Source organism: Oceanobacillus jordanicus (assembly GCF_022095695.1).
GTDB lineage: Bacteria > Bacillota > Bacilli > Bacillales > Amphibacillaceae > Oceanobacillus_B > Oceanobacillus_B jordanicus.
In genome coordinates this window covers 173,014-230,684 of the sequence record NZ_JAIFZM010000005.1, presented here as the reverse complement: position 1 = coordinate 230,684, position 57,671 = coordinate 173,014, and the positions used below count along the sequence as shown (strand labels likewise).

Annotated in this window: 67 protein-coding genes (2 of these 67 only partly in view); 64 read left to right on the top strand and 3 right to left on the bottom strand. The window is 39.0% G+C overall.

The window, feature by feature from the left end; genetic code table 11:
• The 6 genes in view from K3T81_RS08300 to spoVM are tightly spaced (at most 30 nt apart) and all read left to right on the top strand, a layout consistent with a single transcriptional unit that may run on beyond the window.
• Positions 1-53, top strand: the final stretch of a protein-coding gene (locus tag K3T81_RS08300; RefSeq protein WP_238019315.1) for a Stp1/IreP family PP2C-type Ser/Thr phosphatase. Its footprint begins 703 nt before the window's first position; the window shows 53 of its 756 coding nt (coding positions 704-756); its start codon lies beyond the left edge, outside the window; it ends in the stop codon at positions 51-53.
• Positions 53-2,083, top strand: coding sequence for a Stk1 family PASTA domain-containing Ser/Thr kinase (pknB, locus tag K3T81_RS08295; protein ID WP_238019313.1), 2,031 nt, complete (start codon positions 53-55; stop codon positions 2,081-2,083). Before K3T81_RS08300 ends, pknB begins: the two co-directional genes overlap by 1 nt.
• Positions 2,084-2,968, top strand: a complete 885-nt coding sequence (gene rsgA / locus K3T81_RS08290; RefSeq protein WP_238019311.1) for a ribosome small subunit-dependent GTPase A — start codon at positions 2,084-2,086, stop codon at positions 2,966-2,968.
• 1 nt (position 2,969) lies between these two features.
• Positions 2,970-3,626: a ribulose-phosphate 3-epimerase gene (gene rpe, locus K3T81_RS08285; protein ID WP_238019309.1), complete on the top strand. Its 657-nt coding sequence runs from the start codon at positions 2,970-2,972 to the stop codon at positions 3,624-3,626.
• Between the two features lie 4 nt (positions 3,627-3,630).
• The gene (locus K3T81_RS08280) at positions 3,631-4,284 is read left to right on the top strand and encodes a thiamine diphosphokinase (protein ID WP_238019307.1); all 654 of its coding nucleotides are present in this window, start codon (positions 3,631-3,633) and stop codon (positions 4,282-4,284) included.
• A 30-nt stretch (positions 4,285-4,314) separates the two neighbouring features.
• Positions 4,315-4,398, top strand: a complete 84-nt coding sequence (spoVM, locus tag K3T81_RS08275) for a stage V sporulation protein SpoVM (protein WP_036573131.1) — start codon at positions 4,315-4,317, stop codon at positions 4,396-4,398.
• Positions 4,399-4,672: 274 nt separating this feature from the next.
• On the opposite strand, the gene rpmB is transcribed toward spoVM, so the two are convergent.
• Positions 4,673-4,861 carry a 50S ribosomal protein L28 gene (gene rpmB / locus K3T81_RS08270; RefSeq protein ID WP_010649390.1) on the bottom strand — a complete coding sequence of 63 codons (189 nt, stop codon included), beginning with the start codon at positions 4,859-4,861 and terminating at the stop codon, positions 4,673-4,675.
• Between the two features lie 239 nt (positions 4,862-5,100).
• Here rpmB and K3T81_RS08265 point away from each other — a divergent pair, with 239 nt between their 5' ends.
• Complete coding sequence (locus K3T81_RS08265; RefSeq protein ID WP_036573128.1) at positions 5,101-5,463, top strand: Asp23/Gls24 family envelope stress response protein; 363 nt, start codon at positions 5,101-5,103, stop codon at positions 5,461-5,463.
• A 167-nt stretch (positions 5,464-5,630) separates the two neighbouring features.
• Positions 5,631-7,292 (top strand): DAK2 domain-containing protein, encoded by a 1,662-nt coding sequence (locus K3T81_RS08260; protein WP_238019305.1) that lies wholly within the window; start codon positions 5,631-5,633, stop codon positions 7,290-7,292.
• Positions 7,293-7,432: 140 nt separating this feature from the next.
• Here K3T81_RS08260 and K3T81_RS08255 read toward each other — a convergent pair whose 3' ends face one another.
• Positions 7,433-8,716 carry an NCS2 family permease gene (locus K3T81_RS08255; RefSeq protein ID WP_238019303.1) on the bottom strand — a complete coding sequence of 428 codons (1,284 nt, stop codon included), beginning with the start codon at positions 8,714-8,716 and terminating at the stop codon, positions 7,433-7,435.
• A 188-nt stretch (positions 8,717-8,904) separates the two neighbouring features.
• Between K3T81_RS08255 and sdaAB the strand changes: the two genes are divergently transcribed.
• The 9 genes from sdaAB (at position 8,905) to rnc (ending at position 16,917) form a co-directional block, all read left to right on the top strand.
• Positions 8,905-9,567 (top strand): L-serine ammonia-lyase, iron-sulfur-dependent subunit beta, encoded by a 663-nt coding sequence (gene sdaAB / locus K3T81_RS08250; protein WP_238019301.1) that lies wholly within the window; start codon positions 8,905-8,907, stop codon positions 9,565-9,567.
• Positions 9,568-9,591: 24 nt separating this feature from the next.
• Positions 9,592-10,467 carry an L-serine ammonia-lyase, iron-sulfur-dependent, subunit alpha gene (sdaAA, locus tag K3T81_RS08245; RefSeq protein WP_106896621.1) on the top strand — a complete coding sequence of 292 codons (876 nt, stop codon included), beginning with the start codon at positions 9,592-9,594 and terminating at the stop codon, positions 10,465-10,467.
• Between the two features lie 14 nt (positions 10,468-10,481).
• Positions 10,482-12,515 carry an ATP-dependent DNA helicase RecG gene (recG, locus tag K3T81_RS08240; RefSeq protein WP_238019299.1) on the top strand — a complete coding sequence of 678 codons (2,034 nt, stop codon included), beginning with the start codon at positions 10,482-10,484 and terminating at the stop codon, positions 12,513-12,515.
• Positions 12,516-12,612: 97 nt separating this feature from the next.
• Complete coding sequence (fapR, locus tag K3T81_RS08235) at positions 12,613-13,206, top strand: transcription factor FapR (protein WP_106896623.1); 594 nt, start codon at positions 12,613-12,615, stop codon at positions 13,204-13,206.
• The gene (gene plsX, locus K3T81_RS08230) at positions 13,190-14,197 is read left to right on the top strand and encodes a phosphate acyltransferase PlsX (protein ID WP_238019345.1); all 1,008 of its coding nucleotides are present in this window, start codon (positions 13,190-13,192) and stop codon (positions 14,195-14,197) included. The genes fapR and plsX overlap by 17 nt, the downstream gene beginning before the upstream one ends.
• A complete protein-coding gene (gene fabD / locus K3T81_RS08225; RefSeq protein ID WP_106896625.1) occupies positions 14,194-15,132 on the top strand; it encodes an ACP S-malonyltransferase in 939 nt (312 codons plus the stop codon). The genes plsX and fabD overlap by 4 nt, the downstream gene beginning before the upstream one ends.
• Positions 15,132-15,872 (top strand): 3-oxoacyl-[acyl-carrier-protein] reductase, encoded by a 741-nt coding sequence (gene fabG / locus K3T81_RS08220; RefSeq protein WP_238019297.1) that lies wholly within the window; start codon positions 15,132-15,134, stop codon positions 15,870-15,872. Before fabD ends, fabG begins: the two co-directional genes overlap by 1 nt.
• Positions 15,873-15,911: 39 nt before the next feature.
• Positions 15,912-16,142: an acyl carrier protein gene (acpP, locus tag K3T81_RS08215; protein WP_036573112.1), complete on the top strand. Its 231-nt coding sequence runs from the start codon at positions 15,912-15,914 to the stop codon at positions 16,140-16,142.
• A gap of 91 nt (positions 16,143-16,233) precedes the next feature.
• On the top strand, positions 16,234-16,917 hold the full coding sequence (gene rnc, locus K3T81_RS08210) for a ribonuclease III (RefSeq protein WP_106896627.1): 684 nt from the start codon (positions 16,234-16,236) through the stop codon (positions 16,915-16,917).
• 102 nt (positions 16,918-17,019) lie between these two features.
• On the opposite strand, the gene K3T81_RS08205 is transcribed toward rnc, so the two are convergent.
• The gene (locus K3T81_RS08205; RefSeq protein ID WP_106896628.1) at positions 17,020-17,244 is read right to left on the bottom strand and encodes a DUF1128 domain-containing protein; all 225 of its coding nucleotides are present in this window, start codon (positions 17,242-17,244) and stop codon (positions 17,020-17,022) included.
• Between the two features lie 502 nt (positions 17,245-17,746).
• Here K3T81_RS08205 and smc point away from each other — a divergent pair.
• From smc to flhB, 47 genes are all read left to right on the top strand, one after another.
• Complete coding sequence (smc, locus tag K3T81_RS08200; RefSeq protein WP_238019295.1) at positions 17,747-21,313, top strand: chromosome segregation protein SMC; 3,567 nt, start codon at positions 17,747-17,749, stop codon at positions 21,311-21,313.
• 13 nt (positions 21,314-21,326) lie between these two features.
• Positions 21,327-22,322: a signal recognition particle-docking protein FtsY gene (gene ftsY / locus K3T81_RS08195; RefSeq protein ID WP_106896630.1), complete on the top strand. Its 996-nt coding sequence runs from the start codon at positions 21,327-21,329 to the stop codon at positions 22,320-22,322.
• 77 nt (positions 22,323-22,399) lie between these two features.
• Entirely contained in the window at positions 22,400-22,726 is a 327-nt protein-coding gene (locus K3T81_RS08190; RefSeq protein WP_161465454.1) for a putative DNA-binding protein, read from the top strand.
• Between the two features lie 13 nt (positions 22,727-22,739).
• The gene (ffh, locus tag K3T81_RS08185; RefSeq protein ID WP_238019293.1) at positions 22,740-24,083 is read left to right on the top strand and encodes a signal recognition particle protein; all 1,344 of its coding nucleotides are present in this window, start codon (positions 22,740-22,742) and stop codon (positions 24,081-24,083) included.
• Positions 24,084-24,200: 117 nt separating this feature from the next.
• Positions 24,201-24,470 carry a 30S ribosomal protein S16 gene (gene rpsP, locus K3T81_RS08180; protein ID WP_036573102.1) on the top strand — a complete coding sequence of 90 codons (270 nt, stop codon included), beginning with the start codon at positions 24,201-24,203 and terminating at the stop codon, positions 24,468-24,470.
• 14 nt (positions 24,471-24,484) lie between these two features.
• The gene (locus K3T81_RS08175) at positions 24,485-24,712 is read left to right on the top strand and encodes a KH domain-containing protein (RefSeq protein ID WP_106896633.1); all 228 of its coding nucleotides are present in this window, start codon (positions 24,485-24,487) and stop codon (positions 24,710-24,712) included.
• Between the two features lie 193 nt (positions 24,713-24,905).
• Positions 24,906-25,295 carry a YlqD family protein gene (locus K3T81_RS08170; RefSeq protein ID WP_036573100.1) on the top strand — a complete coding sequence of 130 codons (390 nt, stop codon included), beginning with the start codon at positions 24,906-24,908 and terminating at the stop codon, positions 25,293-25,295.
• Positions 25,296-25,307: 12 nt separating this feature from the next.
• Entirely contained in the window at positions 25,308-25,823 is a 516-nt protein-coding gene (gene rimM / locus K3T81_RS08165; protein ID WP_238019291.1) for a ribosome maturation factor RimM, read from the top strand.
• Positions 25,823-26,569: a tRNA (guanosine(37)-N1)-methyltransferase TrmD gene (gene trmD, locus K3T81_RS08160; RefSeq protein ID WP_238019289.1), complete on the top strand. Its 747-nt coding sequence runs from the start codon at positions 25,823-25,825 to the stop codon at positions 26,567-26,569. Before rimM ends, trmD begins: the two co-directional genes overlap by 1 nt.
• Before the next feature lie 150 nt (positions 26,570-26,719).
• Complete coding sequence (rplS, locus tag K3T81_RS08155; protein ID WP_036573097.1) at positions 26,720-27,064, top strand: 50S ribosomal protein L19; 345 nt, start codon at positions 26,720-26,722, stop codon at positions 27,062-27,064.
• A gap of 192 nt (positions 27,065-27,256) precedes the next feature.
• Complete coding sequence (gene lepB / locus K3T81_RS08150) at positions 27,257-27,817, top strand: signal peptidase I (protein ID WP_106896636.1); 561 nt, start codon at positions 27,257-27,259, stop codon at positions 27,815-27,817.
• A gap of 7 nt (positions 27,818-27,824) precedes the next feature.
• Positions 27,825-28,673, top strand: coding sequence for a ribosome biogenesis GTPase YlqF (ylqF, locus tag K3T81_RS08145; protein WP_238019287.1), 849 nt, complete (start codon positions 27,825-27,827; stop codon positions 28,671-28,673).
• A gap of 184 nt (positions 28,674-28,857) precedes the next feature.
• Positions 28,858-29,631 (top strand): ribonuclease HII, encoded by a 774-nt coding sequence (locus tag K3T81_RS08140; protein ID WP_238019285.1) that lies wholly within the window; start codon positions 28,858-28,860, stop codon positions 29,629-29,631.
• A 12-nt stretch (positions 29,632-29,643) separates the two neighbouring features.
• Positions 29,644-31,386: a hypothetical protein gene (locus K3T81_RS08135; protein WP_238019283.1), complete on the top strand. Its 1,743-nt coding sequence runs from the start codon at positions 29,644-29,646 to the stop codon at positions 31,384-31,386.
• Positions 31,383-31,655 (top strand): EscU/YscU/HrcU family type III secretion system export apparatus switch protein, encoded by a 273-nt coding sequence (locus K3T81_RS08130; protein WP_238019280.1) that lies wholly within the window; start codon positions 31,383-31,385, stop codon positions 31,653-31,655. The genes K3T81_RS08135 and K3T81_RS08130 overlap by 4 nt, the downstream gene beginning before the upstream one ends.
• 103 nt (positions 31,656-31,758) lie before the next feature.
• On the top strand, positions 31,759-32,919 hold the full coding sequence (gene sucC / locus K3T81_RS08125; protein WP_036573087.1) for an ADP-forming succinate--CoA ligase subunit beta: 1,161 nt from the start codon (positions 31,759-31,761) through the stop codon (positions 32,917-32,919).
• A 35-nt stretch (positions 32,920-32,954) separates the two neighbouring features.
• Entirely contained in the window at positions 32,955-33,857 is a 903-nt protein-coding gene (gene sucD, locus K3T81_RS08120) for a succinate--CoA ligase subunit alpha (protein WP_161464705.1), read from the top strand.
• A 70-nt stretch (positions 33,858-33,927) separates the two neighbouring features.
• The gene (dprA, locus tag K3T81_RS08115; RefSeq protein ID WP_238019278.1) at positions 33,928-34,833 is read left to right on the top strand and encodes a DNA-processing protein DprA; all 906 of its coding nucleotides are present in this window, start codon (positions 33,928-33,930) and stop codon (positions 34,831-34,833) included.
• A gap of 130 nt (positions 34,834-34,963) precedes the next feature.
• Complete coding sequence (gene topA / locus K3T81_RS08110) at positions 34,964-37,042, top strand: type I DNA topoisomerase (RefSeq protein WP_238019276.1); 2,079 nt, start codon at positions 34,964-34,966, stop codon at positions 37,040-37,042.
• A 143-nt stretch (positions 37,043-37,185) separates the two neighbouring features.
• A complete protein-coding gene (locus K3T81_RS08105) occupies positions 37,186-37,500 on the top strand; it encodes a hypothetical protein (protein ID WP_106896642.1) in 315 nt (104 codons plus the stop codon).
• A 387-nt stretch (positions 37,501-37,887) separates the two neighbouring features.
• Positions 37,888-38,808, top strand: coding sequence for a tyrosine recombinase XerC (gene xerC / locus K3T81_RS08100; RefSeq protein ID WP_106896643.1), 921 nt, complete (start codon positions 37,888-37,890; stop codon positions 38,806-38,808).
• A 14-nt stretch (positions 38,809-38,822) separates the two neighbouring features.
• A complete protein-coding gene (hslV, locus tag K3T81_RS08095) occupies positions 38,823-39,368 on the top strand; it encodes an ATP-dependent protease subunit HslV (protein ID WP_106896644.1) in 546 nt (181 codons plus the stop codon).
• 17 nt (positions 39,369-39,385) lie between these two features.
• Entirely contained in the window at positions 39,386-40,780 is a 1,395-nt protein-coding gene (hslU, locus tag K3T81_RS08090; RefSeq protein ID WP_238019274.1) for an HslU--HslV peptidase ATPase subunit, read from the top strand.
• Between the two features lie 28 nt (positions 40,781-40,808).
• Complete coding sequence (gene codY / locus K3T81_RS08085) at positions 40,809-41,588, top strand: GTP-sensing pleiotropic transcriptional regulator CodY (protein WP_106896646.1); 780 nt, start codon at positions 40,809-40,811, stop codon at positions 41,586-41,588.
• Positions 41,589-41,911: 323 nt separating this feature from the next.
• The gene (gene flgB / locus K3T81_RS08080; protein WP_238019272.1) at positions 41,912-42,307 is read left to right on the top strand and encodes a flagellar basal body rod protein FlgB; all 396 of its coding nucleotides are present in this window, start codon (positions 41,912-41,914) and stop codon (positions 42,305-42,307) included.
• A gap of 3 nt (positions 42,308-42,310) precedes the next feature.
• Entirely contained in the window at positions 42,311-42,769 is a 459-nt protein-coding gene (gene flgC / locus K3T81_RS08075) for a flagellar basal body rod protein FlgC (protein WP_036573078.1), read from the top strand.
• A 21-nt stretch (positions 42,770-42,790) separates the two neighbouring features.
• Complete coding sequence (gene fliE / locus K3T81_RS08070; protein ID WP_106896648.1) at positions 42,791-43,087, top strand: flagellar hook-basal body complex protein FliE; 297 nt, start codon at positions 42,791-42,793, stop codon at positions 43,085-43,087.
• Positions 43,088-43,242: 155 nt separating this feature from the next.
• On the top strand, positions 43,243-44,844 hold the full coding sequence (fliF, locus tag K3T81_RS08065; RefSeq protein ID WP_238019270.1) for a flagellar basal-body MS-ring/collar protein FliF: 1,602 nt from the start codon (positions 43,243-43,245) through the stop codon (positions 44,842-44,844).
• 11 nt (positions 44,845-44,855) lie between these two features.
• The gene (gene fliG / locus K3T81_RS08060; protein ID WP_036573075.1) at positions 44,856-45,869 is read left to right on the top strand and encodes a flagellar motor switch protein FliG; all 1,014 of its coding nucleotides are present in this window, start codon (positions 44,856-44,858) and stop codon (positions 45,867-45,869) included.
• Positions 45,862-46,596: a flagellar assembly protein FliH gene (gene fliH / locus K3T81_RS08055; protein WP_238019268.1), complete on the top strand. Its 735-nt coding sequence runs from the start codon at positions 45,862-45,864 to the stop codon at positions 46,594-46,596. Before fliG ends, fliH begins: the two co-directional genes overlap by 8 nt.
• Positions 46,593-47,909: a flagellar protein export ATPase FliI gene (gene fliI / locus K3T81_RS08050; protein WP_238019266.1), complete on the top strand. Its 1,317-nt coding sequence runs from the start codon at positions 46,593-46,595 to the stop codon at positions 47,907-47,909. Before fliH ends, fliI begins: the two co-directional genes overlap by 4 nt.
• Entirely contained in the window at positions 47,909-48,355 is a 447-nt protein-coding gene (gene fliJ, locus K3T81_RS08045) for a flagellar export protein FliJ (RefSeq protein ID WP_106896652.1), read from the top strand. The genes fliI and fliJ overlap by 1 nt, the downstream gene beginning before the upstream one ends.
• A 4-nt stretch (positions 48,356-48,359) precedes the next feature.
• Positions 48,360-48,959 (top strand): MotE family protein, encoded by a 600-nt coding sequence (locus K3T81_RS08040; RefSeq protein WP_238019265.1) that lies wholly within the window; start codon positions 48,360-48,362, stop codon positions 48,957-48,959.
• Between the two features lie 25 nt (positions 48,960-48,984).
• Complete coding sequence (locus K3T81_RS08035) at positions 48,985-50,271, top strand: flagellar hook-length control protein FliK (protein ID WP_238019264.1); 1,287 nt, start codon at positions 48,985-48,987, stop codon at positions 50,269-50,271.
• Between the two features lie 9 nt (positions 50,272-50,280).
• Positions 50,281-50,742 (top strand): flagellar hook assembly protein FlgD, encoded by a 462-nt coding sequence (flgD, locus tag K3T81_RS08030; protein ID WP_106896655.1) that lies wholly within the window; start codon positions 50,281-50,283, stop codon positions 50,740-50,742.
• Between the two features lie 24 nt (positions 50,743-50,766).
• Complete coding sequence (locus K3T81_RS08025; RefSeq protein ID WP_106896656.1) at positions 50,767-51,141, top strand: TIGR02530 family flagellar biosynthesis protein; 375 nt, start codon at positions 50,767-50,769, stop codon at positions 51,139-51,141.
• A gap of 82 nt (positions 51,142-51,223) precedes the next feature.
• Complete coding sequence (gene flgG / locus K3T81_RS08020; RefSeq protein WP_106896657.1) at positions 51,224-52,012, top strand: flagellar basal body rod protein FlgG; 789 nt, start codon at positions 51,224-51,226, stop codon at positions 52,010-52,012.
• Positions 52,013-52,023: 11 nt separating this feature from the next.
• A complete protein-coding gene (locus tag K3T81_RS08015) occupies positions 52,024-52,275 on the top strand; it encodes a flagellar FlbD family protein (RefSeq protein WP_420830805.1) in 252 nt (83 codons plus the stop codon).
• Entirely contained in the window at positions 52,268-52,684 is a 417-nt protein-coding gene (gene fliL, locus K3T81_RS08010; protein ID WP_106896658.1) for a flagellar basal body-associated protein FliL, read from the top strand. The genes K3T81_RS08015 and fliL overlap by 8 nt, the downstream gene beginning before the upstream one ends.
• 36 nt (positions 52,685-52,720) lie before the next feature.
• Positions 52,721-53,719, top strand: a complete 999-nt coding sequence (gene fliM, locus K3T81_RS08005; RefSeq protein WP_106896659.1) for a flagellar motor switch protein FliM — start codon at positions 52,721-52,723, stop codon at positions 53,717-53,719.
• Positions 53,709-54,845, top strand: coding sequence for a flagellar motor switch phosphatase FliY (fliY, locus tag K3T81_RS08000; RefSeq protein WP_238019263.1), 1,137 nt, complete (start codon positions 53,709-53,711; stop codon positions 54,843-54,845). Before fliM ends, fliY begins: the two co-directional genes overlap by 11 nt.
• Positions 54,846-54,870: 25 nt before the next feature.
• Positions 54,871-55,233, top strand: a complete 363-nt coding sequence (locus K3T81_RS07995; RefSeq protein ID WP_238019262.1) for a response regulator — start codon at positions 54,871-54,873, stop codon at positions 55,231-55,233.
• Positions 55,234-55,245: 12 nt separating this feature from the next.
• On the top strand, positions 55,246-55,908 hold the full coding sequence (locus tag K3T81_RS07990) for a flagellar biosynthetic protein FliO (RefSeq protein ID WP_238019261.1): 663 nt from the start codon (positions 55,246-55,248) through the stop codon (positions 55,906-55,908).
• Positions 55,901-56,566 (top strand): flagellar type III secretion system pore protein FliP, encoded by a 666-nt coding sequence (gene fliP / locus K3T81_RS07985; protein ID WP_036573056.1) that lies wholly within the window; start codon positions 55,901-55,903, stop codon positions 56,564-56,566. The genes K3T81_RS07990 and fliP overlap by 8 nt, the downstream gene beginning before the upstream one ends.
• Positions 56,567-56,598: 32 nt before the next feature.
• Complete coding sequence (gene fliQ / locus K3T81_RS07980; RefSeq protein WP_036573055.1) at positions 56,599-56,868, top strand: flagellar biosynthesis protein FliQ; 270 nt, start codon at positions 56,599-56,601, stop codon at positions 56,866-56,868.
• A gap of 3 nt (positions 56,869-56,871) precedes the next feature.
• Positions 56,872-57,651: a flagellar biosynthetic protein FliR gene (gene fliR, locus K3T81_RS07975; RefSeq protein ID WP_106896662.1), complete on the top strand. Its 780-nt coding sequence runs from the start codon at positions 56,872-56,874 to the stop codon at positions 57,649-57,651.
• Between the two features lies 1 nt (position 57,652).
• Positions 57,653-57,671, top strand: partial view of a flagellar biosynthesis protein FlhB gene (gene flhB, locus K3T81_RS07970; protein ID WP_249226103.1) — the 5' end (the start) only. It continues 1,058 nt past the right edge of the window; the window shows 19 of its 1,077 coding nt (coding positions 1-19); its start codon is at positions 57,653-57,655; the stop codon falls past the right edge of the window.

Sequence of the window (57,671 nt, the reverse complement as noted above, 5' to 3'; positions counted from 1 at the left end):
TCTCCGTCATCGTTGTAATGTACGATTCACCTGAGAAAGATGGTGATCGTTAATGTTAAGAAGAGGACACTTATTAAATGAACGTTATGAAATAATCGACACTATTGGTGGTGGCGGTATGGCAAACGTTTATTTAGCAAGAGATAAAATTCTTGAACGTGACGTGGCCATTAAAGTGCTCCGAATGGAATACGTAAACGACCAGGAATTTATTGCACGGTTTGATCGAGAAGCACAGTCAGCAACAAGTCTATCCCATCCGAATATTGTTAATATTTTTGACGTTGGGGAAGAGGACGATATTCTTTATATGGTGATGGAATACGTAGACGGAATGACTTTAAAGGAGTATGTCCAGCGATATGGACCACTTGCTGTTCAGGAAGCCTTAGATATCTTGAAGCAAATTACTGCTGCAATCGCACATGCTCATGCCAATGATATTGTGCATCGGGATATAAAGCCTCAAAATATTCTTATTGATACATATGGACAAGTAAAAGTAACTGATTTTGGAATTGCGATTGCCTTAAGTGCTACATCACTCACACAAACGAACTCTATTCTCGGTTCTGTACATTATCTTTCACCAGAGCAGGCTAGAGGAGGAATGGCAACAAAGAAATCAGATATTTACTCGATTGGTATTGTTTTATTTGAGCTACTTACAGGAAGGCTTCCTTTCTCAGGCCAATCTCCTGTTTCTATCGCCTTAAAACATTTACAAAGCGATACGCCTTCTGTACGAAGGTTTAATCAAGACGTACCGCAAAGCGTGGAAAATATTGTATTAAAGGCAACCGCAAAGGATCCATTTCATCGTTACGAAACAGTCTATGAAATGGAAGAAGCACTCGAAACAGCGTTACATCCGAGTAAATTAAATGAAGCGATATATAAACCACCTGTAGAAGCCGGGGAAGAGACAAAGGCTATCCCGATTATCACGGATAATCAGCTACATGATTCAAGTCAAGATACAATTGTCCATCAAACAAATAATATGACAAAAAATTATGCTGCAGAGGATAAAGCTGAAACCAATAATAAACCTGATAAAAAGAAAAAAGGAAAGAAAAATAAAAAAGACAAACCGAAGAAAAAGAAAAAATGGCTTATTATTTTACTTGTCTTATTTTTCTTAATGGTAGCTGGCGTGGCAGCGCTTTTTCTTATTCCTGGATGGCTTCAGCCTGCAGATGTAAAAGTTCCGGATGTTGCAGGTTTGGAGTATGAAGAGGCTGTAGATGAACTCGAAAAGGTTAATTTGAATACGAAGCGAGAATACGCAACTTCTGAAGATGTGGACGAAGGCTTTGTTATTGAAACAGAGCCAAAAGCGAATAGAACTGTGAAGGAAGAGTCTACGGTTACGATTCTAGTCAGTGACGGGAAAGAGAAAGAAGTTTTTGAGGACTATGTAGGTAGAGACTACAGTCAGGTGAAACGAATGCTAGAAGATGATTACAGTGAGGTTATCTCTTATGAGAAACATTCCGACCGTCCTGTTGGAGAGATCATTACGCAAATACAACCAGCTCCAGATAGTGAGGTAGTACCTGGAGAAACAAAGGTTATCTTTGAAGTTAGTGATGGACCAGAATTGGTAGAGATTAGCAATTTATCTGGTATGACAGAAGGAGAAGCAAGTGCTTATTTAGAAGAAAATAATCTTAAAATGAATAAAGTTGAAGAGAACTCTGAAGACATACCTGAAGGGGAAGTTATACGACAAGATCCTCCGGCAAATTCTGAAGTCGAACCGCGTTCTACGGTAAATGTATATATTTCAACTGGACCTGGAGAGAAGCCCCCAGTTACCCATCGTATAACGTTTACAGTTCCATATAGCGTGGAAGCAGAGCAGGAGGAAGGGGAAGAACCAGTAGAGCAAACGGTACAAATTTATATTGATGACATGGAAAATGACTTGTCAGAAGTGTACCGAGAAGAAACCATTACAGCTGATCAGGAATTTACATTTACACTGGTCATTGCACCTGATGATGAAGCAGAATACTTAATAAAACGGGACGATGAAGTGGTTACAAATAAAACGGTTTCGTATGAAGAAGGTGACTAAATGTCAGAAGGAAGAATTATTAAAGCCTTAAGTGGTTTCTATTATGTAAAAGTAGAAAATGGCGAAGTAATACAGTGCCGTGGCAGGGGGGTTTTTAGAAAAAGAAAAATTACCCCTCTTGTTGGGGACTTTGTAGTATTTGAAGCCGATTCACCTGATGAAGGTTATATTATTGAGATCAAACCAAGAGAAAATGAATTGGTCAGACCGCCTATAGCGAATATTGATCAGGCTATCATTGTAAATTCTGCCATTCAACCTGATTTTAGCACAACCCTTTTGGATCGATTTCTTGTGTTAATAGAGGCAAAGCACATCGAGCCAATTATCTTTATTTCAAAAATGGATCTGATTTCACCTGAAAAACAGAAGAGAATCGAAGCCTATCGGAATGACTATGAAAGAATTGGCTACAAGGTAGAATTAGTTTCCTCCAAGGCAAGCGGCGGAGTGTTGCCACTTAAAGACTATTTTTCTGAAGGTGTCACCGTGTTTGCTGGACAATCAGGTGTAGGGAAGTCTTCTATTCTCAATGCACTAAAACCCTCGTTGCTATTAAAAACCGCTGCCATATCAGAGAGCCTTGGTAGGGGAAAGCATACGACAAGGCATGTAGAACTGGTTCAGGTGAACAAAGGGCTAGTAGCTGACACGCCAGGATTTAGTGCGCTTGATTTTCAGGAAATTGAGGCAGAAGACCTTAGTGACTGTTTTCCCGAGATGCGCTCAAGGAAAGGTGCATGTAAGTTCCGTGGTTGCATGCATCATAAGGAGCCACGCTGTGCGGTAAAAGAAGGTGTGGAAAACGGAGAAATTAGCCCGTATCGTTACAAGCATTATCTTACTTTTTTAGAAGAAATTCAATCGAGAAAGCCGAGGTATTAGTATGGTAAAGATAGCACCATCAATCCTCTCAGCTGATTTTGCCAAACTGGGAGAAGAAATAAAAGAAGTAGAAAATGGAGGGGCGGACTATATTCATGTCGATGTGATGGATGGCCATTATGTGCCAAATATTACTATTGGCCCACTAATTGTAGAGGCTATAAGACCAATCACATCCCTTCCGCTTGATGTCCATCTTATGATAGAGAATCCAGACAGCTATATACCAGCATTCGCTAATGCTGGCGCGGATATCATTACAGTCCACCAAGAGGCAAGCCAACACTTACACCGTTCTATCCAACTCATTAAAGACAATGGTGTAAAAGCAGGTGTAGTGATAAACCCTGCTACACCTGTCGAAATGCTTTATCCGATTTTGCCAGAAGTAGATCTAGTTTTACTTATGTCAGTTAACCCTGGGTTTGGTGGCCAGTCGTTTATTCCGTCTACCGTTGAGCGAATTAAACAGGTGGCAGATTTTAGAAAAACACATAACCTATCGTTTGAAATAGAGGTGGATGGAGGCATTAATGCCATGACAGCAAAACAATGTACAGATGTTGGGGCAGATGTATTGGTTGCTGGCAGTGCAGTTTTTAATCCAACTAATCGACATGAAGCCATCTTAGAAATTAAAGATGCCGTGAAGGAATAAGAGAATGACAGCAATTGGTATCATTGGAAATGGACCTCAGAACTACCCGGATTTCTCGCCATTCAAGGAAGTAATCGATTTTTGGATTGCCGCTGATAGAGGCGCTTTGGCTTTACTGGATCATAATATTCCGATAGATCTAGCGATCGGAGATTTTGATTCTATTACAGAAGTCGAAAAAGAACATGTCAGACTACATGCGAAGCAATTTGAGGAATATCCGGCGGAGAAGGATGAAACAGACTTAGAACTTGCTCTCCTCAAGGCATTGGAAAAGCACCCTGAATGTCTCTATCTTTTCGGCGTGACAGGAGGCCGTCTGGATCACGAGATGATTAACATCCAGTTACTGCATACCATTACTGAAAGTGGCGTGCATGGCATGATTGTCGATCAATCCAATTTGGTGGAATTATATAAACCTGGAGAGTATACCGTAGAAGACAGTGCGTTATACGCTAATATTTCGTTTATCCCTTTCTCTCCAACAATTAAAGGGTTGACGTTAAATGGCTTCTATTATCCCTTATCAGATAAAACGGTAGCATGGGGATCCACCCTATGTATTTCAAACAGACTTATTAGAAATATTGGTACTTTTTCTTTTACAGAAGGCATACTATTACTAATAAAGAGTCGTGATACGATTCAAAGGTAAGCTGTGCATGTAGAAGAGGAGGGCGAACTCATGAAATTTTATACTATTAAGCTCCCAAGATTTATCGGTGGTTTTGTCAAAGTGGTTATTGGTGTGTTCAAAAAGGATAAGTAAAACATTTTAGCTTTTGTCAGTAGATTGACAGAAGCTGATTTTTTTGCACGCTAGTAAACCATGAAAATGGTCTGTTTACTACTGTAAAACAGGATGGGTGTTTTGACAAATGGCTCAAAGCATTAAGTGTACCCTTTATGCTTTGATTCTTGTTGGACGTATTTGCAAGGACATGCTGTTATCTACAGAAAACTAGTATTATAGCAATAAAAAAACACCCTGTTAATAGGGTGTTTTTTCTATCGTACAATTCCAGTTCTGTATGACACGTAAGTTATACGCGCTCTACTTTACCTGATTTAAGTGCGCGTGCAGATACGTAAACTTTTTTAGGTTTTCCGTCTACCATGATACGTACTTTTTGTACATTAGCTTTCCAATTTCGCTTGTTGGAATTCATAGCGTGAGAACGTTGGTTTCCACTGCGTGTCTGGCGTCCAGTTACAACACATTTTCTAGCCATGCAAATCCCTCCTTACTGTTTACATGTGTCATTTCATACTTATACAATTTACCATAAGTCACGAGAGAATGCAATAATTGTTTTATATTATATAAAGAATAATCACTTGACAGATTAGTGTAATTCGTCCATTGTTATAGAGGACATTTTTACATATTATGAACTCTGCTTTTAAAATGATTCGGCATGTAGTAGAATATGCTTATATAATTGTGTAGGTATTAAAGGAGGATTATGTTATGTCCATAGAGCTTAATACAAATGATGGTCATGTAACCATAACAAATGAAGTTATTTCTACAATCGCCGGTGGCGCTGCAATAGAGTGTTACGGAATTGTTGGGATGGCCTCTAAAAGTCAAATTAGAGATGGTATCGCAGAAATTCTACGAAAAGAGAACTTTTCTAAAGGTGTAGTAGTTCGCCAGGAAAATGAGAGACTGGATATAGATATGTATATTATTGTAAGCTATGGAACAAAGATCTCAGTCGTAGCGCATAATGTACAATCACAGGTGAAGTATACACTTAGTCAATCACTTGGTTTAGCGATTGATTCTGTTAACATCTTCGTACAAGGTGTACGGGTTGCACAAGATTAAGAAAACAAATTAAAAAATTCGAAAAGCTAGCATCGAACAATTGCGTATGATTTGTGTTTCGCCAGCGCTTCAAGCAGATTTTAGCACTTACTGACCTTCCATGTGGCAATTGAAGTGTCAGAACGCTCGTTAGCGCTCACGCTTTTGTTTCAAGAGGAGGAAGTATAGTGACAATAAAAAATTTGGATGGCATTACATTTGCTCAAATGGTATTGGCCGGAGCGCACCATTTATCAAATAATGCACAAAAGATAGATGCATTAAATGTATTTCCAGTACCAGATGGGGATACTGGTACTAACATGAACTTATCAATGAGCTCTGGGGCAGCTGAGGTAAAGAAGCAAAACAGTGAAAACATTTCTGAGGTTGCTAATTCTTTTGCCAAAGGCTTGTTAATGGGGGCAAGAGGTAATTCAGGTGTTATTTTATCCCAAATATTCCGTGGCTTTTCCAAAGGAATGGAAAAAAAGGAAACCGTAACAACAAAGGACCTAGCAAAGGCTTTTGATACTGGTGTTTCTACAGCTTATAAAGCAGTAATGAAGCCAGTAGAGGGTACTATTCTTACTGTCGCAAAAGATGCAGCAAAACAAGCTGTTAAGGTGGCAGAAAAGGAAGAGGACATTATCCAATTAATGGAGAGTGTTATAACAGAAGCGAAAGCCTCTTTGAAACGCACACCAGATCTCTTGCCTGTTTTAAAAGAAGTTGGTGTTGTGGATTCAGGTGGGCAGGGCTTAGTCACGGTATATGAAGGTTTCCTTTCTGTATTAAAGGGTGAGGAGCTGCCTGAGCATATTACTGAAATTGAAATGGACGATATGGTTAATGCAGAGCACCATAAGATCACGCAAGACTTTATGGATACATCTGATATCGAATTTGGTTACTGTACAGAATTTATGGTTAAATTTGAAGATGAAAAGCTTGAAAAACAACCATTTAATGAAGAGGATTTCCGTAATGAGCTAAGTAAACACGGAGATTCACTCCTTGTAGTTTCCGATGAGGAAATCGTAAAAGTGCATATCCATGCGGAATATCCAGGCACATGTATGACGCTTGGTCAGCGTTATGGTAGCTTAATTAATATGAAGATCGAAAACATGAGAGAGCAACACACAGCCATTGTTGGAAACAAGACCTCTGAGCCTAAAGAGAAGAAACTAACAGAGTATGGAATTGTAACAGTTGCAATGGGCGAAGGAATAAAGACGCTACTTGAAAGTTTAGGCGCAACCGTTGTAATTGAAGGCGGACAAACTATGAATCCAAGCACACAGGACATAGCAAACGCTATTAAGGAAACAAACGCTAAAAATGTGCTTGTTCTTCCAAATAATAAAAACATCTTAATGGCAGCAGATCAGGCTGCTGAACTAGCTGACGTGAATGTTCGTGTTATCCCAACCAAAACAATTCCGCAGGGGATCAGTGCTATGCTTGCATTTCATCCTGAGTCGGATATTGATGGGAATAAAGAGGCAATGGATGAAGCAAGAAGCCATGTGAAAACAGGGCAGGTTACCTATGCAGTTCGCGATACGCAAATAGATGGTATCACGATCGAGAATGGTAACTTCATGGGTATTCTTGATGGTAAAATTAAGGCTACACATAAAGAAAAAATGGAAGCAGTGAAATTACTATTACAGGAAATGATCTCAGAAGACGACGAAATTCTCACCATTCTACAAGGTGAAGATGTAGCAGATCAGGACGTAGAAGAACTGACAAGTTACGTGGAAGAAAAATATGAAGATATTGAGATTGAAGTACACAAAGGTAACCAACCAATATACTCTTATATTTTCTCAGTCGAATAAATAAACTAAAAAAATCGCTCTTCTTCCAAACGGAATTTGAGCGATTTTTTTTAGTTTTAATGTTTTATGAAGAAAAACAAAACATATCACAATTTTAATTATAATAAGCCACAGCTATAAAAAACATCTTATTTATATCTTTATATTCCCATAATCTTCATGACGAAGTCAAATAGGAATAGAGCTGCTATAATTATTAAAGGAATCGAAAGTTCTTTTGGTTTGCCAGTCGCTATTTTTACAATAGGATATGCGATAAAACCAAAAGCCATACCATCTGCTATACTGTAGGAGAATGGAATCATCGCTACAATAAGCAGTGCCGGAAGGCTTTCTGACAAATCACTTACACGTATGTGTCGAATGTTTTGTACCATTAGAAAACCGACAATAATTAAAATCGGACTTAAAGCAGAATTTGGTATCATTGTAATAAAAGGAATTAAGAACAATGTTGCCAAAAACAACAGACCTGCTGTTATTGCTGCTATTCCAGCTCTTCCCTTTGAAGCAATGACAGCTGCATTTTCAGCAGCCGAAACTGTTGGTGAAGTCCCTAGAAAAGCAGAAGCTACCGTAGAGAAAGCTGTTGCCTTGTATGCTTTGTCGTATGCTTTTTCCTTATCAAGCATTTGTAGCTGCCCGTTTAGTAATCCCATATTTTCAAATATGAGAATGATCGCTAAAGGAAAAACTGCCAGCCAGAAACTCAAATCCCCGATTGCTGAAAAGGATGGTAAGAAAATAACTTCTTTCGGATCCACATGAAGCGCATTGCTTCCATTTTCCAAGACTCCAAAAAGTGAAGCGAGGATAGTGCCAGCAATCATAGTTACAAGAAAGTTTGCAGGTACATTTCTGACGAAAAGAAAAATAGCCAGAAATAACGTAAGCAAACTAACAAGAAATGTTGGTGAGGTGAAATCGCCAAACGCTAGAATAGTGTTTTGACCATTGACCACAAGTCCACTTTTCTCTAAGCCAATTAGAATTAAGAAAAAACCAAGCCCAACAGTGATGCCATGCTTTAATGAATCTGGTATCGCTTCTTTGAGAAGTATTCCCAGTCGGCTGAAAGCAGTTAGCAAAAATAAAAAGCCAGCAACAAGCACAACTGCTAGTCCTTCTTCAAATGTAAGGTTGGTTCCTTCGACAATGGAGTAGGCAAATAAAGCATTAATACCCATGCCTGGTATCAGGATCAAAGGAACACCTGCATACACTCCCATTAACATGGTACCTAAAAAACTAACGAGAATAGTGGCAATCATACCAGCTTCCAGAGAAACTCCAGCCTCGCTTAGAATGGAGCCATTTACTACAACAATATATACGGTGGTTAAATATCCAATTAACCCAGCAACAATTTCTGTACGAAGACTAAGTTTCTCTTTTTTATCTGGTCTTTCATTCGAAAAAGCCATGATATCTCCTCATCGTACTTACATCCCTCTCCCACCCGATTATGGCAAGGAAGATGAGTACTGCTGAAGTTCCCTTCAACTAATTACTCTGTCGTACTTTGCCTGTAATCCACAAATGATTATTCTACACTTTTTTGTTATAATTTACAATAGAACGATAACCTATACGTTAAAATGGCGGTGAGATAATGAAATATAATTCAGTCTTTGATATTATTGGTCCGGTGATGATTGGGCCGTCAAGTTCACATACAGCAGGTGCAGCTCGCATTGGGAAAGCTGCACGAAATCTATTTGGTCAAGAGCCAACATGGGCAAAAATACATCTCTATGAGTCTTTTGCCAAGACCTATAAGGGTCATGGCACAGACTTTGCGCTTGTAGGCGGGTTACTTGGCTATGAAGCCGACGATAAAAGGATTAGTAAATCACTAGAAACAGCGAAGGAACGCAATATAACTGTTGAATTCATCGAAGATAGCGCTGCAGTGAGTCATCCCAATACAGCTAGATTAATTATTGGGAATGCATCTGGATCACTTGAGCTTGTCGGTATATCAATTGGTGGCGGTAAAGTGGAGATTACGGAGCTAAATGGTTTTGATCTGAGGCTATCAGGAAATCATCCAGCTATCTTGATTATGCATAATGATCGCTTTGGTGCCATAGCCTCTGTTACAAGGATATTAGCTAAATACGAAATAAATATTGGACATATGGAAGTTAACCGTAAAGATGTTGGAAAAGAAGCGTTGATGGTAATTGAAGTAGATCAAAATGTGGGGGATGCTGTTCTGAAGGAATTAGAAAGCGCTGACCATATAGTAAGAATAGCAAAAATTGACAGCTAGGTCTGTCGAGAAGGAGGGATCCACGTGTTTCGAACAGTAAAGGAATTAGTGGAGATAGCTGAAACGGAAGAAATTCAATTGTCCGAAGTCATGATAAGACAGGAAATGGACGTGAAAAATAAATCCCGTGAAGAAATATATGAGGAAATGGAAAGAAATCTTCAGGTAATGGAAAAGGCGATCGAGGATGCGTTGCAAGGAGTTCAGTCGGTTACTGGCCTTACAGGCGGGGATGCGGTTTTAATTCAAAAGTATATGAAAGAAAAAAATCCGCTTTCAGGAAATTTAATGCTTGATGCAGTAAGTAAAGCGATGGGCACAAATGAAGTAAATGCAGCCATGGGTACAATTTGCGCTACTCCTACTGCGGGTAGTGCGGGTTGTGTGCCAGGCGCGCTTTTTGCTGTGAAAGAGCAGTTAAACCCAACTCGCGAACAAATGATTCGCTTTCTATTTACAGCGGGAGCATTTGGCTTTGTTGTTGCAAATAACGCTTTTATTTCAGGGGCTGCAGGAGGCTGCCAAGCAGAGGTAGGATCAGCCGGTGCGATGGCAGCAGCAGCTATAGTTGAAATGGCTGGCGGTACTCCGCAGCAGTCTTCAGATGCTTTTGCAATGACACTGAAAAATATGCTGGGCTTGGTTTGTGATCCGGTTGCAGGTTTGGTTGAGGTTCCTTGTGTTAAACGTAATGCAGCAGGCTCATCCTTAGCAATTGTCTCAGCGGATATGGCCTTAGCCGGTGTAACAAGTCGTATTCCGTGTGATGAAGTAATAGGCGCCATGTACCGAATTGGAAAGCAAATGCCTTCTAGTTTAAGAGAAACAGGGGAAGGCGGGTTAGCGGATACGCCGACTGGACGGTTATTAAAAGAAAAAATATTTGGTATGTCTGTATAGGAAGTGTTAGTCATATGCTGAATGAATCTATAGAAGCTTTAAAAGGTGTTGGTGAGAAGTATGCCGAGTCACTGGCATCTCTCGATATAAAAACAATTGAGGATTTGATGTATTATTTTCCATACCGTTTTGATGTGTTTGAAGTTAAGCCGCTTGCTGAACTGGTACATGATGACAAGGTAACGATTGAGGGAAGGGTAGTACATGATCCTTCCCTCTCTTTCTTTGGGAAAAAGAAATCGCGTTTATCCTTTACACTAGAGGTAGAAAATATAGCTGTGAAAGCGGTCATGTTTAATCGTGCCTTTGCCAAAAAACAGATTAATGCAGGAGATACGGTTACCTTGGTGGGAAAATGGGATGCCCATCGCCTACAAATAACCGTAAGTCAATATAAAAAAGGACCGGCAGCTTCACAAGCAGAAATTCAACCGGTTTACGCTGTGAAGGGTGATATTACGCCATTTCGCTTGAAAAAAACAGTGAAAACAGCACTAGAAGCCTACGGAGATCAGTTGGACGAAATATTGCCAGAAAACTATTTAAACGCGTATAAGCTTCCGGATAGAAAACAGGCTGTTACCTCCATGCATTTTCCGGCCAATAGGTTGGCTCTTAAACATGCGCGTAGGAGGTTTATATACGAAGAATTTCTACTCTTTCAACTTAAAATGCAACTTTTACGAAAATGGAAAAGGGAAGCAACGGATGGCAATGCTCAGCAATATGACAAACAACAGGTTGAAGATTTTATTGACTCGTTTCCATTTCCGTTAACAAATGCACAACAGAAGGCATTGGGGCAAATCTTAAACGATATGCGTTCGCCATATCGAATGAGTCGTATGCTGCAAGGAGATGTAGGTTCAGGTAAAACGGCTGTTGCCGCCATCTGCTTACTGGCATCCATTACAGCAGGAAAGCAAGGCGCTTTAATGGTACCAACAGAAATTTTAGCAGAGCAGCATTATCAGTCTTTATGTCAATTGTTTGGGGAACGTGCAAACATCACCTTATTAACTGGTTCTGTAAAAGGGAAAAAGCGAAAAGAAGTATTGCAGGCTATTACAGAGAAAAAAGTGGATATTGTGATCGGCACGCACGCTCTTATTCAGGAAGAGGTCACCTATCACAACCTAGGTTTTGTCATAGTTGACGAACAGCACCGATTTGGAGTAGCTCAACGACGGATGTTAAGAGAAAAGGGCCTTTACCCTGATGTGTTGTTTATGACGGCAACACCGATCCCTCGTACACTTGCTATCACGGCATTTGGTGATATGGATGTATCCGTTATCGATGAAATGCCTGTCGGAAGAAAAGAAATTGAGACTTATTGGACGAAAGAAAATACGTTAGACAGAGTACTTCGTTTTATTGAAAAACAAGTAGCAGCAGGAGAGCAAGCTTATGTCATTTGTCCGCTAATTGAAGAGTCGGACAAGCTAGACATCCAAAACGCTGTAGAATTACATCAACAACTGGAAGCATTTTATCCTCCTGAGGTAAAGGTAGGTTTGATGCACGGACGCCTACATACAGATGAAAAGGATGACGTCATGCAACAGTTTTCAAGAAATGAAATCCAAATTCTTGTCTCCACAACAGTTGTTGAGGTAGGTGTAAATGTTCCAAATGCAACCATTATGGTAATTTATGATGCGGAACGTTTTGGGCTTTCCCAATTACACCAGTTGCGTGGTAGAGTCGGTCGGGGAGATAAGCAAAGTTATTGTATATTAATTGCTGATCCAAAGGGTGAGGTAGGAAAAGAACGTATGCGTATTATGACAGAAACTACGAATGGATTTGAGCTATCGGAAGAGGACTTGAAATTAAGAGGGCCAGGAGATTTCTTTGGTAGGAAACAAAGTGGGATGCCGGAATTTAAAGTTGCTGATATGGTCCATGACTACCGTGCTTTAGAAACTGCCCGAAATGACGCTCAGGAAATTATCGAGCAAGGAATGTTGGATACAAATCCTGCTTTTTCTGCACTGAAAAGTATACTGGAAAAGGACGCTGCACTCACGGATAAATTAGATTAGATCCTTGCATAAATGCACAAGGTATTATATATTACTATTAGGACCAAGTCTTAATATGTAGTTTCTACGTAATTAATTCGATGTGGACGGTGTATCAATGCGAAGAACGAAAACAGAACGCCAGCGGATGCTGAAAGAAACAATTGAACAAACACCTTTTATCACAGATGAAGAGCTTTCAAGGAAATTTTCTGTTAGTATCCAAACAATTAGGCTGGATAGATTGGAGTTATCGATTCCAGAACTGCGCCAGCGTATAAAGTCGGTTGCGACGGATCAGTGGAATGAAACGGTAAAAGCTCTACCGCTAGAGGAAGTCATTGGTGAAGTTATTGACCTTGAACTAGATCAGCGGGCTATCTCTATTTTGGATATTAGCAGTGATCTTGTATTTTCAAGAAATAAAATAGCGCGCGGACATCATTTGTTTGCCCAAGCTAATTCACTTGCTGTTGCCGTTATCAATGATGAACTTGCCCTAACTGTTAAAACTGAGCTTAAATTCATTCGTCAGGTCAAACAGGGAGAACGGGTGATAGCCAAGGCTACGGTAGAAGGTAAAGATGATAGTGGCAAGTCAATTGTTCACGTTAACAGCTTTGTAGAAAACGAACTGGTTTTTACAGGTGTATTCCATATGTACCAAACTAGTGGACACAAAGGAGAACAAGATGATGAGATTAGCAATTGATGCAATGGGTGGAGATCACGCACCAGAAGAAATCGTACGTGGTGCTATCAAAGCAGTTTCTGAAATTGACAATTTGCATATCACGTTATATGGTGATAAAGCAAAAATTAACCAATATTTATCTGCGAACGAAAATATTGATGTTGTACATACAACCGAAGTTATAACAAGCGATGATGAACCAGTAAGGGCAGTACGTAAGAAAAAAGATGCTTCTTTAGTGGTAATGGCGAAAGCAGTAAAACAAAACCAAGCAGATGCGTGTATCTCTGCGGGCAATACTGGTGCCTTAATGAGTGCAGGTTTATTTGTCATTGGTAGAATCCCGGGGATTGAACGACCAGCATTAAGTCCAACGCTTCCAACACTTGATGGAAAAGGATTTTTGCTTTTAGATGTAGGGGCGAATGTTGATGCGAAGCCTTCACATCTTTTACAATACGCCATAATGGGCTCTGTATATGCACAGAAAGTTAGAGGGATTGCTGAACCAAAGATTGGTTTGCTTAATGTTGGCACAGAGGACGGCAAGGGAAACGATCTGACAAAACGAGCTTTTTCTCTCATGAAGGAAGCACCAATTAACTTTGTTGGCAATGTAGAGGCGCGTGATTTATTGTCAGGGGTAGCTGATGTTGTTGTTACGGATGGATTTAGTGGGAATGTTGCTTTAAAGACGATCGAAGGAACTGCTGAATCAATGTTTTCTATGCTCAAGCAAGTGTTTATGGGATCGTTCAAAACAAAACTTGCAGCCGGTGTAATGAAAAAGGATTTAACTGAACTGAAAAATCAACTTGATTACTCAGAATATGGTGGAGCTGGATTGTTTGGACTTGGTGCACCTGTTATTAAAGCACATGGTTCATCCAATAGCAGAGCAATATTTAATGCGATAAAGCAAGCGTGCCATATGGTGGAATTTAATGTGACAGACACGATAAAAGAAACAATTGAAGCAATGGAAATAGATAAGGAGGATAACGTATGAAAAAAGTAGCATTTATGTTCCCGGGACAAGGGTCACAGGCTGTTGGAATGGGAAAAGATATCTTTGATGAGTTTTCCGATGTGCAACAGTTGTACCAGGAAGCTGATCAAGTACTGAATAAAAATCTGTCCAAATTAATGTTTGAGGGACCAAAAGATGAACTAACTGAAACAGAGAACGCACAGCCTGCCCTCCTTCTATCAAGTATTGCTTTGCACTCGTTATTGCTTAAAGAAGAAATCCAGCCCGTAATGACTGTTGGACACAGTTTAGGCGAATATAGCGCATTAGTTGCTGCGGGCGCTTTATCTATTGAAGAAGCATTGCCGTTAGTAGCTACTAGAGGTAGGTTAATGGAAGAAGCCTTTCCTAAAGGACAAGGTACCATGGCGGCGGTTTTAGGTCTTGACGAAGAGGCAATTGCTACAACGCTTGCCAAAGTGGAAGATGAAACAGTTAATATCGCTAATCTGAATTGTCCAGGGCAAGTGGTTATCTCAGGCTCACAGGCAGGTGTAGAGCTAGCTACGTCTCTTTTAAAAGAGCATGGTGCTAAACGGGTGCTTCCTCTTAATGTGAGTGGGCCATTCCATTCCACATTAATGCAACCAGCAAGTGAAGCATTTTCTAAGTACTTGGATGAAGTGAAGATCAACGATGCTTCTATCCCTGTATACGCAAATGTCTCTGCCGCTCCTGTAACCGAAAGTGGGAAGATTAGAGAATTATTAATTGAACAATTATATTCACCAGTTCGCTTTGAAGAATCTATTCGCCATATGCTTAATGAAGGCGTAGATGCATTTGTTGAAGTAGGAAATGGTAAGGTGCTAAGTGGTCTTGTGAAAAAAATAGATAAAAGCGTTAAGACATTTGCTGTACAAGATACAGCATCCCTTCATGAATTTATTTCGTGGTATAAGGAGGAAGCATAATGTTACAAGGGAAAAATGCCTTAGTAACCGGGGCTTCGCGTGGTATTGGACGGGAAATAGCTTTGGAACTGGCAAGACAAGGAGCGAATGTTGCCGTTAATTTTTCTGGTAACGAAGCAAAAGCTCAGGAAGTCGTTGAAGAGATTAAAGCAATAGGCCGTAATGCTATTAAGGTACAAGCAGATGTAGCAAATGAAACATGTGTTAAAGAAATGGTTAAAGAGGTTATCGGTGAGTTTGGCACCTTAGATATCCTTGTCAACAATGCTGGTGTAACCAGAGATAATTTATTGATGCGTATGAAAGAAGAAGAATTTGATCAGGTTATTAACACAAATCTTAAAGGCGTATTTATTTGTACTAAGGCGGTAACACGTCAGATGATGAAACAAAAATCTGGCCAAATCATTAATGTTTCATCCATTGTTGGAGTAAGTGGTAATCCTGGACAAGCTAACTATGTAGCTGCAAAAGCAGGCGTGATTGGCTTAACCAAAACAACCGCTAAGGAACTTGCTTCACGTAATATTCGTGTTAACGCGGTAGCTCCAGGGTTCATATCAACTGATATGACAGATGCATTGACCGAAGAACAGCAAGCAGGAATGCTAGACATGATTCCACTAGGAAAATTAGGGAAGCCTGAAGAAGTGGCCAAAGTTGTTCGATTCCTTGCTTCAGAAGATGCTTCTTATATTACTGGGCAGACCATTCATATTGACGGAGGAATGGTTATGTAATAAATCAAGTGACTTTCTTTGAAAGGAGGTGAAGAGAGAATGGCAGACGTGTTTGATCGTGTAAAAGCTATTATCGTAGATCGTTTAGACGTTGACGAGTCAAAAGTAACGATGGAAGCTTCATTTAAAGATGACCTAGAGGCGGATTCTTTAGATGTAGTGGAATTAGTTATGGAACTGGAAGACGAATTCGATATGGAAATCGCTGACGAAGAAGCTGAAAAAATTAATACAGTGGGTGACGCTGTAAACTACATAAACAGTTTATAGTCCCACAAACCTAAAAAATATAAAAAAATTGAAAGTCTCGCGTTTTAGCGGGACTTTCGTATATAACAACAAACTTAGGGGGTGAAAATGAATGGAAATCGCGCAATTAGAAAAAGAATTAGCTATACGGTTTGACAATCATGAGCTGATTAAACAAGCCTTTACACATTCATCTTATGTGAATGAGCATCGTAATGAAACGGTTGTGGATAACGAACGTTTGGAATTTTTGGGAGATGCTGTACTTGAACTTGGTGTATCACAGTATCTTTTTAAGGAAAATGAAGAAATGCCAGAAGGAGAAATGACAAAGCTCCGAGCAGCAATTGTTTGTGAGCCATCCTTAGTAAATTTTGCGAGGGATTTAGATTTTGGTAAGTTCATTCGTCTTGGCAAAGGGGAAGAACAAACTGGTGGAAGAGAACGGCCGGCCTTACTGGCAGACGTTTTTGAAGCATTTCTGGGAGCACTTTATTTGGATAAAGGTTATTCAGAGGCATTAGCCTTTTTGGAACGTCACGTCTTTCCGAAAATCACTACAGGTGCTTTTTCGCATGCGATGGATTATAAGAGCCAATTACAAGAGCTTGTACAACAATATAAACATCAAACGATTACGTATAGGATTATTGATGAAACAGGGCCTTCCCATGACAGGGAGTTTTTAGCCGAAGTACAGATAAGTGAGAAGGTTACAGGAACAGGTAAGGGAAGAACAAAGAAAGAAGCCGAGCAAAGAGCAGCAAAGGCTGCCCTAGACAAATATCAACCATAGTATTAGTAAAGCAAAGGCCGTTCCAGGAAGCGCATCCTTTGCACTTTCATCCAATTTGAAAAGGCTGTGAGATTTATTTGCTCACAGCCTTTATCTGGTTTATTAGTTTTTTCTTACGGAACGTAATTCTTCAATAAATGCCTGTGCCTCTGATGCACTTAGACGCCCTTTTTGGACAACAATTTCATACATCAGTTTCAGGTCATCGTATTTATTCAAATCATAATCTTCCGGATCCAAAATTGCTCGGTTAACTACATCAAGCCGTTCTCCTAATTGTTCTAGAATGAAAGACATATTTTCTTTGTTTGGATTTTCTAAATTCATAACAACACCCCGTATAATTAGTTATCTCATTTTCTTTTTATCATAACATAATTGAACACGTTGAAGTACAAAGATTGCGATTATCCTATGAATGAACATTCGAACATTATCCTTTTTTTCCTTCTAAACATGTCAGTATGCTATGATTGTGGTAAAATAAATGCGGTAAAAAACTACATAATAACATGACAAGCATATAAAAGACGCTTTCGCTATTCTGGTAGCTGGCACTATAAAGGGAATTTATAGTAGCCTAAAAATCGATTGACAACAGAAAGCAATGATGAATTTCTAATACGTAACGTAATGGTGTTTTATATAAATGTACGTGTTCAATAAAGAGGACGAAAAGCCGGTAGGTAAAAAGGCAATGCTATTAAAAGCATAGAGGATATGGAGTTTGACTTTAAAACTGGTAAATGCTAGACAGATTATATTAATATCAGTCTCTAAAAACCTTCCCATTTACCTTTTACGCGGTTTTTCAAATAGGAGAATGTATATGTATTTAAAAAGGCTGGAGAGTGTTGGCTTTAAGTCATTTGCTGAACGAATCTCAGTGGACTTTGTTCCAGGAGTTACGGCAGTAGTAGGGCCAAACGGCAGCGGGAAAAGTAATATAACAGATGCGATTCGCTGGGTACTGGGCGAACAATCAGCTAAATCACTGCGCGGATCTAAAATGGAAGATATTATTTTTCAAGGTAGTGATTCTAGAAAGGCATTGAACGTTGCAGAGGTAACCCTTGTGCTTGATAATCAGGATCAAGCATTGCCGGTTGATTATGAGGAAGTAAGTGTTACAAGAAGGGTTTACCGATCAGGGGATAGTGAATTTTACATGAACAAACAAGCCTGTAGGTTAAAGGATATTGTTGATCTGTTTATGGATTCAGGGCTTGGTAGGGAAGCCTTTTCTATCATTAGCCAGGGGAAAGTCGAAGAAATATTGAGCTCTAAGGCTGAAGAAAGACGTACTATCTTCGAAGAGGCTGCAGGTGTACTCAAGTACAAGCAAAGAAAGAAAAAAGCAGAATACAAACTGGCTGAAACGCAGGAGAATCTTAATCGTGTAGAAGATATTATTCATGAAATAGAGCAACAAGTAAACCCATTAAAGGCTCAGGCTGATAAGGCAGAAAAATATGTGAGTTTAAAGGAAAAGTTAAAACAAGAAGAAATTGCCTATCTAATTACCGAAATTGAAAACTTGCATAATGAGTGGCAAAATCTGCTAGATGACGTAGAAAAAGACAAACGTATCGAGTCAGAAATGAAACGAAACATTCAGCAAAAAGAGGCTGCAATGGAGGAAGAACAACAGGCAATAAACCGGTTGGACAACAAGATTGAAAAAATGCAAGCCCAGCTTCTTTCTGCTACAGAAGAGCTTGAGAAGAATGAAGGGAAAAAGCAGCTGCTTTCTGAAAGATCGAAGCATTTTTCTGAGAATAAAGAAAAACTCGAAGTACAAAAACAAGAGTCCTCTACCCGTGTTGGAACATTGCATGATCAATTGGTTGTAGAACGAAAAAGTTTACATGAGCTTCAGGAATTAAGAAAAGAAACGCTGAAACGTGTTAAACAGTTAGAAAAGGATTTAACAACAAACCAAGAGGACATAGCAGAAAAAATTGAGGATTTAAAATCAGAATACATCGAGTACCTTAACAAGCAAGCAGCAAAACGAAATGAAAAACAGTCCATTGCCCAACAGATGCAACAAATGAACGGCAAAAAGGATAAGCAGGATGGGAAATTTCAAGACCTTGTTAAATCACGGCAAGCACTGCTTGGCAGTCTAGAAGTATTTGAAGTCGATTATCAAAAACAGGAAAAAGACGTCAAAGATCATAAAACGGAAATCGAATCGATTAAGACAGAGCTACGAAATGCTAGAAACACGTTTCAAGAACAGCAGACAAAGCTTTATCAAGGGTATCAGTATATTGAAAAATTGAAATCAAAAAAAGAAATGCTTGAGGAAATGAAGGAAGATTTCCAAGGCTTTTTCCAAGGCGTAAAAGCAGTTTTGAAAGCGCGCGAAGAGAAACAGCTACAAGATATTCACGGTGCGGTAATAGAGCTTGTTGATGTGCCTAAGAAATATATTACAGCAATGGAAACAGTATTGGGAGGGCAATCACAACATATTGTGGTCCAGCATGACCAAGCTGCCCGCAGAGCAATCTCCTGGCTCAAACAAACAAATAATGGACGTGCTACTTTTCTTCCAATGGAGTCCATTCAAGAGCGCTTTGTTTCAAAGGATCTGTTAACAAAAATTGAGAATCATCCTGGCTTTATTGGAGTAGCTTCACAGCTTGTTTCTACAGAGCCTGCATATCAACGTGCTGTCAACCACTTGATGGGTCACGTTATTATAGCGAACACGTTAAAAGATGCAAATGACATTGCGCAACAGGTTATGCGTAGGTACCGTATTGTGACGTTGGAAGGTGATGTGGTAAACCCAGGGGGTTCCATGTCAGGTGGTGCACAGAAGAAGACGAACCAATCCCTTTTCTCCCGGGAACAAGATTTACAAGAAATGACAGAAAAACTAACTGCTTTCCAGGAGAAAACCATTGCATTTGAAAAGCAGGTTGCAGAACAAAAAGCAAACGTTGCTAAGCTTGAAAAGAAACTTCCTAGTAAAGAAGAGGAGTTATCCAAAAAGCAGAGACAATTGCAGGAGACACATGCTCAGTTACGTGAATTGCAATTAAAAAAAGAAACGCTTGATGAAAACTTAACGATTTATGATCAAGACAAACAACAGTTTAATGAGGATACAGAACATTTCCAGGAACGAGAAGAAAAGCTAACAGAGGAATTGACACAGATAAAGAACGCATTAGAAAACATACAGTCGGAAATCGATCAGCTATCAAGCAAAGAAGCTATTATGAAAGAGAATCATGGGGAGATGCAACAAGAGCTTCATGAAAAACAAGTGCTGTTAGCTGAGCAGGAAGAGCGATTGAAAAATCAGCGGGAGAAGTCAGACAGTGTTGAAAAGCAATTATCTGAAGCAAAGCAGCAGTATGACCGTTATGCTGGCGAACTAAATGAATTATTGGAATACGAGCTGTCAGAGGAAAGTGAACAAGAGATTGAAACCACAATTGATCGAAAAAGCAAAGAAAAACAAAATCTCACAGCCGATATACAAACAGAGCGTTCTGCACGTCAAAAACGTACACAATTACTGCAGGAAAAGGATAAAGAGCTGAAAGAAGAGAATTATGCACATCAAGAGCAAGTAAAGCGGATAAATGAACAGGAAGTGAAAGTTAACCGAGTTGATGTTGATTTAGAAAATCGCCTTTCTCATTTACAGACAGAATATACCATTACATTCGAAAAAGCGCAGGCATCCTATGAGCAGGCAGAGGATATGGAAGCAGCCAAAGCAAATGTACAGCAATTAAAACAGGAAATTGACCGATTGGGCACGGTAAACCTTGGAGCGATTGAAGAGTATGAACGAATTTCAGAGCGCTATTCCTTTCTAACAGATCAGCAAGCAGACCTTGTGGAAGCTAAGCAAACACTGTATGCAGTTATTGCTGAAATGGATGAGGAGATGAAAAAGCGCTTTGACGATACGTTTTCCAAAATTAAAGCAGAGTTTACCGAGGTGTTCCGCCAGCTATTCGGTGGAGGCAATGCTGAATTGAAGCTAACAGATCCAAAAAATCTGTTAGATACAGGGGTGGACATTATCGCGCAACCACCTGGTAAGAAACTCCAACACCTTGGTTTATTATCTGGTGGTGAAAGGGCATTAACTGCTATTGCTTTATTATTTGCTATTCTAAGGGTGCGTCCTGTTCCTTTCTGTGTATTGGATGAAGTAGAGGCAGCCTTGGATGAAGCAAACGTCGCTCGTTTCGCGAAATACGTAAATCATTACAGTAAGAACACGCAATTTATCGTGATTACACATCGACAGGGTACAATGGAGGAAGCTGATGTGTTGTATGGTGTTACCATGCAGGAATCAGGCGTCTCTAGACTGGTTTCTGTCCGGCTTGAAGATACGAAAGCATTAGTTAAATCATAAGGGGGTTACAATCATGGGTTTTATGGATAAATTTAAAAACCGTTTTAAACAAGACGAGAACGCAGAAGAAGTCTCTACGAAATATAAAGAGGGAATGAAAAAATCACGCCAAACCTTTTCCGGGAAAATTAATGATTTAATTGCACGTTATCGAAAAGTAGATGAGGACTTTTTTGAGGAGCTTGAGGAGGTTCTTATTTCTGCTGACGTAGGTGTAACCACTGTTATGGATCTGGTGGAAGAACTTAAAATGGAAGTAAAGCGACAAAACATTAAAGATACAAAGGATATTAAGGAAGTCATCTCTGAAAAGCTTGTCGAAATTTATTACGGTGATGATGACGAAAAGATTGAGGGCTTAAAACTAGATAAAGAAGATCTTTCTGTTATTTTGGTCGTTGGTGTGAACGGGGCTGGAAAGACCACTTCCATCGGCAAACTTGCGAATCAGTTAAAGTCACAAGGCAAAAAGGTTGTTCTAGCTGCAGGGGATACGTTTCGTGCAGGAGCGATTGAACAACTGGAAGTATGGGGAGAACGAGCAGGCGTAGATGTCATTAAGCAAGGGGCAGGAAGTGATCCTGCAGCTGTTATCTTTGATGGCATAAAATCAGCGAAGGCTAAAAATGCAGATGTGCTAATATGTGATACAGCTGGTAGGCTGCAAAACAAGGTTAACCTAATGAATGAGCTTTCTAAAGTGAAGCGTGTGATCGAGCGAGAAGTGCCGAATGCGCCCCATGAAGTACTCCTCGTTCTTGATGCCACAACAGGTCAGAACGCGCTTAACCAAGCGAAGACATTCTCGGAGGCAACGAATGTCTCCGGGATTGTTCTAACAAAATTGGATGGTACTGCAAAGGGTGGAATTGTGTTAGCGATCCGTAAAGAACTCAATATTCCTGTGAAGTATGTAGGTCTTGGTGAAAAAATAGATGATCTTCAAGAATTTAATGCTCACGCGTTTGTTTATGGTTTATTTGCCGATATGCTTGAAGAAACAGAATAGAAGATAGCTTGACAATTCCGGCAATACTTCGATATCATGGAATGTAAAGCAAATTCACTTAACAAGGGAAGTGCCTTATGCTGGAAAAAACAACGCGAATGAATTATTTATTTGATTTTTATCAGGCATTACTGACCCAAAAGCAACGAAATTATATGGAAATGTACTATCTAGAAGACTATTCGCTTGGAGAAATCTCTGAAGAAGCAGAGGTTTCCAGACAAGCAGTTTATGATAATATTAAGAGAACCGAATCCATGTTAGAAACATATGAAGAAAAGCTTCACTTATATGAAAAGTTCCAACAGCGGCTTACTTTAATCAATGAATTAGAGGCGGTTATTGCAAATAAAGAAGAGAAGCTATTTTTTGATAAATTGAATCAACTAAAAGAATTAGATTAGGAGGACACCCTCTATGGCATTTGAAGGACTGGCCGACCGCCTGCAGAGTACGATAAAGAAGATTACAGGTAAAGGGAAAGTTAGTGAGCAAGATGTAAAAGAAATGACACGTGAGGTTCGTCTTGCTTTATTAGAGGCAGATGTTAACTTCAAAGTAGTCAAGGATTTGATAAAGCGCATTAAAGAACGGGCAATTGGACAAGAAGTAATGGAAAGTCTGACGCCTGGACAACAAGTCATTAAGGTCGTTAAAGAAGAACTTACTGAATTAATGGGTGGAGAAAACAGTAAAATTGCGGTAGCTGACCGGGCACCAACAGTCGTTATGATGGTGGGACTTCAAGGGGCAGGTAAAACGACAACAACTGGTAAGCTAGCGAACCTACTACGTAAAAAGCATAACCGCTCCCCATTACTCGTTGCATGTGACGTTTATCGTCCTGCAGCGATTAAGCAATTAGAAACACTTGGAGAGCAATTAACTATGCCTGTATTCTCCATGGGAACAGAAGCTAATCCAGTTGATATTGCGACAAAAGCTATTGAAAAGGCTAGGGAAGAGCATCATGATTATGTGATCATTGATACAGCAGGTCGTTTACATGTCGATAATGAACTTATGGATGAGCTGCAAGAAATTAAAGCAAATGTAAAACCAGATGAAATTTTTCTAGTGGTCGATTCCATGACTGGTCAAGATGCTGTTAATGTGGCAGAAAGCTTTAATGAGCAGCTTGATTTATCAGGTGTCGTGTTAACGAAGCTAGATGGTGATACTAGAGGTGGTGCAGCCCTCTCTATTAAAGCCGTAACAGATAAGCCTATTAAGTTTGCCGGGATGGGTGAGAAATTAGACCAGCTGGAAGCATTCCACCCTGAACGAATGGCATCGCGAATTCTTGGGATGGGCGATGTATTATCCTTAATCGAGAAAGCGCAAACCAATGTAGACGAAAAGCAGGCGAAGGAATTAGAAGAAAAAATGCGGACAATGTCCTTTACCTTCGATGATTTTCTTGAACAAATGGGACAGGTCAAGAATATGGGACCATTAGATGACTTAATGGCCATGATTCCTGGAGCTAGCAAAATGAAAGGACTGAAAAATGCACAACTTGATGAGAAACAACTTTCTCATGTAGAAGCAATCATTCAGTCTATGACAAAAAAAGAGCGACAGGACCCAAGTCTGATGAACGCAAGTCGCAAAAAAAGAATTGCAAAAGGTTCTGGTACTTCTGTTTCCCAGGTAAACCGATTGCTTAAACAGTTTGACGAAATGAAAAAAATGATGAAACAAATGACAAACATGCAAAAAGGGAAAAAAGGCAAAGGGATGAAGTTCCCGTTTATGTAAAAATGCCTTTATACACAAGGAATTTTACATTGTAATGTAAAAACACTTTACAGACTTCCTTGTTTCTGATAGAATCTAAAATTGTGTAAAACATTAATATTTGGAGGTGCAAAATAAATGGCTGTTAAAATTCGTTTAAAACGTATGGGATCAAAAAGAAATCCTTTCTATCGTATCGTTGTAGCTGATTCACGTTCTCCTCGTGACGGACGTCAAATTGAGCAAATTGGAACATATAATCCTGTTGTAAACCCGGTTGAAGTGAAAATCGATGAAGAGAAAGCACTTAGCTGGATGACTAATGGAGCAAAACCAAGTGATACAGTACGTAACCTATTTTCAAATGAAGGCATCATGAAGAAATTCCACGAACAGAAAAATCAGTAAAGTAGTGTGATATCATGAAAGCCCTAATTGAATCAATCGTTTCGTCATTGGTAGATTATCCTGATGATATTAAGATAACGGAGACAGAAGAAGAGGCCAAGCTGGTTTATCATTTAACTGTTCACCCGGATGATGTCGGAAAGGTTATCGGCAAGAACGGACGTATTGCCAAAGCGATACGCACAGTAGTCTACGCTGCAAAGACAGACGCTAAGAAACGTATTTATTTGGATATTATGTAAAGGGAAAGGGGAACCTTTCCCTTTTTACACATGTAAGGAAGTATACGTGTGGTGACCTACAGGAAGTATGTTATGCTACGTTAACCTAGCAAAGGTTGTGCTTAGTCGGCGTCCATTAATAATGCGATAAAGCTTTTCTTAACACCTCAGGATTTTCTGAACAAAAGATCATTTTTGAGAGTGAGGACAAATTGTGAAAATTATTACGAAAGTTATTGTGAAGCAAGTAGTCACAGAAAAAAGCAAGGAAACATTGCAGACTAACTTCTATAATCATAAAATGCGGCTTGAACAAGAGTGTCAACAACTGTTGTTTGAACAGCGAAAATTTGAGAATAAATCGAGGGCTTCCAAACAGGATGTAAGTCACAGGTTTCAACAAGAAATAAATAATCGCAAAGAAAAAATTAAACTTGCTGATTTTAAACTGGAACAACTTGAGATGTTGGAGTTGGGCAGTGAGATCACAGAAAAAGAAGTTGAAGCTCTTGTTGAAGTTTCCGAAGGCTCGCATTGGGATGAGATCATAGGAGAAAAAACCATTATAATAAAAGATAATGTGGTAATCAGAATTGACGAATAGTAGGTGATACTAATGAGCCAAAAAATGTACAATATTGGAAAAATCGTGAATACACATGGCATTCGTGGCGAAGTAAAAGTAGTCAGGATTAGCGATTTTGAAGAACGCTTTGCAGTTGGAAACCAGGTTTATGCAGTAAAAGAGAAAGCAGCACCGGTTGCTTTAACAATAGCTGCACATCGAATCCACAAAGGTTTTGATCTGCTTCAGTTTGAAGGGTTTGCAAACATTAATGATGTTGAGCATTTCAAAGGTGGCTATCTCAAAATTACCGAAGAGCAATTGACCGAACTGGAAAGTGGCGAATATTATTACCACGAGATAATTGGTTGTGATGTCATGACAGCTTCTGGCGAAAGCTTAGGTGTTGTAAAAGAGATTCTCTCTCCTGGTGCTAATGATGTATGGGTGATAAAGCGTCCAAAAGAGAAAGATTTATTAATACCATACATTGATGAAGTAGTGAAAGAAGTTTCCATTGAGAATAAAAAGGTTGTTATCGAGCCAATGGAAGGGTTGCTTGATTAATGCATATCGATGTTTTAACGCTTTTCCCAGAAATGTTTGACGGGGTCTTCCACTCTTCTATTCTTCAAAGGGCGCATGATAAGGAGACGTTTTCCTACAAGCTTGTTAACTTTCGGGATTACACAACGAACAAACATAACAAGGTAGATGATTATCCATATGGCGGAGGAGCTGGGATGGTACTCACCCCACAGCCTTTATTTGATGCGGTGGAAGACGTTACCAGCAAAAGTACGGCAAAGCCACGCGTTGTGTTAATGTGCCCACAGGGTGAACCATACAATCAAAAGAAGGCAGAAGAATTGGCTGAGGAAGATCATTTAGTTTTTATATGTGGCCATTATGAAGGCTTTGACGAAAGAATACGAGAGCACCTGGTAACAGATGAGATTTCCATAGGAGATTATGTGTTAACTGGTGGTGAATTAGGTGCCATGGTAGTGATGGACAGTGTTATTCGCCTGCTCCCAGATGCTTTAGGTAACAAAGAGTCCGCACCGCAGGATTCCTTTTCGACAGGGTTACTGGAGCATCCACATTACACTAGACCAGCTGATTTTAGAGGAATGAAGGTTCCAGATGTTTTATTGTCTGGTGATCATGCAAAAATTGAGGCGTGGAGAAAACAGCAGGCGCTGAAACGAACCTATGAGCGTCGAAAAGAGCTACTTGAAGATAAGGTTCTATCCAAAGAGGAAGCTCTCTACTTAAAGCAACTAGAGTCGGAAGAAAACTCTGAATCATAATCTGAAAGATTTGCTACAAAACAACTTGAAGTATACCTAAGGTTATGGTATATTTAATCTTGTGCTAAAAGTGTCGACTTTTTGTACTATAAACGATGTTCCGCTGTCATTTACTGAGAAAGAGCATTGGTTTGGAAGGAGTGTAACAAGATGCAAAAACTAATTGAAGACATTACAAAAGATCAGCTTCGTACGGATCATCCAGATTTTCGTCCAGGAGATACTTTAAAAGTCCACGTGAAAGTTGTGGAAGGTACTCGTGAACGTATTCAGGTATTCGAAGGTGTTGTCATCAAACGTCAAAACGGTGGAATTAGTGAAACATTTACTGTAAGAAAAATTTCTTATGGTGTAGGTGTTGAACGTACTTTCCCAGTACATTCCCCTCGTATTGATAAAATCGAAGTTTCTCGTCGCGGTATCGTACGTCGTGCTAAACTTTACTATCTACGTAATCTACGTGGTAAAGCTGCACGTATTAAAGAACGCCGTTAAAGCTGAATACAGCTGTTGTAACAAAAACCACTGGAAAGGAGCTTGGCAATATGCACAAGCTCCTTTTTGCTTATTTACATGTAATTTTGATCATACATATTTGCTAGTATAGAATGAAATGGGCTTTATATTGTATTATCTGCGTAATGTCGGATTAAACTAATAGTAGATTGCCTGGCATGGAGGGATTGGATGGGAAAGCAGAAAAAGAAAAAAAGTGAGTGGTTGGATTGGCTGAAGGCTCTTTTAATAGCTTTTGGATTAGCTTTTATTGTGCGTACCTTCTTGTTTGCCCCTATTGTAGTGGATGGACCTTCCATGCTCCCAACACTGCATGATCGGGATCAGATGATTGTTAATAAAATTGGCTATCGTTTTGGTGATCCAGAACGTTTTGAAATTGTCGTTTTCCATGCTTCAGATCAAAAGGATTTCATAAAACGTGTGATTGGTCTACCAGGGGAACATATTGCCGTAAGAGATAATGTCCTTTATGTTAATGACCAACCTGTAGAGCAACCTTTTTTAACAGAGTATAACAATGACATTTTAACTAATGATTTTGAGCTGGAAGAACTGCCAGGAGAATATAAAACCATTCCAGAAGACCAAGTCTTAGTATTAGGTGATAACCGTGGGAACTCAACAGATAGCCGTATTTTAGGAATGATTTCAATGGATCAAATTGTAGGGAAAACGAGTGTACGATACTGGCCGTTTGACCGTATAGATATTATGAAATTGGGAGAGTAGGATAATTATGACAATACAATGGTTTCCCGGACATATGGCGAAAGCACGCCGGGAAGTAGAAGAAAAATTAAAGCTCGTTGACTTTGTCATGGAATTAGTGGATGCACGTGCGCCTCTATCCTCGCAAAATCCTATGCTTCAGCAAGTTTTACAACAGAAGTCAAAAATGGTCGTTCTTATGAAGAAGGATTTGGCAGACAATCGTCAAACTGAGGAATGGATCTCATATTTTAAGGAAAGGTCCATCCCCGCTATAGCAATTAATGTAAATGATAAATCAGACATAAAAAAAGTGATTCAACTTGCGAAAGATCTTGGACAAGAAAAGCTGGATAAACTTATTAAAAAAGGAATCCAACCGCGTCCATCAAGAGCCATGATTGTGGGGATACCAAACGTTGGTAAATCTACCTTAATTAATAGACTTGCTAACAAGAAAATTGCTAAGACAGGTGACAGACCGGGTGTTACGAAGCAACAATTATGGATTAAAGTAAAAAAAGATTTTGAGTTACTTGATACACCTGGTATTTTATGGCCAAAATTCGAAGATGAGCTTGTTGGATATAGATTAGCCGCAATAGGTACAATCAAAGACCAACTTCTTTCCATGCAGGATATCGTCGCTTTTGTTATTTCTTATCTACAAAAACATTATCCTGAAAGATTAGAGGAACGCTATCCGATAGACCGTGATATGACGGATATGTGGGAGATCTTTGAAGCGATAGGAAAACAACGTGGAGCCTTGGAAAGTGGCGGGAGCGTTAACTTTGAAAAAGTGTCAGATCTAGTGATACGTGACTTACGTACAGGAAGACTTGGTAATATTACACTAGAGAACCCTAAAGAATAGAGACATACATCTACTGGATGCATGTCTTTTTCATTTGTCCTTCAACAACCTATCTTGTTAGAGCTTAACATGGTATTTTTAAAATTTATAAAATGATTAGCTCAGCTTTTGGGTGGAGAAATACGGCATTTTGTTTCAATTTTACTAGTTATTAACCGATATAAGGAAGAAAGCAGGTAGACGTATGCAAAAAGATTCAATAGCTTTGCTAAAACAGTTATTTGAAGAAGATAAACTAACGGAGCAAAAGATAGCCGAAATGCGGCAGGATGAGCGCAAAGGCGTTCAAACATTGCTTAAACGATATGACGTTAAGCAGGATAGAATGAATGCATTAGAACAACAATTTTTAGCCATGTCAGAATTCGAACTTAAACTCCGGAATAATGGTTATGTAAATATAGCTGGAGTAGATGAAGTGGGAAGAGGCCCATTGGCAGGACCAGTTGTTGCCGCTGCCGTAGTTTTGCCGCAAGACTTTAAGCTACTAGGTTTGAATGATTCGAAGCAGTTAAGTGAGTCTACAAGAGAAGCTTATTATGAAGTGATTAGAGATAATGCTATTAGCTATGGGGTTGGGATTATCCATAATGACGTAATCGATAGGGTGAATATTTATGAAGCAACCAAGCTTGCTATGCAAGAGGCAATTAATCAATTGGATCCAATTGCCGATTTTGTGTTAGTAGATGCTGTGCCATTGAAAGGGCTAAGTTGCCCATCTGAATCCATCATAAAAGGAGATTCGAAAAGTATATCTATTGCAGCTGCCAGCATTCTAGCGAAGGTAACAAGGGACCGTTTTATGAAAGAGATACATATGAGCTATCCTGCATATGATTTTGCTTCCAACATGGGCTATGGAACGAAACACCATATGGAGACATTAAGCAATCAAGGGGCAACGCCATATCATCGTAAATCTTTTGCACCGGTCGGTAATGTAGAAGTGAAATAGGAGGACAATCCATTGGGCATTCAAAAAACAGGTCAAAGTTTGCGTGTGCTTCAACCAACGCCTAATACAATTAAACCCGGACAAGTTATTAAGGGTAGTATTTTAAAGATCTATCCAGAAAATAAGGCTGAAATACAGCTGGGATCGCAAAAAATGGTTGCTCAATTAGAGGCTTCCCTCTCTGCTGGTGGGAAGTATCATTTTATGGTGCAATCAACAGATCCTGTCATCCAACTAAAAGTGATAGGGGAGCAATTACAACAGCAAGACCATCTTAATAGTCTTAACCTGCTCCAACAGCTTGGATTAAAGGCATCCAAGCGGAATATTGTTTTTCTGCAACAGCTTATCGCAAAGAAGATTCCATTTGAAAAACCTCAGCTCACACAATCTTTCCACCTTCTTGAAGGTTCCAAGGATAAACAACTGACAGGAAAGATGCTTGTAGAAATGATTTCTAATCGTTTGCCCATTACAAAAAATGTGCTGGAAGCTCTTCAGTCTGTATCCAATTCTAGCTTTTCAGGTCGTTTAGCAAGCGCTATGCCAGAATTGGATCAGGCTAATGTCCAACCAAACATAAGCCAAAATCTACAAAAGTTAGTCAGCAATCATGCAGCCATTTCAACAGAAAGCAAGTTAATGGGGGAGAGAATAAACAATCAGAATCTATTTCACCTACTGAAACTTTCAGGTACGATTGAACCTGCCCAACCATTTGATACATGGAGAGCGAATACTACAACTGAACAAAGTGGAAGACAAAAAGATATACCTTTCCAACTCTCAGAAGCACAGTTGCGGAATCTGCAAACTGTAATAGATAATAGAGCTACTTTGCAGCAGAATGCAAAGCTTCTTTTAAATAGTTTCCATAATTTACCTCAGTCCATTGCTAATGAAGGAAACTTAGATACCCAACTTTTTTCCCGGTTAAAGGAGCAGTTTACCCAGTCGGTACTACCATATCTGCCAAAGAATACTACCTTCCCAGCATCTTCTATGCTGCAAAACAATCGGCATGCTCTATCACAGGTATATGAATTTTTGCAAAATGCGGCTTCCACTACTACGGAAAACATAGAAGTCACGATGAAGCAGCTACGAGACGTAAACCTACTGATGGCGGCATCCCCAAAGGATCAATTCTTGCAGCATCTTAAACACACGCTTTCGTTCACGGGATATTCGTATGAGCATGATCTGGCAAATAAGGTAATGCAGGAACAAACCTCTTTAAAAGGTGTGCTCCTACAGCTCATGCAACAGGGCGACCACAATAACAATACAACCGAACAAAGCAAACAACTCCTTCATTTTATTAACGGTCTTCAGTTACAATCTGTCCAAGATACGGGTAATTTTTTGTATGCTAGTTTGCAACTCCCGGGCGAAAAGTTAGGATTAGCTAAAGATCTTCAGCTAGAGTTTGAAGGAAGAAAAACCGAAGATGGGGAAATAGATTCTAGTCATTGTCGGGTTTTGTTTTATTTGGATTTAGCTAACTTAAATCAAACGATTATTGATATGACGGTACAAAATAGAAATGTATCCGTTACAATATACAATCAAAGTGAAGAAGAGTTGAGGCCTTTAGCCAAAGACTATCAGGCTGTTTTAAAAAATGGGCTGAACGAACTAGATTATCATTTATCAAGTGTGATGTTTAAGCCTGTTCGAGAAGAAGAATTAACTGGGTCAAAACGACAACAATCACATCCTAGCTCGTACCAAGGAGTTGATTTTCGAATATGACAGAAAACAGAAAAAAAGCTGCCGCATTATCCTATGATTTGCAGAAAGGAACTGCCCCAATCGTTTCAGCTACTGGCAAAGGAATGAGAGCTGAGGCGATCATACAAAAGGCCAAAGAGCACAATGTACCTATTATGGAAGACAGTTCCATGGTAGAGATATTGGCAGAGTTAAATATTAATGAAACCATTCCAGAAGAATTATACCAAGCGGTAGCAGAAGTGTTTGCTTTCGTCTATAGAGTGGACCGCAAATTGGATAAATCGTAATTTCATTTCAAAGATTGTAATTGCAAGTATTCTATTATTCTTGTGAAAGTTCGTTTTTTTTAATACAATGGAAATGCAGTGAATTTTGATGGGAGGATAAAGGATGAACATTCATGAATATCAAGGCAAAGATGTCTTGCGTCAGTATGGTGTAAACGTTCCTAATGGTTATGTTGCCTATACAGTTGATGAAGCTGTACAAGCGGCTGAAAAACTAGGTACTGATGTAACAGTAGTAAAAGCTCAGATCCATGCCGGCGGCCGCGGTAAAGCGGGCGGCGTTAAAGTTGCCAAAGGCTTGGATGAAGTGCGTACATACGCTGATGAGATACTTGGAAAGACATTAGTAACACATCAAACTGGCCCAGAAGGTAAAGAAGTAAAACGCTTGCTTATTGAAGAGGGCTGCGATATTAAAAAAGAATATTATGTTGGTGTGGTTCTTGACCGTGCCACTTCTCGTGTTGTCATGATGGCATCTGAAGAAGGTGGAACAGAGATTGAAGAGGTAGCAGAGGCTACGCCAGAAAAGATTTTTAAAGAAGTAATTGACCCTGTGGTAGGACTATCAGGCTATCAGGCTCGTAGACTTGCATTCAACATTAATATTCCAGATGAATTAATGGGCAAGGCTGTGAAATTTATGATGGCGCTTTATGAAGCATTTGTTGCAAAGGATTGTTCCATCGCGGAAATTAATCCATTGGTAACAACAGGCGACGGAGAAGTCCTTGCCCTCGATGCTAAATTGAACTTTGATGATAACGCTTTATTCCGCCAAAAAGATATTCAGGAATTGCGTGATCTAGATGAAGAAGATGAAAAAGAGATTGAGGCAAGCAAATACGATCTTAGCTATATCTCGCTGAATGGAAATATTGGCTGTATGGTTAACGGTGCAGGACTTGCTATGTCTACAATGGATATTATTAAACATTATGGCGGAGACCCCGCAAACTTCCTTGACGTTGGGGGCGGCGCTACAGCAGAGAAAGTAACAGAAGCATTTAAGATTATTTTATCTGATGCCAATGTAAAGGGAATTTTTGTTAACATCTTCGGTGGAATCATGAAATGTGATGTAATTGCAGAAGGTGTTGTGGAAGCAACTAAGCAAGTTGGTTTGGAAATTCCGCTTGTTGTTCGTCTGGAAGGAACAAACGTTGAATTAGGAAAGAAAATTCTCGAAGAATCAGGCTTAAATATTACATCTGCTGGATCTATGGCAGACGGCGCTGAGAAAATTGTTTCTCTAGTAAAATAAAAACGTAATAGTTTGCATGGAAAGGACGGACAAGTATGAGTGTATTCGTTAATAAAGATACAAAAGTAGTTGTACAAGGAATTACTGGTGGTACAGCGAAATTCCATACCAAGCAAATGCTAGAGTATGGTACTAATATCGTTGCAGGTGTTACACCCAAAAAGGGCGGTTCAGAAGTAGAAGGCGTGCCTGTATTTAATACAGTTAAAGAAGCAGTTGAAGAAACTGGCGCAAACGCTTCCGTTATTTATGTTCCGGCACCATTTGCGGCAGATGCAATATTAGAAGCAGTAGATGCTGAGCTAGATTTAGCTATATGTATTACAGAGCATATTCCTGTAATGGATATGGTAAAAGTTAAACGTTATATGGAAGGGAAAAAGACTCGCCTGGTTGGACCAAACTGCCCTGGAGTCATCACTCCGGAAGAATGTAAAATTGGTATCATGCCTGGCTATATCCATAAAAAAGGTCATATTGGTGTCGTTTCCCGTTCAGGAACATTAACCTATGAAGCCGTGCATCAATTATCTGAAGCTGGCTATGGTCAGTCCACTGCTGTAGGAATTGGTGGAGACCCAGTAAATGGTACGGACTTTATCGATTCACTAAAAGCATTTAATGAAGATAGTGAAACAGAAGCCGTCATAATGATTGGTGAAATTGGTGGTACTGCTGAAGAAGAAGCAGCAGAGTGGGTGAAAGCCAACATGAAAAAACCTGTAGTAGGGTTTATTGGTGGAGCTACAGCCCCTCCAGGAAAAAGAATGGGACACGCTGGTGCCATTATTTCTGGAGGAAAAGGTACTGCTGACGAAAAGATCCGCGTGATGAATGAATGCGGTATCCAAGTTGCAGAAACACCTGCTGTAATGGGCGAGACCATGATTCGTGTATTGGAAGAAAATGGTTTAAAAGAGAAGTGTAAAACACATTAAAAATTTGATAGTGAAGAAGCCCTGGAATAAAGAAATTCCCGGGCTTTTTCTCCATGAAAGGATGTTAAAATTGAGTCGGCGCAGTAACAGGTTAATACATCTATCAAGATGCAAAGGCATTACAAGACGTATAATGCAGTATATTATCCAAAAAGACACGGAACTAAAAGAAATTTACTATCTTTCCCCTAAAGAATTAACCCAAATTTACCACATCCCCGAACAAAAAGCAGTCCCTCTTTATCATGACCTTCATAACCCCGTCCTCATTGAACAAATTAAACAGGATAAAACACAATGCTCTATCATTACCATTCTTGATCAAGCTTACCCCTTCATGTTAAAAACAATAAAAGACCCACCACTAGTCTTATATACAATCGGCAATAATGAATTGTTATCTTGCTCTCCTTGCATAAGTGTTATTGGAACTAGAAGACCAACAAGTGAAGCAAAACAAAAAACAAACTTTATAGTGAAGCCTCTAGTGGAGGAAGGCTGGGTTATTATAAGTGGGATGGCGAAAGGAATAGACACCTATGCCCATAAGGTAGCATTAGCTCAAAACGGAAAAACAGTTGCTGTACTCGGTAGTGGTTTTGAACATATCTACCCAAAGGAAAATGAGGATTTATTTACAGAAATTTGTAAAAGTGGTATAGTCCTTTCTGAGTACCCTCCCAACGTAGTAGCCAGTCGACACCATTTTCCTGAACGTAACCGACTTATAAGTGGCTTGACATTTGGAACGCTAGTGATAGAAGCTACTGAGAAGAGTGGTACATTAATTACAGTAGATCAAGCATTAGATCAGGGAAGGGAAGTATATGCCCTGCCAGGGTCTCCATTAGTGGCACAAACAAAAGGTTGCCATCGTATGATACAGGAAGGTGCAAAGCTTGTAATAGATGCACAATGTATCCTAGAAGACTGGAACGATCAAGGGACACATTTAGCTTCCGTATGGAAGGGATAATGGTAAGAAAAAGAAGGTAATGTTATACCATTCATTAAATTGTATGTTTGACAAATGAAACGTATATATTTACTATTAGTGAAGATTTCCAATTTAAATTAGTTGTAACCTCATTGTGGGAGGAAATATAATGTCAGATTATCTAGTAATCGTAGAATCGCCGGCAAAAGCGAAGACGATTGAACGTTATTTGGGGAAGAAATATAAAGTAAAAGCATCAATGGGACATATACGTGATCTGCCAAAAAGTCAGATGGGCGTTGATACAGAAGATGAATATAAACCAAAGTATATTACGATACGCGGAAAAGGCGATGTACTAAAAGAATTGCGCTCTGCAGCAAAGAAAGCTAAAAAAATCTATCTTGCGGCCGACCCCGATAGAGAAGGGGAAGCAATTGCCTGGCACCTTGCCCACATTCTAAATGTTGATGAGACATCGAAGTGTCGTGTCGTATTCAATGAGATTACGAAAGAAGCGATTAAAGAATCCTTTAAAAATCCGAGAAGTATTGATACAGATTTAGTAGATGCGCAACAAGCACGGAGAATTCTAGATAGACTGGTCGGTTATAACATCAGTCCATTACTTTGGAAAAAAGTGAAAAAAGGACTTAGTGCAGGCCGTGTTCAATCTGTAGCTGTTAAAATGATAATTGATCGAGAAAAAGAAATTGAAAACTTCCAACCAGAGGAATATTGGTCAATTGAAGGAAGCTTTAAAAAGGACGATGAAGTGTTTAATGGGTCTTTTTATGGCGTTGATGGTAAGAAACAAGAGTTAAAGACAGAAGATGATGTCAAACAAATTCTTGGTAAGCTAGATGAAAAGGCATTTAAGATTGATAAAGTAAATAAAAGAGAACGGAAAAGAAATCCATCTCAACCATTTACTACTTCTTCTTTACAACAGGAAGCTGCCAGAAAGCTGAATTTCCGAGCGAAGAAAACCATGATGGTAGCACAGCAATTGTACGAAGGTATAGATTTAGGAAAAAAATCAGGTGGTATCACTGGACTTATCACGTATATGCGTACTGATTCAACACGTATCTCTGATACAGCGAAGAAGGAAGCAAAAGAATATATAGAAGAAAATTACGGGGAAGCGTACTTGGGGACAAGTAAACCTGCCAAAAAGAAAGAAGGAGCTCAGGATGCACACGAAGCAATCCGACCAACTTCAGCCTTACGCAATCCAAAATCGTTAAAAGCGATCTTATCGAGAGATCAGCTTCGACTTTATAAATTGATTTGGGAACGATTTCTTGCTAGCCAAATGGCTCCCGCAGTCTTGGATACTATGACCGTTCACATGCTAAATAATAAAGTGGAATTTAGGGCTACTGGATCAAAAGTGAAGTTCAAAGGGTTCATGAAGGTGTATGTGGAAGGGACCGATGATGATAAAAAAGAAGAAAACAAATTTTTACCGGACCTTCACGAAGGACAGAATGTTATGGCAGAAGAAATTGAGCCGAATCAGCATTTCACTCAGCCGCCACCACGTTTTACGGAGGCAAGGCTTGTTCGTACTATGGAGGAGTTAGGAATAGGGAGACCTTCAACCTATGCACCAACCCTTGATACGATCCAGCGAAGAGGTTATGTAACAATTGATAACAAACGTTTTATCCCAACAGAGCTTGGGACCATTGTATTAGAGCTTGTCGAAGAGTTTTTCCCTGAAATTATTGATGTGGAGTTCACAGTTAAAATGGAAGGGGACCTTGATGCAATTGAAGAAGGTAAGACCGAGTGGATTACCATTATTGACGGATTTTATAAAGGTTTCGAAAAGCGACTAGAAACTGCTGAAAAAGAAATGGAAAAAATTGAAATCCGTGATGAGCCAGCTGGCATTGACTGTGAGAACTGTGGGCATGAGATGGTTTATAAAATGGGAAGGTACGGAAAATTCCTAGCATGCTCTAATTTCCCAGAATGTCGAAACACGAAGCCTATCCTTAAAGAAATCGGTGTGAAATGCCCGAAATGTAAAGAAGGCAACGTTGTGGAAAGAAAATCCAAAAAAAGACGCGTCTTTTATGGTTGCGATCGATTTCCGGAATGTGACTTCCTTTCATGGGATAAACCAATCTCAAGACCATGTCCAAAATGTGATGCCTTATTAGTCGAAAAGAAAAGTAAGAAGGAAACACAAATCCAATGTACAAATTGTGAATATAAGGAATCAGCGCAAGCCTAGACAAGAAGGTCTTTAACTGTCCGTATCTAATAACGGGCAGTTTTTTGTTTGGTTCATGAAGTTTAAGCCCAGTTTTTCTTTAGGCGTTTCTAAATTCATTAAATAGGGAACCTTCGTAATAGAAAACAAAAGGAGGTAATCCAATGGACCGTAAACAACATTATTTCGTAAAAATAACAGAAAAGGAAATTAATGAGATGTCCATACCGGATAGATCCACTGAATATGAAATTGTGGCAACTCATGATGAGGTTGAAGAATTACGGGAACTTTTTCTAGAAGAGAACAAAAATGCAAAAAACTCAGTTGAGTATTTATCCAAGCCTTTTGATGAATGGGGAGCAGATGAAGAAAGAAATAGCTATGATGATCATCTTATTACCGTTTATCGTAATGTATATAAATTAGGAACGGATAAAACCAAAGAAAAAATAAATGAGTTAGGAATACTGAAGTAATAATTTGGCAATATTATGAAGAGAAGATTGTGTCTATAGACTATTTTCTAAAAAATCCTTCCAGTTCACTAAAAAGGAATGGCTGAACTACCATTTATAATGGTGAAATGTTAGGTGAAGACTGGTTAAAATAAGTATTCGTATTGTTTCAAGGCAAGATTGTTGACTATTTAGATGGAAACAGATATAATTACGCCTTGGTAAGTGTAATACCTTGACAGTCAAAACCTTACTAGTAAAGCATTCATTTGCTATGACACAGGATAAATCATTGAAAAACACGATTGCACAATCGGTAATTCAGAATTTTGTTGCAATTTTGTTAAATTTATTGCACTACACGATTTTCTATGATATGATTTATTCGCTAATCAATGGGGTGAAGTTTTGCTTAATTTTGATGAAGCAATTAAAGCATTTACATCCTATCTACAGATTGAGAAGAATGCGTCCCCTTATACTGTGAAATATTATCAGAATGATCTGGAAATTTTTTTCGCTTTTCTGCAAGGGGAAGGCATCACTGATCTGGGAGATGTAGACCAGAAAGTTGTACGAATATATCTAACGATGCTATATAACAAACAGCTAAGCCGGAGATCTGTTTCCCGCAAAATTTCAACGTTGAGAAGTTTCTATAAATATTTAGAAAGAGAGAATGTCTTATTCTCCAACCCTTTTGTCCACATATCCCTACCGAGGACCGAGAGCCCAGTTCCTGGATTCTTATATAAACAGGAACTTGAAAAGCTCTTTGAGATTAATGACCTTAATGAACCGACAGGACAACGGAATCAGGCATTAATTGAGTTGCTCTATGCTACAGGTATGAGGGTGAGTGAATGTCAGGGGTTGAGGCTTCAAGATATTGATTTTTCGATTGGCACTGTCTTTGTTCGAGGTAAGGGGAGAAAGGAACGGTACATTCCATTTGGAAGATTTGCAGAAATCGCTTTGGAAACGTACATAACTGAAGGGCGCCCAGCGTTGTTGAAAAAGGCGGAACAGCAGAACGAAGCTGTTTTTTTAAATGCACGTGGAAATCCTATAACGGCGAGAGGGATTAGATTAATCCTTAATAAAATGGTTGAAAAGGCTGCGTTAACAGTCCATGTTCACCCCCATAAGCTACGGCATACGTTTGCGACCCATCTATTAAATGAGGGGGCGGATTTGCGTAGTGTGCAGGAACTTTTGGGTCATGAAAATCTGTCTTCTACACAAATTTATACACACGTTACAAAGGATTATTTGCGAAGTGTCTACATGAACAGCCACCCAAGAGCAAATAATCAATCAAACGATTAGAAGAGGTGATTATTTTGGCAAACGAGATGCATGCAACGACTATATTTGCCATCAGCCATAAAGGACAATGCGCAATGAGTGGTGACGGTCAAGTAACCCTAGGAAACGCAGTTGTTATGAAACATAAGGCTAAAAAAGTACGTACATTATTTCGTGGTCAAGTTCTAGCTGGCTTCGCTGGTTCTGTGGCAGATGCTTTTACGCTATTCGAAAAATTTGAAGGAAAACTAGAAGCTTTTAATGGTAACCTAGCTCGTGCTGCGGTTGAATTGGCACAGGAATGGAGAAGTGATAAAGTTCTTCGTAAACTGGAAGCCATGCTGATTGTAATGAATAAAGAAAATATGTTTTTAGTCTCTGGTACAGGTGAAGTAATTGAACCTGACGATGGCATACTCGCCATAGGATCTGGTGGGAATTACGCATTAAGCGCTGGTAGAGCGCTTGCCAGAAAAGCGGATCATCTAACTGCAGAGGAAATTGCAAGATCAGCTTTAGAAATAGCGGGAGAAATTTGTGTGTTTACGAACGATCAGATAACCTTAGAAGTGCTTGACTAAAAGGAGGCCTTTCGACAATGGGTATTGATTACACTCCGAAACAGATTGTCAGTCAATTGGATAAATATATAATCGGTCAGGGAAGTGCAAAACGATCTGTTGCAATAGCTTTGCGCAACCGCTATAGAAGAATGCAACTTGATGACTCGATAAAGGATGAAATAGTTCCTAAAAATATTCTGATGATCGGACCTACGGGAGTAGGTAAAACGGAAATTGCCAGACGGTTAGCGAAATTGGTGGGCGCCCCTTTTATAAAAGTGGAAGCGACCAAGTTCACAGAAGTGGGTTACGTTGGAAGAGATGTAGAATCCATGATCAGGGACCTTGTTGAAATGTCATTGCGCATGGTAAAAGAAGAGAAAATGAAAGAGGTTAAGGGAAAGGCTGAAGAGGAAGCAAATAAACAATTAGTGAAATTACTTGTTCCTCAGGCTAAAAAAGAGTCCTCTATGAAAAATCCTTTTGAAATGCTCTTTTCTGGCAATGATGACAGTGACAAAAGTGAAACGAATGCAGAAAATGATGAGGAAATTAAAAACAAACGTAAACGCATAGAGCACCAGTTAGCGCTAGGTGAACTAGAGGATCATATGGTTTCCGTTGAAATTGAGGAACTTCCGCCTTCCATGTTTGACATGCTCCAAGGTTCGGGAATGGAACAAATGGGGATGAATATGCAAGACGCATTTGGTCAATTCATGCCAAAGAAAAAGAAAAAGCGTAAACTACCTGTATCAGAGGCAAGAAAGGTTCTGACCCAACAAGAGGCGGGGAAGTTGATCGATTTGGAAGAAGCAGCCCAAATTGCTGTGGAAAAGGCAGAACAATCCGGAATTATTTTTATCGATGAAATTGATAAAGTAGCCGGAAAGCAGGATAACACAGCAAATGTGTCGCGTGAAGGTGTTCAGAGAGACATCCTGCCAATTGTGGAAGGATCAACTGTGGTCACAAAGCATGGCCCTGTAAAGACAGATCACATGCTCTTTATAGCAGCTGGTGCATTTCATATGGCAAAGCCAAGTGATCTCATTCCTGAACTTCAGGGAAGGTTTCCTATTAGAGTGGAATTAGATAAACTATCAGTTGAAGATTTCAAACGTATACTTGGTGAGCCGTCTAATGCTTTACTCAAACAATATTCTTCCTTGTTGCAAACAGAGGGTATAAATGTTGTTTTTACGGACGAAGCTATAGAAAGACTAGCTGAGATTGCTTATCAGGTAAATCAAGAGACTGATAATATCGGTGCTAGAAGATTGCATACCATTTTAGAGAAACTTCTAGAAGACTTATCATTTGAAGCGCCTGATATTAATATGGAGCAAATTGAAATAACCCCAACTTACGTGGATGAAAAACTAAGTACTATTGCTAAAAACAAGGACTTAAGTCAATTTATACTATAATACCAAACAATTGAATGGAGGATTATTAATGGAACTATTAGGACGTGCAAGAAAAATTAATGCAATGCTACAGAAAGCAACAGGAAAATCGGTGAATTTTAATGATATGTCTGCTTCTTTACGTGACGTAATTAAAGGGAATGTGTATATTCTAAGTAGAAGAGGTAAATTATTAGGATTTTCAATAAACCAAGAAATAGAAAATGAACGTATGAAAGATATGCTAGAACAACGACAATTTCCAGAAGAATATACGGAAGGGTTGTTTAACATTCATGAGACCACTCCAAACCTGGATATTGACAGTCCGCAAACTGTATTCCCTGTAGAAAATCGTGAATTGTTCAAAACAGGTTTAACAACGATTGTTCCGATCATCGGAGGCGGAGAGCGCCTTGGTACATTGGTACTTGGGAGGTTAACAGATAGCTTTAATGATGATGATCTATTGCTTGCAGAATATGGTGCAACAGTAGTAGGTATGGAAATTTTACACGAAAAAACCGAAGAAATAGAAATGGAAGCGCGCAGTAAAGCAGTTGTGCAAATGGCAATAAGCTCTCTTTCATATAGTGAATTAGAAGCTATTGATCACATTTTCGAAGAGCTGAATGGTAACGAAGGCTTGCTTGTTGCAAGTAAGATTGCAGATCGAGTAGGTATCACCAGATCTGTTATCGTAAATGCACTTAGAAAGCTTGAAAGTGCTGGTGTTATTGAATCTCGTTCGTTAGGAATGAAAGGAACATATATTAAAGTGTTAAACAGTAAGTTTCTAGTTGAGCTTGAGAAACTTCGTTCAAGATAAAACAAAAAAGCCCTGTAAGACTTTAGTCTTATGGGGCTTTTTTGTGCGGGTAAATATAATCTGTAAAATGAAAAAAATAATTGCTGTTTTCGATCAAATTCGACGAATTAGCAATAGAAATTCGAGAAAAAAGAAAAGTTATCGAAAATTAACAAACAAAATACGGTCTTATTGATAAATTAGACCTAGTTATATTTAACTATATTATGTTCTTAATAAGGAAAATGTCGAAAAGTGATAGACTTTGCAGTATTTATAAATTACAATATTCGTAGGATATTAATATTTATGACCGTTGATAAAAAGGTTAAGGAGGGAAATGGATGGACTTATTTGGAGGCACTATTTCCACTTTGGAAAAATCATTGCAATACGCGTCAGCAAAGAACCAGACTATATCAAACAACATCGCGAATGTTGACACACCAAACTACAAAGCAAAGGATGCAGTGTTCAAAGATATATTAAACGACAGTATGTCAACGAGCGAACAAGCAAAAAAGACTCACGAGAAGCACTTATCTTTTAATGGTACTTCTGATTCATCTTACCAAATAATTACAAATAACAATACATCCTACAATAGTAACGGAAATAACGTTGATGTGGACAAGGAGATGGCAGAACTTGCCAAAAACCAAATCTATTATCAGGCATTAGTAGATCGGATAAATGGTAAGTTTGGAAGCCTGCAAAAAGTTTTACAGGGAGGTAGCTAATAAGTGTCCATTTTTAATTCAATAAACGCAAGTGCGAGTGCTCTTACTGCTCAACGCCTTAGAATGGATGTTGTATCTTCAAACATTGCAAACGCTCAGACTACAAGAGCGACAATTAACGAAAATGGGGAATACGAGCCATACAAAAGGAAAATGGTTACGGTAGAGCCAAACGGCGGAAGTTTTAAATCGTTTTTACATAAAGCATCTGGAACATCTCAAAACAATACCGGCAATGGTGTTAAGGTTACTGGGATTACAGAAGATGAGACCCCTTTTAAATTAGTATATGATCCAACACATCCAGACGCAGATGATAACGGGTATGTTGAAATGCCAAATGTTGATCCATTAAAAGAAATGGTTGACCTAATGAGTGCTACTAGGTCCTATGAAGCAAATATAACTTCATTGAATGCAAGCAAAGGTATGCTCATGAAAGCATTGGAAATCGGTAAATAATTATGCTGGGAGTTTTAAATAATGATAAATAACATAACGCTAGGAACTATGGCGGATCAACAGATTACAAAACCTGCAGTATCACCAGGACAGGCGCAGGAAAGTTTTGCAAATACATTAAAAGCAGCAATTAATAACGTAAATAATAGCCAAATTGCTTCAGATAACAAGACAGAAGCACTTGCCAATGGCCAAATTGATGATTTGCATGACGTAATGATAACTGCACAAAAAGCAAGCATTACATTAGAAACAAGCGTACAAATGCAACGTAAAGCTATAGATGCCTACAATGAAATAATGAGGATGCAGGTTTAAGTCCATTCGCTTCAAAAGCAAGAGTATACTTGTGTACTTCTTAACAAACATTCTAATTTCAGAAATAATAATGGATTTCGAATCCTTAAAATTTACAAAATCTAGACAATGTAGTAAATGTTTGAATCAATTTTGGCATCATGGTGGGGGAATATATGAAAGAGAAGATAATGAACTGGAAAGAAAAAACAACTGGATTCTGGAAAAAACGCTCCAATACACAAAAGGGCGTCTTTCTTGGATCTGTATTACTAGTCATCCTACTGATTGGTGGGATCTTATTTTTGTCGCCCGGGTCCAGGTTGGTTCCATTATATAGCAACCTTTCCTTGCAGGAAGTAGGGCAAATAAAAACAGAACTTGATACAAGAGGCATACAATATGAATTACAAGACGGCGGAACAACTGTAAATGTTCCAGAAGAGCGAGTGGATTCACTACTTGTTGATCTTGCCGGACAGGGTTTACCAAATAGTGGGAACATCGATTATTCCTTTTTCAGTGAGAATGCATCTTGGGGAGTAACAGACAACGAGTTTAACGTAATGAAGCTGGATGCGATGCAAACCGAATTGGCTAACTTAATGAAAGGGATTGATGGAATTGAAAATGCCGAGGTCATGATTAATATGCCTGAGGATCCCGTTTTTGTTAGCGACGCAGCACAAGAAGGCAGTGCATCCATAGTCTTGAATACGCAGCCTGGATATCAGTTTGAAGGAAACCAAATAGAGTCGCTTTACCACTTAGTGTCAAAAGCAGTACCGAATCTGCCGGCGGACAACATCGTTATTATGAACCAGTACTTTGAATACTTTGATAGAAACAATCAGACTGCCGGTGGCTCGCAGGATGCACATACATATCAGCAATCCGTTAAGAAGGACATAGAACGAGATATCCAAAAGAGATTACAACAGATGCTTAGTGCTATGGTAGGTGGCGAAAATGTAATCGTATCTGTAACGTCTGATATTGATTTTACACAAGAAAACAGAACGGAAAATCTTGTAGAACCTGCTGATGAGGAAAATATGGAAGGTCTGCCAGTTAGCGTTGAAACAATCCAAGAAACGTATAGTGGAAACCCTCCTGTTGGTGGGAATGCTGGAACTGGTGATGAAGACATAGCTAATTATGAAGGTGTTGAAGAAGGCGAAGACGGAGATTATGAGCTAGTTAAGGAAACAGTAAACAATGAATACAACCGTATTCAAAGAGAGATTGTAGAAAGTCCTTATAAAGTACGTGATCTTGGGATACAGGTAGCTGTTAACAATGTTAAAAATGACGATGGCGAAACCGTTGAATATTTAACACAGCAGGAACAAACAACTGTTGAAGAAGGTATTTCTTCTATTTTAAGTTCCATTGTGACCACTACGGTTGATGCAGAATTTGAGCCAGCTAATGCTGCGCCAGGAGAAAATGTATCCATCACGTTCCAAGAATTTAGTGGAAAACAAACGAATAGCGCTGCGGCCACATCTGCTGGTATTCCGTCTTGGATGTATATAGCAGGAGGAGCATTACTACTAATTATTATTGTATTGGTTGTTATGTTGTTGCGTAATCGTGGAGAAGAAGAAATTATAGAAGAGAGCTATATCTCAGAAGAAATACCTGCCGAGATTCCAGAATTACCTGAAAATGAACAGACAGAGGCAGATGTCCGTAAAAAACAATTAGAAAAAATTGCAAAAGATAAGCCGGAAGATTTCGCGAAACTTTTACGAAGCTGGATCGGGGAAGATTAGGAGGGGATTAAATGGTAAGACAAAAAGGCGCCTTAACAGGCAGGCAAAAAGCAGCGATACTTTTGATCTCCTTAGGCCCGGATGTTTCTGCTCAGGTGTACAAACATTTGACAGAAGAGGAAATTGAAAAACTCAGCTTGGAAATTTCCTCAGTTAAAAAAGTAGATAATTCTTTAAAAGACGATGTTTTAGACCAATTTCACCAAATTGCAGTAGCTCAGGACTTTATCTCACAAGGGGGGATAGGGTATGCAAAAACAGTTCTGGAAAAAGCTTTTGGAAGCCAGGAAGCTTCTAATATAATTAATCGACTTACATCTTCCTTGCAGGTGAGACCATTTGACTTTGCGAGAAAGGCAGATCCACAGCAAGTCTTAAATTTCATTCAAAACGAACATCCGCAAACAATTGCACTTGTTCTCTCTTATTTAGATTCAGAGCAATCCGGGCAAATTTTATCAGCACTGCCACAAGAAATGCAGGCAGATATTGCAAGAAGAATTGCTACAATGGATTCTACATCACCCGAGATCATTACACAGGTTGAACAAGTTTTAGAAAAAAACATCTCTTCTTCTGTAACAGAGGACTACACACAAACGGGTGGAATCCAAGCCGTCGTAGAAGTTCTCAATGGAGTAGATCGGAGTACAGAACGTACGATTTTAGATGCTCTTGAAATACAAGATCCAGAGCTTGCTGATGAGATCAAAAAACGTATGTTTGTGTTCGAAGATATTGTTATTCTTGATAACAGAGCAATTCAACGGGTAATACGAGAAGTTGAAAATGACGATTTACGATTATCACTTAAAGTAGCTAGTGATGAAGTGAAAGATATTGTGTTTAAAAATATGTCACAAAGGATGGCAGAGTCCTTTAAAGAAGAGATGGAATATATGGGGCCAGTACGTTTACGTGATGTAGAGGAAGCACAAACAAGAATTGTTGGCTCTATTAGAAGATTAGAAGATATAGGTGAGATTGTCATTGCAAGAGGTGGAGGAGATGATATCATTGTCTGATTCTAGCGTGACGGGTGGCAAGGTAATCAAAATCAAACCAGTCATAACACGAAATGATGTAGCAGCAGGAGTAGAGACAGAAGAACAAGTGCAGGCAGAACTTCGAGAGGCACAACAAACTTTTGAAGAAGTGAAGGAAAACACTGCCAAAATGCTACAGCAGACACATGATGAGATCGAACAAGCGAAGCTAAACTGGGAAGAAGAGAAGAAAAAATTAGTCGAACAAGCAAAAAACGATGGATACCAGGACGGGTTTAATTCAGGTAGAGATGAAGGTCTGTTGGTATACCAAACAAAGTTAGATGAGTTGAACCAGTTAACAGAACGGGCAATGAAAGAGTTTCAACAAACAGTAGAAAAAAGTACAGATGAAATTATAAATATCGCGTTAAATACCGCTGAGAAAATAATTGATCAAAAGATCACAGAGGAGCCTACCTCTTTTCTACACATCGTAAATAAAGCAATTAAGGAATTAAAGGACCAATCTATCATATCGATTTACCTTAATCCTGCAAATTACGAGTTTGTCGTTCAGCAAAAGGAAGAACTGTTACAAATTCTGGATGATGACACAAAGCTCGCAATTTATATAAAGGACACTGTTGAAGAAAACGGTTGTCGTATCCAGCACCCGTTTGGTGAATTGGATATTGGAATTGATACACAGTTAAAGCAAATTAGAGAAGTATTACATGAAATTGTATTGGAGCAAAAGCAATGAATATCGCAGACTACCTATCAGCAGTAGAACAAGCAGACACATATAAACGTTATGGAAAAGTCCTTCGAGTGGTTGGATTGATGATTGAGTCACAAGGTCCTGCTGCCAATATAGGGGAAGTATGCTATATTCATTCATCTGAGAACCGTTCTCCGATCCTCTCAGAGGTTGTTGGTTTTAATAATGAAAAAATAATTCTTATGCCTTATTCAGAAGTAAATGAAATCGGACCTGGATGTCTTGTAGAATCGACTGGGAAGCCTCTAAGTATAAAAGTGGGAAGAGGTTTAATTGGTAATGTCGTTGACTCACTAGGAGAGAAACTGGACCATTCTTCACTTCCAAAAGGATTAACCCGGTACTTAACCGACCAGGCTCCGCCTAATCCAATGGAGAGGCCACCCATTTCCGAACCAATACAGGTAGGGGTGAAGGCTATAGACTCCCTTCTTACAGTAGGAAAAGGCCAACGTATTGGAATATTTGCAGGTAGTGGTGTTGGGAAAAGTACACTGTTAGGAATGATTGCTAGAAATAGTGACGCAGATATAAATGTCATCGCACTAATTGGTGAAAGAGGCAGAGAAGTTCGAGAATTCATAGAAAAAGATCTAGGGTCAGAAGGGCTTAAGAGATCGATTGTTGTGGTAGCCACATCAGATCAACCCGCCTTAATGCGCATAAAGGGTGCCTATACAGCAACAGCAATCAGTGAGTATTTCAGGGATCAGGGATATAGCGTGAACCTCATGATGGATTCTGTTACAAGGGTAGCGATGGCCCAACGAGAAATTGGACTAGCTACAGGAGAACCACCAACTACAAAAGGTTATACCCCTTCTGTATTTGCCACCCTTCCTAAATTACTCGAGCGAACAGGTACAAACAAAAACGGAACCATTACAGCCTTTTATACTGTATTGGTAGACGGTGATGACATGAATGAACCGATAGCAGACACGGTTAGAGGGATATTAGATGGTCACTTTGTTATGGATAGAAAACTGGCAGAGCGTGGCCAGTTTCCCGCAATTAATGTTCTCAAGTCGATTAGCCGTGTAATGAATGGAATTACTGCAGCTTCCCACAAACAAATAGCGCAGGAAATTCGCTCGCTAATGGCAAAATATGAAGAGAATAGCGAATTAATTCACATTGGTGCCTATAAACGGGGCACTGACCAAATGATCGACAGAGCAATTTCCTATCAACCTAAGATACAGTCCTTTTTAAAGCAGGATGTTCATGAAGTATTATCACGTACCGAATCAATTGAACAAATGACAGCATTATTAAATGGAGGCATGAATTAATGGCGGAAATACTAGCTTTATCAAAGATTCGTAATGTCCGAGAACAAGAAAAAAATGATGCGCAAAAGGCCTACCATCAATCAACAGAATTTTTCGAGGATATCGCCACAAAAATGTTCCAGTTATTAAAGAAGAAGGAAAACGCTGAAAAAGATTATGAAGATGCAATTCAACAAGCTATAACGCTTGATAAAATAAGAGAGCAAAATGCATATATCGAGCGATTAAATAAGCAAATTATGGACATGCAAAATGCCGTTCAGAATGCGAGAAATGATATGGAATTGAAGCAGAGTTTACTTACTGAAGCACATGTAGAAATGAAGAAATTCGATAAGATTATTGAAATGAGACAGGAAGAGAAAAAAGCTATCCAGGAGAAAATGGAGAAATCCTCGATGGATGAAGTCTCGATACAGCAATATTTAAGTCATATAAACAGGTGATGACATGGAAAAAGACCTAAAAACAGAAAAAAAGAAAATGAATCCATTTCTCTGGTTTCTTTTTGCAATCGTAATTCCGCTATTGATTGCAGTCGTGATTGCGGTAATTGCCTTTAGTATGGCAGGAGTAAACGTAATGGACTGGGTAAAGGAAAAAGGAAGTAATATTCCAGTTGTGTCCTCGCTTATAGAATCGCCAGAAGGGGAGTCAGTAGAACAAACACCAGATCAAACTTCAGAGCAGCTAGCTGACAAAAATGAGCAGATTGAGCAACTTAACCAGCAAGTACAGGATATGGAAACAACGATTGATCGATTAGAAGAAGAAGCGGTAATTCTAGAAAATCGTAATAAACAGAATGAAGCTACTGCTGAGGTGGAGGCTGATAGTGAATCAGAAAATAGTTCAATAACTACAATCGCAAGCTCTTTTAAAGACATGGACAGTGAACAGGCTGCTCTAATCATGCAGGATTTAGATAATCAAACAGCTGTCTCTATATTAGAAGAAGTTTCAAATAAAGTAAGAGGCGCCATTTTGGCAGAAATGGAACCAGCTAAAGCGGCAGATTTAACAAAAATATTCATAGATGCTGGAAACTAGATAATTTGAAAGGGGGTGAAACTTAATGAATGCAATCGGAATGTTTGTTCAGCAAATACAATCTGTAAAAGTACCTGCTGCCTCCGAGAAGACCTCTAGCAGAAGTGATTTATTTCAATCAATGCTGAATGGTGAGCATGGTAACGAAGCAACTGGTTTAAAAGAGATGATTCTATTAGCAGGACAGAATAGTAATAATAATGCTTCTAAACTAGCAACAGCGTCTGATCAGGATACGCTGACCAAATCTATACAACCTGCTTTATCGCTTATATTTCAGTCTGGTGATGAGAAAAACAACGGAGAGAAAATTCAATTGACCGAGGAAGAACAGGAAAAGCTGATGGATCTGCTTACCATCCTAATGGAATCGGAGAATAACCAAGAAAAACTTGAAGTTGGAATGAAACTCGATGAGATGATGAATTTACCACCATTATTTAACGAATTTGTTCAGCTGTTAAGTGAAGTAGCTCCTGTTTTATCGCAAATAACTTCTAAAGAAGATGCTGAAAAGGTAGCACCAAAATTATTACAACTGTTGCAGCAATGGACTTCGCTTGAAAAGAAAGCAGGCGCAGCGAACAGTGGGGACGCGGTGCTTAACCTTATGAAAAAAGACGGTACTAGTTTACAAGGGGTCTGGAAGGATCTAATTCAATCCTTTGAAAAGCGAAATCAGATGGCTACAAAACATCAATACAACACTGATTCAAAGGTCACCACTAGTGATATTGCCAAGTGGCTTTCAAGCGCATTGGAACAGCACGCACAACCTACTTTAAAAACAGAGGGCCTTAGCAATACTGCATCTGTCATAAGCGGACCAATGAGCCAGGTAGAACAGCTTGTTATCCATGTTAATTCTACCCAATCTACGAAGTCACCGGATAAACAATTACTGGAGCAGTTTCAGCAATTAATACAATCAAGCAAGTTTGCTGCTAAATCCAATGGAACAACACAGCTGTCCATTTCATTACGACCAGAAAATCTTGGAGACATGATGGTGAAATTAACACAGATAAACGGAGAAATGACGGTAAAAATACTTGTTTCTTCTCAGGCAACAAAAGAGATGATGGAAGGGAATATTCATCAACTACGTAATATGTTCTCTCCACACCAAGTGGTGATTGAGAAACAGGATATGGCTGTTCAACAAAGCCAAAACCTCCAAGAGGAACAGGATAACCAGCATTCTGATCAACAACAAGATCGATCTGGAGATACTAGGCAGGATGAAGAAAGTCATGCGGAAGATGATTTTGCAACTCAGTTTCACGAATTATTAATGAATGAGAAAGTGTAGGTGGAAAAAATGCCCGTTAACCTAGACCCGTCATTGTATTTGAAAAATCAAAGCAGTGCAAGAACACCGAGCACAAATCTAGGAAAAGATGAATTTCTAAAGATTCTTATGGCACAGTTACAGAATCAGGACCCGAGCAACCCCATGGATGACAAGCAGTTTATTTCGCAAATGGCACAATTTTCTTCGCTAGAGCAGACAATGAATATGGCAAACTCAATAGATAGTCTTGTAGAGAGTCAAATGATTTCTCCTGTCATTAAGTATAGTCATATGATTGGAAAGGAAGTAAGCTATCGGGCTGTAGATGAAGAAACAGGGGAAAAAGGGGAAGAGATTTCAAGTCAAGTGGTTTCAGTGAGTCAGCATGAGGGTTGGGCTGTTTTAGAACTGAAAAACGGTGACAAAATTTACGCAGATGCTGCTATTCAAGTAAGTGATCCAACCGAAGAGGTGGAAGAAGAAGCATAATGGCACAAAAAAGGATGTGAGCATATGGATCATCGAATTCATCAATTGCCGCACCAGCATGCCCTGAATGTAGCGACGCCTGTAAGGCAGGCAAGTAGTAAATCGAACGTTAATTTTAAAGATGTTCTTACAGAACAGACAGGTTTAAAAATTAGTAAGCATGCCTCGGAGCGGCTTCAAGAGAGAAACATTGAAATTGATACAAAGCAATGGGAAAAAATAAACGATAAAGTAAAAGAAGCAAAAGCTAAAGGAATAACAGATTCGTTGGTCATTACAGAGCAAGCAGCACTACTTGTAAGTGCAAAAAATAATACGGTTGTAACTGCGATGAACAGGCAGGAAGCGACAAGTCGAATTTTCACAAACATTAATGGAACAATACTGATGGATAAATAGGCTGGACCCTTCTGGGAGGCCAAACCGCTGTTGAAGGATAGATACAGCGTAAAACGATATAACCAAAAAGGGGAAATGATAAATGTTACGTTCTATGTATGCTGGGATTTCAGGTATGAAAAACTTTCAAACAAAATTAGATGTAATTGGAAATAATATTGCCAATGTAAACACTTCAGGCTTTAAAAAAGGAAGGGTAACCTTTCAGGATATGATGAGCCAAACGACAGCTGGTGCACAAGCTGCAACTGACACACGAGGTGGAGTTAACCCGTCCCAGGTAGGGCTTGGTTCACAGCTTGGAACAATTGACAACATTCACACACAAGGCTTTAGACAGACTACCAACAGTCCACTGGATTTTGCTTTAGAAGGGGACGGAATGTTTGTTGTTCAGGATGGTAATCAAACGTTTTACACAAGAGCAGGAAACTTTTACCTAGATAGTGAAGGAGCTATTGTTAATCCACAAGGTTATTACCTACAAGGTATGGACGGTAATATAAGTATTCCGGATACTGCACAAAGCTTCAGTGTTCAAAGCAACGGAACAGTTTCCTATATTGATGAAGAGGGCGACCCTCAAGAAGCTGGTCAGATCGCGATTGCATCTTTCTCGAATGCCGCTGGTTTAGAAAAGTCCGGAAGTAACTTATTCCTTAATAGTGAAAATGCTGGGTACAATGGTATAGTTGCTCCTGAAACAGAAGGAACTGCATCCATCGTAAGTGGTTCACTGGAAATGTCGAACGTTGATCTCTCAGAAGAATTTACAGAGATGATTACTGCACAACGTGGATTCCAGGCAAATACACGTATTATTACAACATCGGATGAAATACTTCAGGAACTAGTAAATCTAAAACGATAAGGAGGTAGGGAGTGCCGTATCTTGGCACTCCCGCCCATTTTATGATTGAGTTAAGACGTTTAAATAATGAAACATTTACGATTAATGCGTTAATGATCGAACAGATTCAATCATTTCCTGACACTACGATAACATTGTTAAACGGTAAAAAGGTTGTTGTAAAAGACAGGGAACAGACGGTAATTGAACTAGCAACAGAATTTTATAAGAAAATCGGCTTGCAACAATCATTAAATAAAGCAGGTGATGGTAAAAATGAGTAAGTTAGTTAAGGTGATGCTTTCCTCCATAGCAATACTGATTGTTGGAGCAGCTGTAGCTTTCCTAGTTATCCTTAATTTCAATGATGAAAAAGAAGGTGAAGCGAAAACGATCGATGATATTGTGGAGTATTCCTATGAGTCACCTGAAGTAACAACAGATCTGGATGACGGCAGCTTTGTACGGATTCAATTCCAGATTATAACGGATAGTAAAGATGCCAAGGAAGAAATTGCTAAACGAGATTTCCAGCTTAAAAATATCCTTATTAAAGAGTTAGCCGTGTTGAGTGAAGAGGATTTTAAAGCAGGTTTATCTGAATTAGAAGAAACCGTCCAAACAAAGTTAAATGAAGTTATGACAGATGGAAAAATTACCGATGTTTATACAATCAATAAGATTTTGCAGTAAACATAGATGTAATACTCCAACATGGAGGTGAGTTAATTGGTAGATGAAGTTCTTTCGCAAAATGAGATAGATGCCCTCTTGTCTGCTATCACGTCAGGTGAAATGGACGCAGAAGAGCTTAAAAAAGAAGATAAAGAAAAAAAAGTCCGTGTTTATGACTTTAAACGAGCACTACGTTTCTCAAAAGATCAGATCCGCAGCATTTCCAGAATTCACGAAAACTATGCTCGGATGCTTACAACTTTTTTCTCTGCTCAATTGCGGACATATGTGAATATCAATGTGGCATCAGTAGATCAAATCCCATACGAAGAATTTATAAGATCAGTTCCAAAAATGACAGTACTTAATACATATAGTGTTGCTCCGCTTGAGGGAAGGATCGTTATGGAAATTAACCCAAATATTGCCTATGCGTTGCTGGACAGAATACTCGGGGGCAAAGGGTATAGTGCCAATAAAGTGGACAACTTGACGGAGATTGAAACGATACTAATGTCACAAATATTTGAAAAAGCAATTGTAAACTTGCAAGAAGCGTGGGCTTCTATTGTAGAAATTGATCCTGTAATGGAAGAATTCGAAGTGAATCCACAGTTTTTACAGATGGTTTCACCAAATGAAACGGTAGTTGTAGTCTCTTTAAACACAGCTATTGGTGATACGAGTGGGTTAATTAACATCTGTATTCCACATATCGTGCTTGAGCCCATTATTTCAAAGTTATCTGTCCACTATTGGATGCAGACGTCGACTAAAGAAAGAGACGATGAAGCATACAATAAATTGTCTACGAACTTGGAAACAGCAAAAGTAGAAGCAAAGACTTTGTTGGGGACTACAGACATAAACATTGAGCAATTTCTTAATCTTAAACCAAATGATGTAATTGGGCTAGATCAAACAATAGATCAACCACTTATACTGGAAGTTAATGATAAGCCAAAATTTTATGTACAGCCTGGCAAGCTAAAAAATAAATTGTCAGTGCAAGTAATGGAAGAAATTAAAGGGGTGAACATAGATGATGAATGATGGAATGCTGTCACAGGATGAAATTGATGCATTATTGAAGATTGGCGAAGATGATGCAGACGATGCTGAAGTCACTTCACCTGTACATCAGTCTTTAACTACAATTGAAGAAGATACATTAGGAGAGATTGGCAACATATCCTTCGGGAGTTCTGCTACGACACTATCAACTTTGTTAAATCAAAAAGTAGATATTACAACACCAACCGTATCTGTAATTCAGAAGGCAGATCTAGAAAAAGAGTTTAACTTTGAACCAGTCAGCGTTGAAGTAAGCTATATTGATGGCTTTACTGGGAAAAATGTATTTGTACTAAAATCACCAGATGCAGCGATTATTTCTGATATTATGTTAGGGGGAGATGGAACTTCTCCTGCTGAGGAATTAAATGAAATTCATTTGAGCGCTGTCCAGGAAGCAATGAACCAAATGATGGGAGCTGCTGCAACAAGCATGTCAACAGTCTTCAACAAGAAAGTTGATATTTCACCACCCAATATACTATTAGCGGACCCCGAGGATGACACCAAAGCTAGATTTACAGAAGATGCCTATGTAAAGGTCTTTTTTGAGCTCAAAGTTGGCGATCTAATAGATTCTAATATTATGCAACTTATGCCGATGAGCTTTGCAAAGGGATTGGTGGATGAATTGCTCAATGGAAAAGCTGAGGAAGAAGCCGCTGTGACGGTAGAAGAGCTAGAAAGAAGCTTTGAAACCGAGACGAAAGAGCCTGTGAAACATCAATATGAGACAAATCATCAAGAGGATCCAAGCATGTTAGGAAATACCGCAAATCAACATAGTGCCGTCCAACCTGCAGCGTTTTCTAACTTTGAGCCTGTAGAATTAAACAAATCAGAACATCGTAACTTGGATATGTTGATGGACATTCCTTTAAAAGTAACGGTTGAGTTAGGAAGAACGAAACGAACGATCCGGGATATTCTGGATTTATCTGCTGGATCTATTATAGAGCTAGATAAATTAGCTGGAGAGCCTGTAGATATTCTAGTAAATGAAAAACTTATTGCTAGAGGAGAAGTAGTGGTAATTGATGAAAACTTTGGTGTACGGGTTACAGATATCCTAAGCCAGTCAGATAGGTTACGCAGACTTAAATAACATATTGCTGAAGGGGGATTTTTAAATGGGACAACGCATCTTGATTGTAGATGACGCGGCTTTTATGAGAATGATGATTAAAGATATTTTAGTTAAAAATGGTTTTGACGTAGTGGGGGAAGCACAAGATGGTGTACAAGCTGTTGAAAAATATAACGAATTAGAACCTGATTTGGTCACAATGGATATCACGATGCCTGAAAAAGATGGCATAACCGCGTTAAAGGAAATTAAAGCAAAGCATCCAAGTGCAAAAATAATTATGTGCTCTGCAATGGGACAGCAAGCGATGGTAATTGATGCCATCCAAGCAGGAGCGAAAGATTTTATCGTTAAGCCATTTCAATCAGACCGGGTTATTGAAGCAATACAAAAGGCTTTGAATTAGGAACGAGTGAGTATGTTAATTAAAAAAATAAGTCTAGTTATCTGTTTCATCGCGATTTTCTCCTTTTCTTTTCTATCTAACGAAATCTCTGCTAGTTCTTCTAATGTGACGGACTGGCTAAATGAAGAAGAGAAGGGAGAAAATAGCCCAGATGAACAAGAAGGAAACAATCAAGAAGAGCAGGTAGAACAGGGGCAAGTGGAAGAAAATGGGTTCATGCTGTTTGATCTTATAAAAATGTTCTTTGCTTTAGTATTAGTATTGGCACTTATCTATGTGCTTTTAAAGTTTTTGAATAAGAGAAACAAGTTATTTACAAAGGTAAGAGCTCTTGAAAGCCTTGGTGGTGTATCAGTAGGACAAAATAAATCTGTGCAAATTGTACGTTTAGGGGATCGTTTTTACCTGCTTGGTGTGGGCGATAATGTTGAACTTTTACAGGAAATCACAGATGCAAATGTGAAGGCAGATTTGATAAGGCAGGATGAAGCACAGCAAGGCACAGGTGGAATTCTTGCAGATCTATTTCAATCAAAAGGAAAGTCTACAACATCAACTATGAAATCAGATGGATCAGATTTTAAAGATCTTTTCTCGGGTGAATTGAAAAAGCTAAAGAACAATCGCAACAAATTGATTCAACAGCAAAAGCAAAAGGAAGATAGACATGAATGAATTCGTAGACATGTTTTCTAGTTCGGATCCTTCGAATGTAGCGACATCTGTAAAACTATTACTTCTATTAACAGTCTTGTCTCTTGCGCCAGGTATATTAATATTGATGACGAGTTTCACTAGAATCATTATAGTCTTGTCATTTGTAAGAACATCACTTGCAACGCAACAAATGCCACCAAATCAGGTGCTTATTGGTATTGCCTTATTTCTAACCTTTTTTATTATGGCACCTATTTTTGGTGAGGTGTATGATGAAGCACTTCAACCATTATTTGATGAAGAAATAACCCTTGATGAGGCCTATGATAGAGCGAGTGCTCCGATGAAAGACTTTATGGCAGAGCATACACGCCAGAAAGACCTTGCTTTATTTATGAATTATGCACAGCTAGAAAAGCCAGAAACAGTTCAGGAGATACCGCTGACAACCCTTGTTCCAGCATTTGCGATCAGTGAATTGAAGACTGCCTTTCAAATGGGATTCATGATTTTTGTTCCTTTTTTGATTATTGATATGGCTGTTGCAAGTGTCCTTATGTCAATGGGGATGATGATGCTGCCACCTGTAATGATCTCCCTGCCATTCAAAATTCTACTATTCGTATTAGTTGATGGTTGGTATATGATTACACATTCTCTGTTGGATAGTTTCTAAGTTGGATATTTTAAGAAAAGTAGGTGATTTTGGTGAGCAGTGAATTTGTATTAGGCCTCGCAGAAAAGGGAGTGTATACCATTCTCTTAATCACAGGCCCATTGTTGATACTAGCGCTTGCTGTTGGCTTGCTGGTAAGTATTTTTCAAGCGACAACCCAAATACAGGAACAGACCTTGGCTTTTGTTCCGAAAATTGTAGCTGTATTGGTTGGACTCATTTTTTTTGGACCATGGATGCTTACAGAAATGGTTAAATTTACTTCCGACATATTTCAAAATTTAAATCAGTTTGTAGGGTAACCCATGCTTGAATTAATTAATGTTAATAGCTTGCCAGTTTTTATTCTTGTCTTTGTTCGAGTGCTAGCCTTTTTTGTCACGTTGCCACTGTTTGCTTACGGAACTATACCAACACCATTTAAAATAGGCCTTAGTTTCTTTTTAGCTTTTATTATGTTTTATACAATTGGCACCACAGATATTACTTTCGATGAATTGTACTTGTTTCTTTTAATAAAAGAAGTATTGGTTGGACTATTGATTGGTCTAATTGCATACATCATTCTTTCAGCAGTTCAAATCGCTGGTGGGTTTATAGATTTTCAGATGGGATTTGCAATAGCTAATGTTATTGATCCGCAAACTGGCGCACAAAGTCCATTAACGGGTCAATATTTTTATATCTTTTCCTTACTCTTTTTATTGGCTGTAGACGGGCATCATTTATTAATAGACGGAATTTACAATAGTTATTCGTTCATTCCTGTAGATACATTTATACCATTTGGCAACCAATCTATTGCTGATTTTGTTATCGATACGTTTAATACGATGTTTCTGATCGCTTTCCAAATTGCCATACCAATTGTTGGCTGCCTGTTCTTAGTTGACGTCGCACTTGGTATTATAGCGAGAACAGTCCCGCAACTAAATGTATTTGTAGTAGGACTTCCACTAAAGATACTTGTAAGTTTCCTAACTTTATTCGTTTTTCTAAGTCTCTATATTGTACTTGTTAAAAAATTATTTACATATCTGTTCCAAACAATGCAGGGACTGATGCAATTATTCGGGGGTGCGTAACTTGCTAAGGCTTGATTTAC

Coding starts and splice junctions, on each gene's coding strand:
- pknB (WP_238019313.1), top strand. CDS start 53: ATGTTAAGAAGAGGACACTTATTAAATGAACGTTATGAAATAATCGAC.
- rsgA (WP_238019311.1), top strand. CDS start 2,084: ATGTCAGAAGGAAGAATTATTAAAGCCTTAAGTGGTTTCTATTATGTA.
- rpe (WP_238019309.1), top strand. CDS start 2,970: ATGGTAAAGATAGCACCATCAATCCTCTCAGCTGATTTTGCCAAACTG.
- K3T81_RS08280 (WP_238019307.1), top strand. CDS start 3,631: ATGACAGCAATTGGTATCATTGGAAATGGACCTCAGAACTACCCGGAT.
- spoVM (WP_036573131.1), top strand. CDS start 4,315: ATGAAATTTTATACTATTAAGCTCCCAAGATTTATCGGTGGTTTTGTC.
- rpmB (WP_010649390.1), bottom strand. CDS start 4,861: ATGGCTAGAAAATGTGTTGTAACTGGACGCCAGACACGCAGTGGAAAC.
- K3T81_RS08265 (WP_036573128.1), top strand. CDS start 5,101: ATGTCCATAGAGCTTAATACAAATGATGGTCATGTAACCATAACAAAT.
- K3T81_RS08255 (WP_238019303.1), bottom strand. CDS start 8,716: ATGGCTTTTTCGAATGAAAGACCAGATAAAAAAGAGAAACTTAGTCTT.
- sdaAB (WP_238019301.1), top strand. CDS start 8,905: ATGAAATATAATTCAGTCTTTGATATTATTGGTCCGGTGATGATTGGG.
- recG (WP_238019299.1), top strand. CDS start 10,482: ATGCTGAATGAATCTATAGAAGCTTTAAAAGGTGTTGGTGAGAAGTAT.
- fapR (WP_106896623.1), top strand. CDS start 12,613: ATGCGAAGAACGAAAACAGAACGCCAGCGGATGCTGAAAGAAACAATT.
- plsX (WP_238019345.1), top strand. CDS start 13,190: ATGAGATTAGCAATTGATGCAATGGGTGGAGATCACGCACCAGAAGAA.
- fabD (WP_106896625.1), top strand. CDS start 14,194: ATGAAAAAAGTAGCATTTATGTTCCCGGGACAAGGGTCACAGGCTGTT.
- fabG (WP_238019297.1), top strand. CDS start 15,132: ATGTTACAAGGGAAAAATGCCTTAGTAACCGGGGCTTCGCGTGGTATT.
- acpP (WP_036573112.1), top strand. CDS start 15,912: ATGGCAGACGTGTTTGATCGTGTAAAAGCTATTATCGTAGATCGTTTA.
- rnc (WP_106896627.1), top strand. CDS start 16,234: ATGGAAATCGCGCAATTAGAAAAAGAATTAGCTATACGGTTTGACAAT.
- K3T81_RS08205 (WP_106896628.1), bottom strand. CDS start 17,244: ATGAATTTAGAAAATCCAAACAAAGAAAATATGTCTTTCATTCTAGAA.
- smc (WP_238019295.1), top strand. CDS start 17,747: ATGTATTTAAAAAGGCTGGAGAGTGTTGGCTTTAAGTCATTTGCTGAA.
- ftsY (WP_106896630.1), top strand. CDS start 21,327: ATGGGTTTTATGGATAAATTTAAAAACCGTTTTAAACAAGACGAGAAC.
- K3T81_RS08190 (WP_161465454.1), top strand. CDS start 22,400: ATGCTGGAAAAAACAACGCGAATGAATTATTTATTTGATTTTTATCAG.
- ffh (WP_238019293.1), top strand. CDS start 22,740: ATGGCATTTGAAGGACTGGCCGACCGCCTGCAGAGTACGATAAAGAAG.
- rpsP (WP_036573102.1), top strand. CDS start 24,201: ATGGCTGTTAAAATTCGTTTAAAACGTATGGGATCAAAAAGAAATCCT.
- K3T81_RS08175 (WP_106896633.1), top strand. CDS start 24,485: ATGAAAGCCCTAATTGAATCAATCGTTTCGTCATTGGTAGATTATCCT.
- rimM (WP_238019291.1), top strand. CDS start 25,308: ATGAGCCAAAAAATGTACAATATTGGAAAAATCGTGAATACACATGGC.
- trmD (WP_238019289.1), top strand. CDS start 25,823: ATGCATATCGATGTTTTAACGCTTTTCCCAGAAATGTTTGACGGGGTC.
- rplS (WP_036573097.1), top strand. CDS start 26,720: ATGCAAAAACTAATTGAAGACATTACAAAAGATCAGCTTCGTACGGAT.
- lepB (WP_106896636.1), top strand. CDS start 27,257: ATGGGAAAGCAGAAAAAGAAAAAAAGTGAGTGGTTGGATTGGCTGAAG.
- ylqF (WP_238019287.1), top strand. CDS start 27,825: ATGACAATACAATGGTTTCCCGGACATATGGCGAAAGCACGCCGGGAA.
- K3T81_RS08140 (WP_238019285.1), top strand. CDS start 28,858: ATGCAAAAAGATTCAATAGCTTTGCTAAAACAGTTATTTGAAGAAGAT.
- K3T81_RS08130 (WP_238019280.1), top strand. CDS start 31,383: ATGACAGAAAACAGAAAAAAAGCTGCCGCATTATCCTATGATTTGCAG.
- sucC (WP_036573087.1), top strand. CDS start 31,759: ATGAACATTCATGAATATCAAGGCAAAGATGTCTTGCGTCAGTATGGT.
- sucD (WP_161464705.1), top strand. CDS start 32,955: ATGAGTGTATTCGTTAATAAAGATACAAAAGTAGTTGTACAAGGAATT.
- topA (WP_238019276.1), top strand. CDS start 34,964: ATGTCAGATTATCTAGTAATCGTAGAATCGCCGGCAAAAGCGAAGACG.
- K3T81_RS08105 (WP_106896642.1), top strand. CDS start 37,186: ATGGACCGTAAACAACATTATTTCGTAAAAATAACAGAAAAGGAAATT.
- hslU (WP_238019274.1), top strand. CDS start 39,386: ATGGGTATTGATTACACTCCGAAACAGATTGTCAGTCAATTGGATAAA.
- codY (WP_106896646.1), top strand. CDS start 40,809: ATGGAACTATTAGGACGTGCAAGAAAAATTAATGCAATGCTACAGAAA.
- flgB (WP_238019272.1), top strand. CDS start 41,912: ATGGACTTATTTGGAGGCACTATTTCCACTTTGGAAAAATCATTGCAA.
- fliE (WP_106896648.1), top strand. CDS start 42,791: ATGATAAATAACATAACGCTAGGAACTATGGCGGATCAACAGATTACA.
- fliF (WP_238019270.1), top strand. CDS start 43,243: ATGAAAGAGAAGATAATGAACTGGAAAGAAAAAACAACTGGATTCTGG.
- fliG (WP_036573075.1), top strand. CDS start 44,856: ATGGTAAGACAAAAAGGCGCCTTAACAGGCAGGCAAAAAGCAGCGATA.
- fliI (WP_238019266.1), top strand. CDS start 46,593: ATGAATATCGCAGACTACCTATCAGCAGTAGAACAAGCAGACACATAT.
- fliJ (WP_106896652.1), top strand. CDS start 47,909: ATGGCGGAAATACTAGCTTTATCAAAGATTCGTAATGTCCGAGAACAA.
- K3T81_RS08040 (WP_238019265.1), top strand. CDS start 48,360: ATGGAAAAAGACCTAAAAACAGAAAAAAAGAAAATGAATCCATTTCTC.
- K3T81_RS08035 (WP_238019264.1), top strand. CDS start 48,985: ATGAATGCAATCGGAATGTTTGTTCAGCAAATACAATCTGTAAAAGTA.
- flgD (WP_106896655.1), top strand. CDS start 50,281: ATGCCCGTTAACCTAGACCCGTCATTGTATTTGAAAAATCAAAGCAGT.
- K3T81_RS08025 (WP_106896656.1), top strand. CDS start 50,767: ATGGATCATCGAATTCATCAATTGCCGCACCAGCATGCCCTGAATGTA.
- flgG (WP_106896657.1), top strand. CDS start 51,224: ATGTTACGTTCTATGTATGCTGGGATTTCAGGTATGAAAAACTTTCAA.
- fliL (WP_106896658.1), top strand. CDS start 52,268: ATGAGTAAGTTAGTTAAGGTGATGCTTTCCTCCATAGCAATACTGATT.
- fliY (WP_238019263.1), top strand. CDS start 53,709: ATGATGAATGATGGAATGCTGTCACAGGATGAAATTGATGCATTATTG.
- K3T81_RS07995 (WP_238019262.1), top strand. CDS start 54,871: ATGGGACAACGCATCTTGATTGTAGATGACGCGGCTTTTATGAGAATG.
- K3T81_RS07990 (WP_238019261.1), top strand. CDS start 55,246: ATGTTAATTAAAAAAATAAGTCTAGTTATCTGTTTCATCGCGATTTTC.
- fliP (WP_036573056.1), top strand. CDS start 55,901: ATGAATGAATTCGTAGACATGTTTTCTAGTTCGGATCCTTCGAATGTA.
- fliR (WP_106896662.1), top strand. CDS start 56,872: ATGCTTGAATTAATTAATGTTAATAGCTTGCCAGTTTTTATTCTTGTC.